General features: G+C 39.0%; 48 protein-coding genes (2 of these 48 running past the window's edge). 12 read left to right on the plus strand and 36 right to left on the minus strand.

The features are described from left to right. The 3 genes from BM107_RS03120 to BM107_RS03130 form a co-directional block, all read right to left on the minus strand. Window positions 1–830 carry the 5' end (the start) of an efflux RND transporter permease subunit gene (locus tag BM107_RS03120; RefSeq protein WP_090980194.1) on the minus strand. 2,365 nt of this gene lie to the left of the window's left edge, so only the first 830 of its 3,195 coding nucleotides appear in the window; the start codon lies at window positions 828–830; the stop codon falls past the left edge of the window. Window positions 831–854: 24 nt separating this feature from the next. Continuing rightward, window positions 855–2,057, minus strand: coding sequence for an efflux RND transporter periplasmic adaptor subunit (locus BM107_RS03125; protein ID WP_090980195.1), 1,203 nt, complete (start codon window positions 2,055–2,057; stop codon window positions 855–857). Between the two features lie 73 nt (window positions 2,058–2,130). Then, complete coding sequence (locus tag BM107_RS03130; RefSeq protein ID WP_090980197.1) at window positions 2,131–2,736, minus strand: TetR/AcrR family transcriptional regulator; 606 nt, start codon at window positions 2,734–2,736, stop codon at window positions 2,131–2,133. A gap of 180 nt (window positions 2,737–2,916) precedes the next feature. Here BM107_RS03130 and BM107_RS03140 point away from each other — a divergent pair, with 180 nt between their 5' ends. Further along, complete coding sequence (locus tag BM107_RS03140; protein ID WP_090980201.1) at window positions 2,917–3,372, plus strand: GNAT family N-acetyltransferase; 456 nt, start codon at window positions 2,917–2,919, stop codon at window positions 3,370–3,372. Between the two features lie 268 nt (window positions 3,373–3,640). Here BM107_RS03140 and BM107_RS03145 read toward each other — a convergent pair whose 3' ends face one another. After that, window positions 3,641–4,282, minus strand: coding sequence for an NAD(P)-dependent oxidoreductase (locus BM107_RS03145; protein WP_090980203.1), 642 nt, complete (start codon window positions 4,280–4,282; stop codon window positions 3,641–3,643). A 391-nt stretch (window positions 4,283–4,673) separates the two neighbouring features. Next, window positions 4,674–5,144, minus strand: coding sequence for an Lrp/AsnC family transcriptional regulator (locus BM107_RS03150; protein WP_025142637.1), 471 nt, complete (start codon window positions 5,142–5,144; stop codon window positions 4,674–4,676). A 124-nt stretch (window positions 5,145–5,268) separates the two neighbouring features. On the opposite strand from BM107_RS03150, the gene BM107_RS03155 reads away from it, so the two are divergent. Together BM107_RS03155 and BM107_RS03160 are read left to right on the plus strand one after the other, a co-directional pair. Then, on the plus strand, window positions 5,269–5,931 hold the full coding sequence (locus tag BM107_RS03155) for a metal-dependent transcriptional regulator (protein ID WP_090980205.1): 663 nt from the start codon (window positions 5,269–5,271) through the stop codon (window positions 5,929–5,931). Then, window positions 5,918–7,783, plus strand: a complete 1,866-nt coding sequence (locus BM107_RS03160; protein WP_090980207.1) for an Nramp family divalent metal transporter — start codon at window positions 5,918–5,920, stop codon at window positions 7,781–7,783. The genes BM107_RS03155 and BM107_RS03160 overlap by 14 nt, the downstream gene beginning before the upstream one ends. A 65-nt stretch (window positions 7,784–7,848) precedes the next feature. Here the strand turns inward: BM107_RS03160 and BM107_RS03165 are convergent, their stop codons facing one another. Further along, a complete protein-coding gene (locus BM107_RS03165) occupies window positions 7,849–8,328 on the minus strand; it encodes a TlpA family protein disulfide reductase (protein WP_090980209.1) in 480 nt (159 codons plus the stop codon). 832 nt (window positions 8,329–9,160) lie between these two features. Here BM107_RS03165 and smpB point away from each other — a divergent pair. Then, complete coding sequence (smpB, locus tag BM107_RS03170) at window positions 9,161–9,610, plus strand: SsrA-binding protein (protein ID WP_090980211.1); 450 nt, start codon at window positions 9,161–9,163, stop codon at window positions 9,608–9,610. Window positions 9,611–9,772: 162 nt separating this feature from the next. On the opposite strand, the gene BM107_RS03175 is transcribed toward smpB, so the two are convergent. The 3 genes from BM107_RS03175 to BM107_RS03185 form a co-directional block, all read right to left on the minus strand. Continuing rightward, entirely contained in the window at window positions 9,773–10,429 is a 657-nt protein-coding gene (locus BM107_RS03175) for a protein-L-isoaspartate(D-aspartate) O-methyltransferase (protein WP_090980213.1), read from the minus strand. Window positions 10,430–10,688: 259 nt separating this feature from the next. Then, window positions 10,689–13,169 carry a replication restart helicase PriA gene (gene priA / locus BM107_RS03180; protein ID WP_090980215.1) on the minus strand — a complete coding sequence of 827 codons (2,481 nt, stop codon included), beginning with the start codon at window positions 13,167–13,169 and terminating at the stop codon, window positions 10,689–10,691. Then, on the minus strand, window positions 13,169–13,555 hold the full coding sequence (locus BM107_RS03185; protein WP_090980217.1) for a DUF423 domain-containing protein: 387 nt from the start codon (window positions 13,553–13,555) through the stop codon (window positions 13,169–13,171). Before BM107_RS03185 ends, priA begins: the two co-directional genes overlap by 1 nt. 90 nt (window positions 13,556–13,645) lie before the next feature. Here BM107_RS03185 and BM107_RS03190 point away from each other — a divergent pair, with 90 nt between their 5' ends. Together BM107_RS03190 and BM107_RS03195 are read left to right on the plus strand one after the other, a co-directional pair. Then, on the plus strand, window positions 13,646–15,214 hold the full coding sequence (locus BM107_RS03190) for a hypothetical protein (RefSeq protein WP_090980219.1): 1,569 nt from the start codon (window positions 13,646–13,648) through the stop codon (window positions 15,212–15,214). Window positions 15,215–15,243: 29 nt separating this feature from the next. After that, window positions 15,244–16,656 carry a DUF5723 family protein gene (locus BM107_RS03195; RefSeq protein WP_090980221.1) on the plus strand — a complete coding sequence of 471 codons (1,413 nt, stop codon included), beginning with the start codon at window positions 15,244–15,246 and terminating at the stop codon, window positions 16,654–16,656. Between the two features lie 2 nt (window positions 16,657–16,658). Here the strand turns inward: BM107_RS03195 and tsaB are convergent, their stop codons facing one another. The 8 genes from tsaB to BM107_RS03235 all read right to left on the minus strand — a co-directional run bounded on the left by tsaB (window position 16,659) and on the right by BM107_RS03235 (window position 21,621). After that, on the minus strand, window positions 16,659–17,348 hold the full coding sequence (gene tsaB, locus BM107_RS03200; RefSeq protein ID WP_090980224.1) for a tRNA (adenosine(37)-N6)-threonylcarbamoyltransferase complex dimerization subunit type 1 TsaB: 690 nt from the start codon (window positions 17,346–17,348) through the stop codon (window positions 16,659–16,661). 305 nt (window positions 17,349–17,653) lie between these two features. Beyond that, a complete protein-coding gene (yidD, locus tag BM107_RS03205; protein ID WP_090980226.1) occupies window positions 17,654–17,884 on the minus strand; it encodes a membrane protein insertion efficiency factor YidD in 231 nt (76 codons plus the stop codon). Continuing rightward, window positions 17,868–18,266 carry a ribonuclease P protein component gene (locus tag BM107_RS03210; protein ID WP_090980228.1) on the minus strand — a complete coding sequence of 133 codons (399 nt, stop codon included), beginning with the start codon at window positions 18,264–18,266 and terminating at the stop codon, window positions 17,868–17,870. The genes yidD and BM107_RS03210 overlap by 17 nt, the downstream gene beginning before the upstream one ends. Before the next feature lie 67 nt (window positions 18,267–18,333). Further along, entirely contained in the window at window positions 18,334–18,492 is a 159-nt protein-coding gene (gene rpmH, locus BM107_RS03215) for a 50S ribosomal protein L34 (protein WP_010601723.1), read from the minus strand. A 239-nt stretch (window positions 18,493–18,731) separates the two neighbouring features. Further along, a complete protein-coding gene (locus BM107_RS03220; protein ID WP_090980230.1) occupies window positions 18,732–19,466 on the minus strand; it encodes a LytR/AlgR family response regulator transcription factor in 735 nt (244 codons plus the stop codon). Then, on the minus strand, window positions 19,444–20,505 hold the full coding sequence (locus BM107_RS03225; protein WP_244278715.1) for a sensor histidine kinase: 1,062 nt from the start codon (window positions 20,503–20,505) through the stop codon (window positions 19,444–19,446). Before BM107_RS03225 ends, BM107_RS03220 begins: the two co-directional genes overlap by 23 nt. After that, window positions 20,495–20,842 (minus strand): DUF4288 domain-containing protein, encoded by a 348-nt coding sequence (locus BM107_RS03230; protein ID WP_090980234.1) that lies wholly within the window; start codon window positions 20,840–20,842, stop codon window positions 20,495–20,497. The genes BM107_RS03225 and BM107_RS03230 overlap by 11 nt, the downstream gene beginning before the upstream one ends. A 23-nt stretch (window positions 20,843–20,865) precedes the next feature. Then, complete coding sequence (locus BM107_RS03235) at window positions 20,866–21,621, minus strand: LiaF transmembrane domain-containing protein (protein WP_090980235.1); 756 nt, start codon at window positions 21,619–21,621, stop codon at window positions 20,866–20,868. A 132-nt stretch (window positions 21,622–21,753) separates the two neighbouring features. Between BM107_RS03235 and BM107_RS03240 the strand changes: the two genes are divergently transcribed. Continuing rightward, window positions 21,754–22,626, plus strand: a complete 873-nt coding sequence (locus tag BM107_RS03240) for a ChaN family lipoprotein (RefSeq protein WP_090980236.1) — start codon at window positions 21,754–21,756, stop codon at window positions 22,624–22,626. Window positions 22,627–22,672: 46 nt separating this feature from the next. Here BM107_RS03240 and mscL read toward each other — a convergent pair whose 3' ends face one another. Then, window positions 22,673–23,122 (minus strand): large conductance mechanosensitive channel protein MscL, encoded by a 450-nt coding sequence (gene mscL, locus BM107_RS03245; RefSeq protein ID WP_090980238.1) that lies wholly within the window; start codon window positions 23,120–23,122, stop codon window positions 22,673–22,675. A gap of 169 nt (window positions 23,123–23,291) precedes the next feature. Between mscL and rpoN the strand changes: the two genes are divergently transcribed. After that, window positions 23,292–24,764 carry an RNA polymerase factor sigma-54 gene (gene rpoN, locus BM107_RS03250; protein WP_090980240.1) on the plus strand — a complete coding sequence of 491 codons (1,473 nt, stop codon included), beginning with the start codon at window positions 23,292–23,294 and terminating at the stop codon, window positions 24,762–24,764. Window positions 24,765–25,113: 349 nt separating this feature from the next. Here rpoN and BM107_RS03255 read toward each other — a convergent pair whose 3' ends face one another. The 5 genes from BM107_RS03255 to BM107_RS03275 all read right to left on the minus strand — a co-directional run bounded on the left by BM107_RS03255 (window position 25,114) and on the right by BM107_RS03275 (window position 31,325). Continuing rightward, window positions 25,114–26,124 carry a PorP/SprF family type IX secretion system membrane protein gene (locus tag BM107_RS03255; protein WP_090980241.1) on the minus strand — a complete coding sequence of 337 codons (1,011 nt, stop codon included), beginning with the start codon at window positions 26,122–26,124 and terminating at the stop codon, window positions 25,114–25,116. Window position 26,125: 1 nt separating this feature from the next. Beyond that, window positions 26,126–29,686 (minus strand): PKD domain-containing protein, encoded by a 3,561-nt coding sequence (locus BM107_RS25265; RefSeq protein ID WP_090980243.1) that lies wholly within the window; start codon window positions 29,684–29,686, stop codon window positions 26,126–26,128. Between the two features lie 204 nt (window positions 29,687–29,890). Beyond that, window positions 29,891–30,097 (minus strand): hypothetical protein, encoded by a 207-nt coding sequence (locus BM107_RS03265; protein WP_090980245.1) that lies wholly within the window; start codon window positions 30,095–30,097, stop codon window positions 29,891–29,893. 56 nt (window positions 30,098–30,153) lie between these two features. After that, window positions 30,154–30,372, minus strand: a complete 219-nt coding sequence (locus BM107_RS25270) for a Sec-independent protein translocase subunit TatA/TatB (RefSeq protein WP_317614793.1) — start codon at window positions 30,370–30,372, stop codon at window positions 30,154–30,156. Window positions 30,373–30,470: 98 nt separating this feature from the next. Then, complete coding sequence (locus BM107_RS03275; RefSeq protein WP_090980249.1) at window positions 30,471–31,325, minus strand: HD domain-containing protein; 855 nt, start codon at window positions 31,323–31,325, stop codon at window positions 30,471–30,473. 225 nt (window positions 31,326–31,550) lie between these two features. On the opposite strand from BM107_RS03275, the gene BM107_RS03280 reads away from it, so the two are divergent. Then, window positions 31,551–32,204, plus strand: coding sequence for a TetR family transcriptional regulator C-terminal domain-containing protein (locus BM107_RS03280; RefSeq protein ID WP_090980251.1), 654 nt, complete (start codon window positions 31,551–31,553; stop codon window positions 32,202–32,204). Between the two features lie 7 nt (window positions 32,205–32,211). Then, window positions 32,212–33,516 carry an ABC1 kinase family protein gene (locus BM107_RS03285; RefSeq protein ID WP_090980253.1) on the plus strand — a complete coding sequence of 435 codons (1,305 nt, stop codon included), beginning with the start codon at window positions 32,212–32,214 and terminating at the stop codon, window positions 33,514–33,516. Between the two features lie 235 nt (window positions 33,517–33,751). On the opposite strand, the gene BM107_RS03290 is transcribed toward BM107_RS03285, so the two are convergent. After that, window positions 33,752–34,303: a hypothetical protein gene (locus BM107_RS03290; protein ID WP_139222261.1), complete on the minus strand. Its 552-nt coding sequence runs from the start codon at window positions 34,301–34,303 to the stop codon at window positions 33,752–33,754. Window positions 34,304–34,587: 284 nt separating this feature from the next. On the opposite strand from BM107_RS03290, the gene BM107_RS03295 reads away from it, so the two are divergent. Next, window positions 34,588–35,019 carry a hypothetical protein gene (locus BM107_RS03295; RefSeq protein WP_090980257.1) on the plus strand — a complete coding sequence of 144 codons (432 nt, stop codon included), beginning with the start codon at window positions 34,588–34,590 and terminating at the stop codon, window positions 35,017–35,019. An 80-nt stretch (window positions 35,020–35,099) separates the two neighbouring features. Here the strand turns inward: BM107_RS03295 and BM107_RS03300 are convergent, their stop codons facing one another. Continuing rightward, a complete protein-coding gene (locus BM107_RS03300) occupies window positions 35,100–35,456 on the minus strand; it encodes a response regulator (protein ID WP_090980259.1) in 357 nt (118 codons plus the stop codon). A gap of 267 nt (window positions 35,457–35,723) precedes the next feature. On the opposite strand from BM107_RS03300, the gene BM107_RS03305 reads away from it, so the two are divergent. Then, complete coding sequence (locus tag BM107_RS03305; protein WP_090980261.1) at window positions 35,724–36,326, plus strand: GIN domain-containing protein; 603 nt, start codon at window positions 35,724–35,726, stop codon at window positions 36,324–36,326. Window positions 36,327–36,533: 207 nt separating this feature from the next. Here the strand turns inward: BM107_RS03305 and BM107_RS03310 are convergent, their stop codons facing one another. From BM107_RS03310 to BM107_RS03360, 11 genes are all read right to left on the minus strand, one after another. Beyond that, entirely contained in the window at window positions 36,534–38,960 is a 2,427-nt protein-coding gene (locus BM107_RS03310) for a GAF domain-containing protein (protein WP_134203426.1), read from the minus strand. 143 nt (window positions 38,961–39,103) lie between these two features. After that, window positions 39,104–42,718, minus strand: a complete 3,615-nt coding sequence (locus BM107_RS03315; RefSeq protein WP_090980265.1) for a BamA/TamA family outer membrane protein — start codon at window positions 42,716–42,718, stop codon at window positions 39,104–39,106. A 423-nt stretch (window positions 42,719–43,141) separates the two neighbouring features. Further along, window positions 43,142–44,056 carry an SdiA-regulated domain-containing protein gene (locus tag BM107_RS03320; protein WP_090980267.1) on the minus strand — a complete coding sequence of 305 codons (915 nt, stop codon included), beginning with the start codon at window positions 44,054–44,056 and terminating at the stop codon, window positions 43,142–43,144. A 190-nt stretch (window positions 44,057–44,246) separates the two neighbouring features. After that, complete coding sequence (gene ppk1 / locus BM107_RS03325) at window positions 44,247–46,289, minus strand: polyphosphate kinase 1 (protein ID WP_166672284.1); 2,043 nt, start codon at window positions 46,287–46,289, stop codon at window positions 44,247–44,249. After that, window positions 46,289–47,503, minus strand: a complete 1,215-nt coding sequence (locus BM107_RS03330) for a Pycsar system effector family protein (protein ID WP_090980269.1) — start codon at window positions 47,501–47,503, stop codon at window positions 46,289–46,291. Before BM107_RS03330 ends, ppk1 begins: the two co-directional genes overlap by 1 nt. Before the next feature lie 299 nt (window positions 47,504–47,802). Beyond that, the gene (locus tag BM107_RS03335) at window positions 47,803–48,861 is read right to left on the minus strand and encodes a hypothetical protein (protein ID WP_090980271.1); all 1,059 of its coding nucleotides are present in this window, start codon (window positions 48,859–48,861) and stop codon (window positions 47,803–47,805) included. 295 nt (window positions 48,862–49,156) lie between these two features. Further along, a complete protein-coding gene (locus BM107_RS03340) occupies window positions 49,157–51,439 on the minus strand; it encodes a S9 family peptidase (RefSeq protein WP_090980273.1) in 2,283 nt (760 codons plus the stop codon). Further along, window positions 51,420–52,535 carry a thioredoxin family protein gene (locus tag BM107_RS03345; protein ID WP_159435186.1) on the minus strand — a complete coding sequence of 372 codons (1,116 nt, stop codon included), beginning with the start codon at window positions 52,533–52,535 and terminating at the stop codon, window positions 51,420–51,422. Before BM107_RS03345 ends, BM107_RS03340 begins: the two co-directional genes overlap by 20 nt. A gap of 1 nt (window position 52,536) precedes the next feature. Beyond that, the gene (locus BM107_RS03350; protein ID WP_159435187.1) at window positions 52,537–54,876 is read right to left on the minus strand and encodes a DUF5117 and DUF5118 domain-containing protein; all 2,340 of its coding nucleotides are present in this window, start codon (window positions 54,874–54,876) and stop codon (window positions 52,537–52,539) included. 98 nt (window positions 54,877–54,974) lie between these two features. After that, window positions 54,975–57,434: a zinc-dependent metalloprotease gene (locus BM107_RS03355; RefSeq protein WP_090980279.1), complete on the minus strand. Its 2,460-nt coding sequence runs from the start codon at window positions 57,432–57,434 to the stop codon at window positions 54,975–54,977. A 74-nt stretch (window positions 57,435–57,508) separates the two neighbouring features. Then, a protein-coding gene (locus BM107_RS03360) for a putative zinc-binding metallopeptidase (RefSeq protein ID WP_134203422.1) crosses the window boundary here: on the minus strand, window positions 57,509–57,671 show its final stretch. It continues 782 nt past the right edge of the window; only the last 163 of its 945 coding nucleotides appear in the window; the start codon falls outside the window, past its right edge; the stop codon is at window positions 57,509–57,511.

The raw sequence follows: 57,671 nt of genomic DNA on the forward strand, positions 1-57,671 counted from the left end.
CTGCCATAACTGTAGGCACCCAATTCTACACGCGCTACATCTTTTAAGCGTAATATAGAACCATCAGAATTGGAACGGATCGCAATATTCTGATACTCCTCCGGTTTGGTCAGCTTACCTTTATATTTAACAATATATTCAAAGGCCTCACTGCTTCTTTCTCCAAACCTACCTGGGGCCGCTTCCAGGTTTTTATCCTGAATGGCGGCAATCACCTCATTAGGCGTAATTTTGTAGGTAGCTAATTGACTTGGGTTTAACCAGATCCGCATCGAATAGTCTTTAATCCCCCCAAATACACTGGCAGAACCTACGCCCGGGATACGTTTAAGCTCGGGAATGATATTGATCTGTGCATAGTTATTGACAAAAACAGCATCGTATTTTTTTGGATCTTCAGAATACACACCAATTGCACCGATAAAGCTGTTTTGCTGTTTGGTCGTGGTGATACCATACTGCACCACCTCTGCCGGTAATTGACTGGTAGCCTGCGACACCCGGTTTTGTACGTTAACTGCTGCCTGATCGGGGTTGGTACCCTGCTGGAAGTAAACGGTAATGGCCAAAGTACCATCATTACTGGCACTGGAGGTCATGTAGGTCATATTCTCCACACCGTTAATGGCTTCCTCCAATGATGGGGTTACCGAACGTAAAATCGTTTCGGCATTGGCCCCAGGGTAAACTGCAGTTACCAATACCGACGGAGGTGCGATATTTGGAAAGCGCTCTAAGGGCAGCTTGGTTAAACCCAGTATTCCCACTATTACCAATAAGATGGAAATGACGGTCGACAGTACAGGTCTGTCTATAAATTTTTGAAACATGATTGCTTAAACTTTAGTATTTTATTATTTTTTTGTTCTGGCCACAGCTACTTTATCGGCTGCTTTTTGAGGCTGGATTACCATACCTTCCTGTAATTTATCTACACCGCTCAACACAATCTGGTCGCCAACTTTTACGCCTTCTTTAACCAGGTAATTTTCACCGGCTTTACCCACAATGGTAATCGCCTGTTTCTTCACTTTGCTGCTATCGCCAACGGTAAATACAAATACTTTATCCTGCATTTCTACCGTCGATGCCTGCGGCACTAAAATGGCATCATCATGCTGCAGACCTAGACGGATCTTGCCGGTGTTACCCGAACGAAGCGTTCCGCTGGCATTCGGAAAACTGGCCCTCAAGGTAATAGCGCCCGTGTTTTTATCGAACTGTCCGTCAATCATATCAATCTTACCTTTAATCGGGTAAGCGGAATTATCGGCCAATAAAAGTTCTACGGCCGGTAAATGTTTAATTCTGTCGGCAGGGGTTTTGCCAGGATAATTTGCGTTGAAATTGTTGAAGTCGTTTTCACCCAGTGAGAAGTAAACATGTACTTCGTGGATATCAGATAATTGTGTTAAAGCAACCTGATCAGTTGGCGAAACCAAACTTCCCTGTTTCTTCGGAATACGGCCGATGTAACCGCTTACCGTAGCTTTAACATTGGTGTAACCTAAGTTGATTTTTGCAGCTGCAACACTGGCTTTAGCCTGCTCAGCATTGGCCTGCGCAATTTTATAAGCTGTTTTAGCCGTTTTTAACTGGATATCTGACACAACCTTGTTTTGTACTAGGGGAGTTAGCTTATCCACTTCCAACTGTGCATTTAACATGGCTGCCTCCGCTGCATGTAAACTGGCTTTAGCGTTGTTTAGTGCCTCGCGATAAGGGTTTTCGTTAATTTTAAATAGCGTTTGTCCCGCGGTTACATAAGCACCCTCATTAACCAGAACGCTTTGTAAATAACCGCTCACCTGTGGCCGCACATCAATATCAACCGCACCCTGGATAGATGCCGGGTATTCAATATAAGTAGTTTCAGTGCTGGCATTAATGGCGCTTACCGGCAAAGCTGGCGGAGGCGGTGCCGCTGCTGACTGATCCGGAGCTGATTTACAGCTGGATAAAATTATTGAAAGCAGCGAAACGGTTAACAATGACTTAACACTAGTAAACTGTTTAACAGTGTTAAGTGTAAGGCGCAAGCGATGTAGAGATTTCATATGGATTAAATTTAAATTGAATTATAGTGTATAAATAATTTAACAGTGTTAAGTTACTGTTTAAAAAAAAATGCTAACTGTTAATAGATAAGGTGATGCCTTTGATGGCATCTTTCAAAATTTGCTGGTTTAGTTCGTCGGTTGTTCTTCCATTCGGGCGCACCAGGTTAATGGAAATCAAACCATGAATGATTGACCAATACGTGTAATACTTCATGCAAATATCATCATCAGAAACTGATTTCTTCTTGAATAAAGATTCAATTACCTCACCTAACATACCACCTACATTTTCAGCTTCGGGCAATGAATTTTTAACGGTACAACAAACCATATCCACCCCGTACATCAGTTGGTAAAATTCTTTATGGGCAAAGGCGAAGTTCCAGTAGGCAATCCACATGGCTTCCATTTTTTCTTCCGGAGATTTGTGTTTATCCCTGGCTTCACGGATATCCTTAGCCAAAATCAAATACCCTCTTCTGGTGAGTTCCAGTAAGATTCCATCTTTATTAGAAAAGTACTCGTAAATAATGGGTGCCGTATATTCAATCTGGTCGGCAATTTTACGCATACTCAATGCCTGCCAGCCCTCTGTTTGAACAATGTTCAAGGCAGCATCCAGAATTTTTGTTCTGGTTTCATCTTTTAAACGTAGAATTCTTTCTTTACTTCCCATGACTGGAATATTTGGTGTAAATAATCTAACACCGTTAAGCAAATGTAGAACCAATTCCAGAATTCACAATCATTCATTTGTCATAAACATTTTATTGATTAGCTTTACGATTAATAATCAACTGTTAGCGCATTTAAAAGGCTTTTTCAAATCATTAACTTTCTCAATAACTGATCAAAAATGATTTTTCGCGAGGCAAAAACTACTGACATATCTGCGATGCAAATTGTCAGGCATACCGTAAAAGAGAACATTTTGTCTGATCCTACTTTAGTTACTGACAAAGATTGCGAAGAGTTTATTACGCAACGTGGTAAAGGTTGGGTTTGCGAAGTGGATGGAGAAGTAGTGGGTTTCTCTATTGTAGATTTAAAAGAACATAATATCTGGGCCTTATTTCTGCGTCCGGAGTTCGAAGGCAGAGGAATTGGCAAAAGATTGCACCGCTTGATGATGAATTGGTATTTTAATCAAACACAAGAATTGGTATGGCTAGGTACAGCGCCCAATACCCGTGCAGAAGAATTTTACACCAGGCAGGGCTGGAAAAAAGTGGGGATGGTAAATAAAGGGGAAGTGAAATTTGAAATGAGTGGTGCGGATTGGAGAAAACATTGCCTAAATATCGACCAATAAGAAACTAAGGGTTCTCCTTGACAGACTTCAATGAAAAAGTCGTCTCGACTGAAGTGCAGTCCCGAACGTTCGGGAGAGAGATCTATTACGTAAAAGACCCTGAAACAAGTATAGGGTGACGGACTGCAAGCGTAATCGTCTTTGCGAGAAGGCTTTTTCAGCCGACGAAGCAATCTCTCCAGCAGGATCGCTACCATTAAAGATTGCTTTCCCGAGAAATCGGGACTGGCTGTCGTGCCTCCTCGCAGTGACGATAAAAGTTATAAACCTAACTATTCCAAATAAAAGGGGCCTGATTTATAAATTTTACTTCTGCTAACTGATCAATAATAAATCCCGCCACATTAGCTGCATTAATCTGATCGCCAACGCAATTCACCAGGCTTGTTCCTATCGCTGTTTTTTCATCGGTTTGTATAATTAAGGGTAAACGGATTAGCGTCCAATCGAGATTGCTTGCGATTAACAATTCATACTCTTTTTGCCTGTCAGCCGTTGAAATTGGATAATTATCATACATCCATCGGGTAGCAAATTTGGTCTTTTCGTCTTTATCGTCAAAACGTGTATCTACATTAATGCCGGTAAGCACCAAATAACGATTTAGTTTAAGGGCTTTCATAGCTGTCAGGACGTTTCCTGTTGATTGCGTAAAGATTGTTTTTTCACTTGCTGGTTGCCCCAACCCCAGCGCACTGATAACTACATCGCAACCTTGTATAAGTTTTTGCACAGTTTCTTGATCTTTAACGTCACCGGTTATCATTTCAAGCGAAGAATGATTGATCTGAAGTCTTTCCGGATTTCTGACCAGCACTTTTACCCTGAACTGGTGCGCCAAAAGCGCTTTTAAAATATAGGTACCAGCTTTACCTGTAGCACCAATTAAAGCAATTTTTAAATCTTGCATGATGTTCTCTTTATAGATTTTAGAAAATAATGTTTTGGTCCCTGTTATCGGATGGATAAGGGAATTCAGAACAGCGTTCCGTTTGGGGAATATTTATAAAGAGATTTTAATGATACTAAAATACAAAAATTCTTATCCGAATCTGGGGAATTTAATTTTAAATCAATTCCCTGAAATAAGTTCCGGGTGACGAAGCACTAGAGCCGCCAAGCCGGAAACATATAAGGAATATAAGTTACATATAAGCTCCATATCTGACATGTCCTTATGTTTCTTATATGGTAAAAAAGATAGCAAAAGTTTAACATCTAATTTCCTGAAACAAGGGTGACTCGCCCGACAGATACAGTGATTCTCAATGATAAAAGAAGAATCATGCAGGTATTTAAGTCTAATATTCCAACGGAACAATAGGCTCTTTCTTCGTGGTAGACATGATCATCATCGTTTGGAAGGTTTTCACTACAGAAATCTTACTGATTTTATCCATAATTAAACGTTCGTAAGCTTTAATGTCTTTCACATAAACCTTTAACAAAAAGTCAGCCTGACCTGTAACATGGTGACATTCTGTGATCTCTTTGATTTGATTCACCTCATCTAAAAAGATCTGGATGGTATTGTTTTTATGAAAATCGAGTTGAATCTGGATAAAGGTTTTAATGCCCAAACCCAGTTTTTCTTCATCTACCAATGCATGGTAACTTTTAATATATCCTGCCATTTCGAGCTTGCGGACACGCTCTAAGGTTGGTGCGGGTGATAAACCAATTTCCTGTGATAAAAGCAGATTGGTAATTCTTCCGTTCTCTTGAAGTATTCTTAAAATTTTAAAATCAATTTTATCTAATTCAGATGCCATATGGTGTTAAAGGTATTGCGAATACAAATAACCAAATTAAATTCTAAATTTTAACATAATTTATCATATATATTTTAAGAAATAATTTTTAGATTTACCTAAAAATAAAATTAGGCAAACATAAATGCAAAGCTATACCGAAGAGAACTACTTAAAGACCATTTATCATCTGGCAGAGAAAACCACAAATGTTCAAACCAATGCCATAGCAGAACAAATGCAAACCAAACCTGCATCGGTTACAGACATGATCAAAAAACTGGCAGAGAAGGGCCTGATTGATTATGTTAAATACCAGGGCGTTACCTTAACCGAAACAGGAAAAAACACAGCGATAGATATTGTACGTAAACATAGATTATGGGAAGTTTTTTTGGTTGATAAACTAAATTTTAAATGGGATGAGGTGCATGATGTGGCTGAAGAGTTGGAACATATCAAATCAGTTGAACTGATTGAAAGACTAGATGAGTTTTTAGGTTTTCCCAGAACAGACCCTCATGGCGATCCGATCCCCGATAAAAACAGACGATTTGCAAAAACCCAGTTTATCAAACTTATTGAATTAAAAACAGGCGAATCCGGCACCATTACCGGGGTGAGTCAGCACAGTTCTCCTTTTTTAAAACATTTGGAAAAATTAGGCCTTACCCTTGGCAAACAAATCCAGGTTAGCGATGTTACCGATTTCGACGGTTCGGTTGAGATCCGGATATCCGATAAACAAGTTAATATCAGTAGAGAAGTTGCAAAACATATTTTAATCAGCAGTAATGGCAAAAACTGAATCGCTAAGTGAAGTACATCAAAGCGTAAATACCGATAAAAGGAAAGGCTGGCGCAGAATTCTGGCCTTTATTGGTCCGGCTTATTTAATTAGTGTGGGTTACATGGATCCGGGGAACTGGGCGACAGATTTGGCAGGTGGAAGTAAATTCGGGTATCAGTTAATCTGGGTATTACTGATGTCAAACCTCATTGCGCTGCTTTTACAATCACTAAGTGCCCGTTTAGGTATAGTAAGGGGATTGGATTTGGCACAGGCTTCTAAACAAGCTTATCCGCGTTGGGCCAATATTCCATTGTTTGCTTTGGCGCAGACCGCAATTATTGCCTGCGATCTTGCCGAAATTATCGGCATGGCCATTGGTTTACAGCTACTTTTTGGCTTGCCGTTAATCTGGGGCATTAGCATTACGATTTTCGACACCATTTTATTGCTTTTTTTGCTCAACAAGGGCATGAGGGCTATGGAAGGATTTATTGTTTCGATGGTTTTTATCGTCGGCATTTCTTTTCTGGTTGAAATGTTTATTGTTGAGCCGTCACTCAAAGAGGTAGCCAAAGGTTTTGAACCTTCTATTCTCAATGGCGATGCACTTTATATTGCCATCGGGATTATCGGCGCAACGGTAATGCCACATAACCTTTACCTTCACTCCTCTCTGGTACAAACCAGAAAAATTGAACGGAGCAACCAGGGAATTAAAGAAGCTTTAAAATTTAATCTTATTGATACCACCGTTGCATTAAATCTCGCTTTTTTTGTTAATGCGGCCATTTTGATCCTCGCCGCAGCTGCTTTTTACAAAAATGGCTTACATGAAGTGGCAGAAATTCAGGATGCGCATAAATTACTTTCAAATATTTTTGGGAGCGTAGCCCCCGCCCTGTTCGCTATTGCGCTTATCGCTGCCGGGCAGAGCTCTACAGTAACCGGAACTTTAGCCGGACAGATTATTATGGAGGGACACATCAACTTAAGGATCCAACCCTGGTTACGAAGGCTGATTACCCGATTACTGGCCATCATCCCTGCATTTTTTACCATATTACACTATGGCGACGATGCACTTGGCGGTTTGTTGGTGCTGAGCCAGGTGGTGTTAAGTTTGCAGCTGGGCTTTGCGATCATCCCTTTGATCCATTTTACATCAGATAAAAAACTGATGAAAGATTTCGCCATTAAACCGTGGGTAAAGGTTTTAGCCTGGACAAGTGCCATCGTGATCATCGCACTTAATGTGAAACTGGTTATTGAAGAGATAAGCGGTTGGACAAAAGAAGCCAATAACTGGTGGATTTACGCCATTGTAATACCTGCATTAATCCTCATTGTGTTACTTTTGCTCTATGTCTTCTTCCATCCTTTATTGGAACAGAAAAAAAATGCATCCAGAAAAATCGTGCCTCATGGAGATGCGTTGGATATCGGCAAAATTGATAAGATCACGTATAAAAAAATTGGAATTGCCGTTGATTTCTCTAAAAACGACCGAAACACGATTAGGCATGCTTTAATTCAAGGCGGCAAAGATGCACACTATTACCTTATACACATCGTAGAAACAGCTGCCGCACGATATCTGGGTAAGGAAGTAATGGACCACGAAACGCAGAGTGATGCGGTTAACCTTGAGCGATATAAAACTAACCTGGAAAACCTTGGCTATGATGCTACACCATTTATTGGTTTTGGAAACACAGGAAAAGCCATAGCCGATATCAGTAACCGAAACGGAATGGAACTCCTGGTGATGGGTGCACACGGACATAAAGGTTTAAAAGACCTTGTTTTTGGCACTACAGTAGATTCGGTGAGGCACAAAGTGAATATCCCGGTGTTGATTATCAGGTAGATTGTTCAGCGTTGAATTATAATCAAAGCACAGCTATGACTGGCGTGTTGCTGTAATTGAAATGATTATTTACCCACCACCGTCAACATTTTTTTGATACCACCATCGCCAGATTGGTACATAAGCAATTTGCCGGCAGGCGAGTATAAATACATTGCCGGGTATTGTTTAGGTAAAAATGTTGGAATAAATATCCTTTTTTTATCCTGCAACACCAACACATTTGGTTTTGTATTCAAGCCTTTGGCATATGAATTAAAAAACTGCGGAATGATATAAGCTTCATCCATTGTGATCATATAAATATTAACATCCTTGAACTTGGCATAATTCGCGTTCAGGTTTTTACTTTCCCGCTGACAGTGCTCGCAGGTACAATCAAACAATATAAAGAGATTCTTTTTTCCTTGTTTAATATCGCTGTTTGAAAAAGGTTTCCCATCCAGTTTATAAAAGGTAAACTGCGGCAATAGTGCGGGTTGCTGTGCATTTACCTGAAAAGTTACGGCTAACAATAAGATTAAAAGTAAGTTCCTGAATTTCATTTTAGATATTTTAAGTTCAAACTTAAACCAATAAATACGAACATAATAATATATGCCCTAGCTTTTACAAAGAGATGAATATTTTTTCCAGGAGAAGTCAAGTTTAAATATGCACTAAGCGATCAAACCTGACTTCTCTTTAATGCAAGTATCATCATTAGAAAATGAATTTCAGTTTTTCATCGGTTCTGCAGCCCCGCCATCCGCTTTACTCCGTTGCACTGCGTGTTCGCTCCTGTCGGGTTTAAAGATAAGGGCTTGTAAACTGATGAAAAGCCTGTTCCCCTTGCAAAAGCCTATGTTAAATAAACATCATTGCCGCGAAAACCAAAAGCTTTTTCTGGTTTTGGTGCGATAAAAAGTATGACTGAAGCTGCCAAAAGCACTGTCCTTACACTCTCCTAACTAAAACCCACTAATACAGAGATTAAGGTTTAACATACTTGCCTAGAGTCGTCACCCTGAACCGAGCGTTAGCGAGCTCACTGAAGGTAATTTATTTCAGGGCCCATCTACATAAAACTGCTGCCCACAAAGTAGCTAAAAGACAATTGAAAATATCACCTCTATTTGTAAATTAATTCAGCCTAACGATCGCATTAAGCCCGAAATAAATTAAAACTAAATTATCACACCAATTTTTAAGATATTTGCAGCTGTTAACCGCGAATTACATTAACGGCCTTCATTCCTGGACAGATCGTGATCAACTTTATTTAAGGAGCTCATAAAAGATACTGAAACAAATTGAGCATAGTGAGGCGCATTTGTAATTCAAACATTTTGTTTTACATACCGTTGTATATACTACAATGATACACTTATTAAAATTTTGAAAAACGATATCAACATCAAGAATAAAAGAGCATATTTTGATTATAATCTTTTAGATAAATACGTAGCCGGGATTGCACTTTTAGGAACAGAAATAAAAGCAATCAGACAAGGTAAGGCCAACATGACTGATGCATTTTGCATGTTCATTGGTGGGAATCTCTATGTGCGCAACCTCCATATTTCTGAATATAGCCACAGTTCTTTTTACCACCATGATATAAAACGTGACCGGGCATTACTCCTTCAAAAGAAAGAAATCAGAAAACTAAAGCTGAAAGGCGAAGAAAAAGGTTATACCATTGTTCCTTTACGCATTTTTATCAATGAAAGGGGTTTTGCCAAGATGGAAATTGCACTGGCCCAGGGTAAAAAAGAGTTCGACAAACGCGATAGCATTAAGGAAAGGGATAATAAGCGGGAGCTGGATAGAGCCATGAAGAGGTAGGCTAGTCTTCAGTCTGAAGTCTTGAGTTCTTAGTCTAATTGAATTTACACTAAGGACTTTCGAATACAAACTTAACGCTGGATAGCGCAATAATCTAGTCCCGGGTTAAGGTTTAAGTATAAATGACTACAGACTGCGGACTCTGGACTAAAGACTCGCCTTCTACCATGCCTGGTCTCCAACCAATGGTACAAATCTAAAAGTATCCAATACAATTTTGTCGTAATCTGTTTCGCTTACACGGATCACCGTAACCATTTTCTGGGTTTTCTCATCACCGACCGGGATCACCAGAATGCCACCAATTTTTAATTGTTTTAATAAAATTTCCGGAACCATTGGCGCACCAGCGGTAACGATTATTTTATCATATGGTGCATGCGCGGCAATTCCCTTGGAACCATCACCGCAATAAAAAGTAGGTCGATACCCCATCCCAGGTAAAACCTGAATGGTTCTGTTGTAAATATTCTCCTGTCTTTCGATGGTAAATACGGTAGCGCCCAACTCCATTAAAATGCAGGTTTGATAGCCCGATCCTGTTCCGATTTCGAGTACTTTATCTCCTTTTTTAATGTGGAGCAATTCACTTTGGTAAGCAACCGTATAAGGCTGAGATATGGTTTGTCCATCACCTATGGGGAAAGCAATATCTTTGTAGGCCTGGTTCCAAAACGTTTCATCAAAAAAGAAATGACGTGGAACTTTACCAATGGCCGCTAATACATTTTCATCTTCAATTCCACGTGACCTTAACAACTCAACCAGTTTTTTTCTAGCTCCACGTTCTCGGTAATTATCAACAAATTTATATGCCATGAGCTTCAAAATTAGCTTTTTTTAACGGTGATTCAAGGTTAAAATAAGAGAATGATTGAATTTGTGAATGGATTGGCTGAGTTTGAGAATGATACATTATCCACATAAAAAGGATTGAAGGAAAGATGGAGAGAAGGATAGAATGAGGGAATCATCGAATGACAGAATTACGGAATGATTGAATTATAGAGTGAGAGATTTATAGAATGAGAGACTGAAAAACCATTCACTCATTCAAAACTCAATCATTCAATCATTTCTAGTACGGATCTACATCGATTTGCGTAAAAATCCCCTTAAATTCTTTAGTGGCATTAAACTGCGTAAGCGTTTCCCTTAACGCATCTTTAACTTTTTGAATAGCGGTGTGCTTATCGGCCTTAATAATGATCTGTTTGATGTAGAGATTACGTACACGGCTTACGAGTGGCTGTTCCGGACCTAAAACACGCTTACCGAATTTTCCTTTTAAAATATTGGCAAGGGTAAGTGCGGCGTGATCCAGAACATGAGAATCTTTATGTTTGATATATAAAAAAATCATCCGTGAAAACGGCGGATAAAGGAATTTCTCGCGCTCCAGAATCTCATCATTATACATCCCCTCATAATCATTGTTCACTACCTGTTTGATAATCCGGTTTTCAGCGTCGTAAGTCTGGATACAAACATTGCCCTGATCGGCTCGTCTGCCTGCCCTACCCGCAACCTGTGCAAGCAGCTGGAAACTCCTTTCGTAGGCACGAAAATCTGGATAACCTAAAAGCGTATCGGCATTAATTACGCCAATCAGGTTCAGGTTGTCGAAATCCAGGCCTTTGGCCACCATCTGTGTACCGATTAAAATATCGGTTTTCTTTTCCTGGAAATCGTTTAAAATCTGCTGTAAACCATTTTTGGTCCTCGTACTGTCCATGTCTAACCGGGCAATAGTAACATCTGGATAAAGTAACCTGAGTTCTTCTTCAATCCGCTCGGTTCCAAACCCTTTTTGCTCTACATGTACCGATCCACATGCCGGACAAATGTTTATACTGCTCTGCTGGTAACCACAGTAATGGCAATGCAGTTTACCACTGCTTTTATGATAGGTTAAACTTACATCGCAGTTCACGCATTTTGGAGTATAACCACAGGTAGCGCAGATTAAAATTGTAGCGTAGCCCCTCCTGTTCTGAAACAATACAATCTGTTCTTTTTTAGAAAGTGCCAGATCAATATCTTTGATCAATACGCTCGAAAAATACGAACTCATTGTTTTTTTCTTCGTTTCTTCTGCAATACTCACCACCTGTTGGTTAGGAAGCTGAACCCCGCCAAAGCGCTCTTTCATTTCTACAAGGCCGTATTTCCCCTGCAGGGCATTATAATAGCTCTCCAGGGATGGTGTGGCTGAGCCTAAAATAACCTTGGCATGATGCAGATAACCGAGATATATGGCCGCATCACGTGCCTGATAGCGGGGAGCCGGATCATACTGTTTGTAAGAAGGTTCGTGTTCTTCATCAACCACAATCAGTTTTAAATCTTCAAACGGAAGAAAAACTGCCGAACGCGCACCAAGAATTACTTTATAGGCACCTGTTCTTACCTTATTCCATATTTCTACCCTTTCGCTATTATTAAACTTAGAATGGTAAACCCCAATAGCATTGCCAAAATAACGTTTAATACGTTCTACAATCTGCGTGGTTAACGCAATTTCGGGCAACAGAAACAGTACCTGTCCATCTGTATTCTGAATAATCTCTTCAATCAGTTTAATATAAACCTGCGTTTTTCCTGACGCGGTTACGCCATGCAGCAAAACAACTTCTTTTTCCTCAAAATGCCGGTTAATCTGCTCCAAGGCTTTTTGCTGACTTCCGTTCAGTTCAAAATTAACACTAAACTCTTCATCATGGGAAGCCAAACGGCTAACCGGCCTTTTCATCACCACAAAAATGTCTTTGTCTGTTAAAGCTTTTAATGCCGCCGGCCCACAACTGCTTTCTGCTAAAAGCTGCTCTTTAGCAATGGGCAAATTTGTTTTTCGCAATTTCAGGTAAGCCAATAAAGCGTCTAACTGTTTAGGCGCCTTTTCCAGAACATTAAAAAGCTGCTTCAGATTTTCTTCGTCATTATAAAAATCATTTAAAATAATAAAAGATTTGAGCAATGGTTTATATTTCTGCACCACCTCTTCTGCCACCAGCACCAATTCCTTATCCAATAGCTGATTGATGATTGGATATACAGTTTTCTGTCCCAGCAGTTTAGAAACATCATTAACCGTAAGTTTCTGTTGCTGTTTAAGTGCATTGATAATGATTTCTTCTTTATCGGTAAGCACAGACGCTTCATTATAATCATCGCGAAGAACCAGGATGGTTTCACTGGCCAATTTTAAACTGGCCGGCAGGGCAGCCGACATAACATCGCCCTCGTTGCACATGTAATAATTGGTCATCCATGTCCAGAATTTAAGCTGCATGGGTGTAATTACAGGCTCGGCATCTACAACGTCAATAATGTATTTAGCCTCATAAACCGTAGGTGGCACTTTGCTGATTGCACTAATTAAAGCCGTATAAATTCGATGCTTTCCAAATTGTACCACTACACGTTTTCCAATGGCAATCTGATCATTTAAATCGAAAGGTACCCGATATGTATAGTTTTTCGCCAACGATAAAGGCAAAATAACTTCCACAAAAAGTGTTTCTCTTTCTGAAAAAATATCGTTTTCGAAAGTGTTCATTACTTATCTTTAAATGCTGCAAAAAAGAGCATTATCCATCCCAATACAAACAAAAGCCCACCAATTGGCGTTACCGGACCAATAAATTCTGTAAATCCTAAATGCGTGATGCTTCGGGTAGCCAATAAATATAGCGACCCTGAAAAAAGAATAATCCCAAATGTAAAGCAGAAATAAGCAATATTAATAAGCTTGTTCCGATAACGGGCAAAAGTAGAAAGGTATAATAAAGCAAATGTATGATAAAACTGGTAGTCGACACCTTTTTGCCAGATTTCTAGTGATGGTCCATCAATTAAAGCTTTTAGTCCATGGGCACCAAATGCCCCCAACAAAACGGCAACAGCACCAAAAAAAGAAGCAGTAAGGATTATTCGTTTATTCATAGTTATTTGCAAGTAGCAGTCGCTAAATTAATAAATTGGCAAAGAACTTCTCACTAATCAATGTAATAAATTAAATTTGTTGCTTAGCAGATGAAAAAAATCGTAATTCTAACAAGTGCATTATTTTTAGGTGTAGCCTTTATGGCATACCTCTATTTTTCGAAATTAGGGATTGATAATGATGCAAAAGACCTGGCACTCCAGTCAGCAACCAATAATGCAGCACTGGTATTTTCTTTTCGAAACGACAAGGGTTTCTACGATATTCTGGAAGGACAACAACTGATCCAGCAGGTTTTAGGCAAAGATAAAATGAGCCTCCTGAAACAGCTAAAAGCAAACATGATTGATGACAACCTGCTTAACAGGTATCTGAAAGATCAGCAGGTTTATATTAGCTTGCTACCTGATTCCAATAAAACACTTAACTTCCTCATCACCTTACAGATTCAGCCAGAAAACGACATCAAAAAATTTCATGAGCAATTAAAATTAAAACGGTTAATTACCGAAAATTCGAAGGAACTTTACACCGTTAAGATAAATGATAGCTTACAGGTTTATTTGGGCGTACACAATCAGGTATTAACCGTTTCAACTTCTTTAAAACTAATTAATGATGCCAATATCCGTTTAACTGAAAATCCTTTCACAGAATACATTAAAGAGAATAACCGCCAGATTAAAAACGTACTGGCTAACATTTATATTAACTTTAACCAGGCTCCCTTATTGCTAAAAAATATTATTGCTGGTAACATTAATGGAGAAATTGCCCTATTTAATCAACAGAACAGTTATGCTGTACTCAATTATAATTTTAGTAAGGAAAAAATTCTTTTTAACGGGAGTACCGAAATAAAAGATCAGCACAATTACCTTAAGCTATTTGAAAATACCGCTGCACAAAATACATCTATTCAAAATATCCTGCCCGATAATACCGCAAACTATGCATTATATGCTTATGATGATTATGGAAAATGGTTCAGGAAATTAAATGCCTGGCAGGAACAGACGAAAATACTTTCAAAAACAAATGCAGTAATTAAAGCAGTAAAGGATAATTACAGAACAGATTTAAACTCCATATTTACTACGTATACCAAGAATCAGTTTATTCTTTTTCAATTAAGTACGGGCGAAAAACTAGGCGCGGTCTCATTATCGGATGGCGAAAAGACAAAACAGTTATTGTTTGACGTCAGCACAGATTATAACGAAGAAATCAAACTTTTTAAATCAGCCGATATTTTATACAGTTATTTTGGTGAGCCCTTTAAAAAATTCGAGCGGCCTTATTATGTTATTATCGATAATAATTTGGTTGTGGCCAATAATGCAAGTACCATACAGTCATTTTTAAATAGCTATAAAAAGAACCGGCTTTTAATACAAACACCTCAATATTTAGCTGCCGCGAACGAGATTTCTACCACTTCTAATGTAAGTTATTACATCAATACCCAAAATTCGGCAGATATTTTCAGGCATAATATTCAACTGAGTTTCTACAGGCACTTACGGGCCGACAGTGGTTTAAAAAGTTTCGATACGTTTTGTTACCAGATGACTGCAGATAAAAACAAATTCATTACTAACTTGCTTCTAAACAAATATATACAACCAAAAATACCAGATTCATTAAGTAACCGTTAATAAGGAAACCATCCCAATAAACCCTTTACATGAAGAGACTTTTACTTGCGTTACTGGCGATAGCCAGCTTCGGGATTGCAAATGCACAACAATATGCACTTTTTGGCACCAAAACCATGTTCGATGCATTCGAAAACCCATCTCAGAAATCTTTCACCCTGGATTCATCCAGAAAATTTTCTTCCAATTTCTTCTTACCTTATTTCGGAACGAATGCAGTTAACAAGGGAAGTTCTGAATTTGCCGTTAGAAAATTAGCTCAGGAAGGCGTTTTTGATACCAGAAGTTTACCCATTGGCACCGGCGAGGTTAATCATTTTTTTGAAAACAGTAATATCTATGTAGCAACATTCAGGCTTTTCAAATCTTATAAGTATCAAGAAGAAATGGGCTTTTCATGGCAGATCAGGTCTGATGCCCATATTGATTATACCAACGAAACTTTGGCCATTTTTGATTCCTTCGAACGGTTTGATAGCAACAAGCTATATACAGGAATTTTTGATACCAAAGGTTACCAGCAAAGTTACCATCAGCTTAGCTTTACCTACCGCGAAAACTGGAACAAAAGGCTTGCATTTGGTTTAAAAGCCAGTGTATTAAGTGGCATACTTTATAACAAGTTAAATATTTATGATTCTAGATTATATATTGATCCTGAGACGGATGCTTTGTTAATTGGTTTGAACGGAACCTACTCGGCCAACTTCTCCGATTTTAATGAAATAAATAAGAAAACCTTCTCTCCAAACTTTAAAAACCCAGGCTTATCGTTTGGTTTTGGGACCAACTATACCACTAAGAAAGGCTTATTTTTAATGGCCAACATTAAAGATTTAGGATTTATCTGGTGGCGCAGCAATACCCAACGTACAACCATCGATCAATCAAAAACTATTAAGAATATCGAAAACAACCAATCGAATACCAATCAGCAAATACAAGATATTTTCTTGCAGGCAGAGGAACCTAAAAAATTTCTGGCTCCAACAAATGCTAAATTTGATTTTTTTATGTCTAAATGTTATGGTTTTTACAAACCTGCTTTGGCCGTTTCAAAAAACCTGTTTTATAAAGGCGGTGATGTTGCATTCGTAAATACTTTTATCGTTAACGATTTTTCAGGGAGCTTAACACCTTTATACAATTTTAATGGTGTTTTTATGGTTGGGCTGCAAGGAAAATACCAGACGCCTAACTTTGAGTTGTTTATGGGTACAGATAATCTGGTTTCTACAGGTTACCAAACTTATGGCCTAATTAAAAAAAATGCCTATACAGGCAGGGGGCCTAACGGAGCCTCTTTTTATATGGGCGTAGGCATCAAATTCGGAAATGTAGTGAATCATCCCCAGTTTGCTGACATAATACCGGGTATTAATGATAAAAGTGATGGTGACGGTTTCTTCAAAAGCCTTTTTTCGATTTTTAAAAGAAAGTAGATTTATGCCTGCTGCTTTTTAGATTGCGTAATTACAAAATCTTTAAGGTAAAAAGGCTCAAAGTAGGCTACATCTTCAAAATTACGGTTATCAAACGCCTCGTTAGCCAAACGCGACATATACGTAGCAGAATTAAAATTTCCCGCATCAAATTTTGCATTTTGATGTGTTAAAACGGCTGCGCATTTGGCTGCACCATCGCCTAAGAAGGTAATGATGTGATTGGAAAGAAAATTATTAAAACTCGTGTCATCAATAATTTTAGCTTCAGTGGGTATGGTTACATTTAACAACGGATCAAAAACTGTTGTATATACTTCCATCCTTCTGGCATCAATCATAGGACAGATTAATCCTGAATAAGCCGGATTTTGCGACAAAAAACCAGCGGCCATCATTTCCAATGTTTCAATTGCAATCAAAGGTTTATCCAGGGCATAACAAAGTCCTTTAGCTGTTGAAACACCAATACGCAGGCCTGTGTAAGATCCAGGGCCTTTACTTACCGCAATGGCATCTAATTCTGAATAGCTTAAGCCTGCAGTTTTCACTACTTCATCAATAAACAGCGTCAAATTTGCTGCATGCAGGTTCTGCCCTTGCTCCTCTTTAAATGAAATTGTTTCACCATTAACAGATAACGCCACAGAGCATATTGCTGTAGCGGTTTCTATTTGAAGTATTTTAGCCATGGAACAAAGATAAATAAAAATGGAAGATGTAAGAGGAACTATGGAAAATGGGTCCTGAATAGTCCGCAGTCTTGAGTGATGGGTCAATTATTACTTCGAAATGTGCCGGCCTGAGCGGAGTCGAAATTGATGCCATTATGCTGTCATCCTGAACGCAATTAAAGGATCTTTATAAAATCGAAACTTGGCTAAATAGATTTCTCTCCTGAACGTTCGGGACTGCACTTCAGCCGAAAGGATGACCGCGATTAGGATTGGCGCCAGGAACCGAAAATAACTAATCGACCCATAACAAATGAATCTCGCTATGGAACCGGGTCGTGCCCGTGTTTACCCCATGGATGGCAACGGCCAATACGTTTTAATGCCAGCCAGCCACCTTTAAACGGACCGTGCTTTTTAATGGCCTCAATGCCATATTGAGAGCAGGTTGGCGTAAAACGGCAATTTGCACCCAACATAGGCGAAATGCCGTATTGATAAATTTTGATCAACCCTAAAAATAACCATCCAAAAATTTTATTGATTAATTTCATTGGGCTTGATTAAATTTTGGAAACGCTTAAAGGTAGCGATCAGTTTCTTCTCGATAAAAGCAAATTCATACTTATCCTTTCCCACAAACTGGATGGAAAACAACAGCAATCCCCGGTCTGCAGGTAAAGAAATGTACAACTGATCCTGTTTATTTAGCCGATAAGCTTCGCGGATGCGACGCTTGAGCAGGTTACGATCAACGGCCCGCTTATATCTTCTTTTTGGTACATTGATTACCACCTGCGCTTGCACATCAGTAACAACGTCAACAAAAAGATAAGAAATCCGAAAAGGATATAATAAAAAAGAAGAACCGTTTTTAAACAACAGGTCTAAATATTTCCTGCTGCATAACCGTTCTTCTTTCCTGAATGTGTACATATATTTTTGATTGATAACTGCAGACTTTGATCTGCCAATCCCGAATTAACGGAAAAGCAATCAAAAATTATGCTTTATGCTTGCGTTCGTCAGAAACTGTTAATCTTTTTCTTCCTTTAGCACGACGTGATGCTAATACTCGTCTGCCGTTAGCTGTTGCCATTCTTTCGCGGAAGCCGTGTTTATTTCTTCTCTTTCTTTGCGAAGGTTGGTATGTTCTTTTCATGACTGTATATTATCTATTGTAAAATTAAGAGGTGCAAATATAAAGCGATTTCTCTACAAATGCAAGAGTGACTAATTATTATTTTATATTTAATTGCAAAGCTAAAGAATCTTTTGAAAACAAATGCGATGAAAATACTTTTTGTGAGCCTGAGGGATAATGGCTAGTGTTATGCCATTGTGAGACGGAATGCACAACCAACCATAAATTTAGCTGTTGATGCTTGCCGGATAACCAGCTTAAAGCCCAAGCGCGGCCTTCAATTTCACATATCCTGTTTTGCTTACAGGAAGCCAGATATCAGACTTTAACAGTACCACATAGCTATCTTTTTCTTTTAGTTCTATTTTAGTTACCTGTGCCAGGTTAATGATGTACGATCGGTGTATGCGGATAAACTGGCTACTATCAAGGGTTTGTTCAAAATAAGCCATGGTTTTGTTTTTATAGAAAGCACCGTCAACAGTACTTAATTTCACGTAATCATCATCAGCCTCTAAGTAGTTAATATCGGCAACCGGAATGATTTTAATTACACCATCTTTTTTAACCACTACCCTATTGTTTTGGGCCGGGCTTAAAGCTGCCGCATCCAAAACAGCTTCTGTATTTTCGGCCTGGTTTAATTTGCCGGGTATTTTTTTGATGGCGGCATCGAAGCGCGATTTATCAATCGGTTTAAGCAAATAATCTACTGCATTAACCTCAAATGCTTTAATGGCATACTCATCAAAAGCAGTGGTAAAAATTACGGCAGGCTTATCTTCTACCAGTTCGAGCATTTCAAAACCACTAATTTTAGGCATTTGTATGTCTAAAAAAATTAAATCGGGCTTATGCAAGGTAATGGCTTTCAAACCTTCAAATCCGTCACCACATTCGGCTACAATTTCTATTTCTGCATGATCTGAAAGGTAATATTTTACAATATCTCTCGCTAAAGGCTCATCATCAATTAGTATTGTCCGGATCATTTTTTTGTGGAATTTTTAGGGTGGTAATATATAAATTATTTGCCTCAATATCGGTTTGTAATAAATGGGTATTTGCAAATAACAGATATAACCTGCGTTTAATGGCACTTAAACCGAATCCTGTTCCTCCTGCAGCTTTCATTTCCGGATCGAAAGGATTTTGAACGCGCAATTGTAAAATATTATATTCAACAGTAACGTCTATTTTGATCGTGATGCCGGCTGAAGTATTATAAAGGCCAAATTTAATGGCATTTTCCACAATAGGCTGCAACAATGTGCCTGGCAAACAAAGCTTTAAGGTATCTTCTGCAACATTTACTTCTACATTTAATCTATGGCTGAACCTCACTTTCTCTATATCAAGGTATAATTGAATATATTCCATTTCTTCCTCTACCGAAACCCATAATTCATCGTCGCGTTTTAGGGTGCCGCGCAGAAAAGAAGCTAATTTCGTAATCATCACGCCAGCTTCTTTTGGATTAACCATGGTGAGTGCAAATACCGAATTTAAACTGTTAAAAAGAAAATGCGGCTGCAACTGGTGCCGGAGCTTATTTAACTCAGCCTCTTTAGCCAAACTTTTCGCTGCAGATAGTCGCTCATGCGTTTCTGACTGTTCTTCCAACCTATACCATAATATATTGGCTAATGCACACCAACCTAAGCACATAAAAGAAATCAGCCCCCTAAAGGCAAAAGAAAAATTATAAAAATCTTTATATTCTTTATAATCTGTAAAAATATAAAGCAAGCCATATTTGGCAGTATAAATAATCACTAATGTGAGCGCCAGTGTAATAATCAGTACATAAAGAATACGTTCATTTTTTGGCTGGTAATAACCCAGCATATTGCTTACTCCTATACAGGCCAATGCCAGCAAAAAGTTACTGGTTAAGCTATCAGTTATAGCTATCCACCAGGAAAAATTAACTACATAATGTAATCCAGCGGCACAAATTATCGTCCATAGGACTGCTATGGCCAATGATACTTTCTGTATTTGCGGAACGGATAAAGGTCTAGTTGTCAAAATGAGTTTGATTAGTTAATGAATTATTGCGATACGCCAGCTCTTCCAGATATCGTGCAACCGATGTGGGCTCAACAATCCTGGAACTTACTTCTGCAACATCTTTAAGTGCTGCAACTTCAGATATCCCACCTACACCTAAAAACTTCCATACTATTTTATCTCCCTGGCAATTGTTAAGAGAAGGATTAAAATGCATGGCATTCAAATTAGCCTTGCTTAAGGCCCGCCTGATACCATCCGCCTGGATTAAACGTATCTGCTCGTTAAACTGTGGCGTATGTTTGCCTTCACCGCAAATTACTTGATAGATACAATTTACTGCAAACCATTTCATAAGGCGTTATTTATCATGAATATTTAGAAACTTTTAATTTCAATCCCACCAAATAAAGCCGTGCCATCTAAAATCAATGTCTTTTTCAGCTCCGCAACCGGCATCACATGCGATCTTTTATCTTCAACACTACCAAATAATGCAGTTACATTTGATTTTATTGCCCAGTTTTGTGGTACAATCAATTTAATTCCGCCAAAAACGGCTGTTACATCAAGCGATACCGCTTCAGGAAAATCAGCCTGGGTCATTACAATATCTGCACCTCCAAAAACGGCTGTTACATTTCCACCCTGAAAGTTTTTGGTATATACCGTTTGATGACTACCCCCAAAAACAGCCATTACATCAATCACATCATTATTATTTATGTTATCCTGGTCTGCAACACTTTCGAAATCAAAATCAGCCTTTTTCTTACCTTTTTTCTTTAGAGACGAACAATGCTTTGGTTTGATAATTAAAAAGCTACCTACAATCACCAAACCAAGGCCTAACGCATATTTTGACAAATCGATGTCCAGGCCAGGTATACGAATTAAGGTATTGTATGCACCGACTAAAATTAAGACCAGCCATCCTATCCCCTTAAAGTTACGGCGAACGCCGATAAATACACCTAATAAAATTAAAAAATTAGACCAGCTGAATATCCATCCCGGAATATCTAACCCTATATTGTTTAACAAAAATGCAAGCCCAATAATGATGATGATGAAACCGCTCCAAACCCGTCCTGAGTTGTTAAGCTGGTGATTATTATGATTTAAATTTTCCATTTGTGCTCGTATTTAATAATCCAAAAATATTGATCGGCTCCCGATCGCCACATAAGCCACATGTAAGAAACCGGCAAACGGCGGTAAGCGACCTTATTTTGTCGGTGAAAATTATTTTGTTATTTTGAAAGCATGAAATTTATACTATTTGTGTTTGTTTTTGCTATTTCTACCGGCCTGTATGCGCAGGAAATAAGCAGCCATTACAAGATCTATGATGTAAAAAAACAAAAATCGATCTCAATAGACGATATTATTGATGATATGGAACATGCTGATGTTTTATTTTTTGGCGAAGACCATAATGATTCTGTAGGACACCACCTCGAAGCGGAACTTTTCAAAAAACTCGATTCAAAATATCCGCGGAAAGTGGCGTTATCCTTAGAGATGTTTCAAACCGATGTACAGCTTGAGGTAGATGAATACCTGGCAGGATTGATCTCGGAAAAGAACTTTGTTAAGGAAAGCAGGGCCTGGGGAAATTATAAAGATTACAGACCTTTAATTGAATATGCCAAACAAAACAGTTTGAAAGTTATCGCGGCAAATGCGGCAACACGTTACAGCAATGCTGTTACACTTAATGGTTTAAAGGTGTTAGAAAAGTTCCCTAAAGCATCGTTCGGTTTTTTACCTCCATTGCCTGTTGATACCGCGCAGGGTAGGTATTATGAAAAATTCACAGAAACCCTGGGCGGGCATAACATGGGTACGATGAAAATTTACCAGACCCAAAATTTATGGGATGCGACCATGGCCTGGTCTATCAATAGGTTTATTAAAGCAAACAAAGGCATTAAGGTTTTACAGCTGAACGGTCGTTTCCACAGCGATGAAAAGCTTGGTACAGTGGCCAAACTCAAAAAACTCAATCCAAAATTGGCAATTTTGAATATCTCGTCGTTTTCTGATGAAAGTTTTGCCAATCCCGAATGGGAAAAATTTCGTTCTCTTGGTGATTACATCATCATCACCGACCCAAAGGTTAAAAGAAGTTATTAAAACGAAAAAGCTCCGCATCTGGGATTGGTGAGCGGAGCTTTGTGTTTTATGCTTTTGCTTTTAGCAAATCTCTGATTTCTGTTAGAAGCACTTCTTCTTTGGTAGGCGCAGGTGGTGTGGCAACAGCTACCGCTTCCTCTTTCTTTTTCATTCTGTTAATGGTTTTCACCATAATAAAAACAATCAGGGCCAGTAAAAAGAAATTTATCGCAACCGTAATAAAATTTCCATATGCAAATATAGCGGCGTCGGGTGCAGCCTTTTTCGCCTCAGCTAATGATGCACCCTCCGGGATTAGCTCTGATCCTTTACCCATGGCAAAATAAATGCTGCTAAAATCGGGTTTGCCAACCATAGCAGCCACCACAGGCATAATCAAATCTTCAATTATACTGGTTACAATTTTACCAAAAGCCCCGCCAATAATAACTCCGACTGCTAAATCGAAAGCATTGCCCTTAATGGCAAACTCCTTAAATTCTTTTACAAACCCCATATTGTATTAGCTTAGTTTTATTTATTTACTAAAATAGCAAACATTAAACTCAATGCAAACGTTTAGCAAATAATTTTAAAAACCGAACATATCAATAGGCATTTGGGTCAAATCAGCATAATATCTGAAATCTATTGTTTATTTTTGCGCTATTCTTTTTTTATTTACTATGCTAAAACAACATCTACAACAAAAATTATTACAAAAGTTATCGCCGCAACAAATACAGTTTATTAAATTGTTGCAGGTGCCAACCGTTGCTTTAGATACCCGTGTAAAAGAAGAACTTGAAGACAATCCGGCGCTGGAAGATCCAAGTTTAATGACTCAGGATGAGCCAAAAAGCGAATATGATGACCTAAATGATAGTCCTGATGATTACGAACAATCATCAGAAGACACCAGCATGGACGAATTTAATGTAGATGATTATTTGCAGGACGATTCGGCGAACGATTATAGCACCAACTATAATAATGGCGACGACGACGAGGAGAAAAAAGAAACGCCAATTGCCATTGAAAGCACCTTTTTTGAAAGTTTACAGGAGCAATTAGACCTTATACCCTTGTCCGATCAGGATTTTATTATCGGTAAACAGATCATTGGCAGTTTGGATGATGACGGCTATTTACGCCGTCCGTTGGGTTCCATGATCGATGACCTTGCTTTTTCTCAGAATGTAATGGTTGAGGAAGAGGATGTATTGGAAATGTTAAAACTGATCCAGGGATTCGATCCTCCCGGTATTGGCGCAAGAGACCTGAAAGAATGTTTATTGATCCAGTTAAAAAGAAAAGACACCAACAATCCGATTATAGTTAAAGCAATGAATGTTGTAGAAAACTATCTGGACGAGTTTACGCGCAAACATTACGATAAATTAGAAAAAAGTTTAGGCTTGGATAGTGAAGAGCTTAAAGAGGTAGTAAATGAAATTTTACGTTTAAACCCTAAACCGGGTGATGCCAACCAGGTAACCACAAAGCAGATGCAGATTATTCCTGATTTCCACATCAGCAATAATGATGGTGTTTTGATTCTGACTTTGAATTCAAAAAATGCCCCTGAGCTGAAAGTGAGTAGATCTTACCAGGAAATGTTTGAGCATTATGACAAAGCTTCATCTAAAGATAAAAAGTTGAAAGAGGCCGTTCAGTTTGTTAAACAAAAATTAGATTCTGCAAGGTGGTTTATTGATGCGATTAAACAAAGACAACAAACTTTGTTAAAAACAATGAACGCCATCATGCACTACCAGTATGAATATTTTTTAACAGCTGATGAGCGTAAGATGCGCCCGATGATTTTAAAAGATATTGCAGATAAAATCGATATGGATATCTCAACCGTATCGAGGGTGGCAAACTCTAAATACGTACAAACCGAATTTGGTACATTTTTATTAAAATCTTTCTTCTCCGAAGCGATACAAACCGAAAATGGTGAAGAAGTTTCGAATAAAGAAGTTAAAAAAATATTAGAAGACTGTATTGGTAACGAAGATAAACGCAAACCTCTGGCAGATGAAAAACTAACCGAAATTTTAAAAGAAAGAGGTTATAACATTGCCAGAAGAACAGTTGCCAAATATCGCGAGCAAATGAATATCCCTGTAGCCAGGCTAAGGAAAGAGCTTTAATATAGGAGGCTGTCTCAGAAATGATTTTGGAGATTTTTGGCAAAATAATATTTTGAAAGGGCGTCATTCCCGTGAAAACGGGAACCACGGAGTGCTCAGCGAAGCTAATCTTAACGAGATAGAACGGCAACTAAATAAGTCCATACAAAGCATTAAGATGCCCATCCGATGGCTATAGGATCAAGCTGGGCATGACGACATCACCAAATTTAATTCTATTGCTATTATTTAATCTCCCATTTGAGACAGGCTCTTGATAAGTTAGCATTTGAAATGCTATATGATGAGTCTTTTGGCGATGAAATCGCCGTTCCCGTACATCCCGATTGCAAATCGGGACGATGTATGACTACCACATCTTGATATAAGAAGGCACTTTATAGATATTATTCAGCATCAAACCCAATACTATCTCGTGGCTTCCGTTGCTTACCTGGTTCAACTGCGAGGTGGTAAAATCGTAGGAATAAGTCAGGTTAACCATCTTTCCAATATTGAAGCCTGCCATTGCAGCAAAAGAATCGTCTTTACGGTAGCTTCCGCCTAACCATATTTTATCTTTAAAAGCCAGTTTCAGGTTAACATCTACAGAAACGGGGGCAGGCGATACATATTTTACCATAACCGACGGAATGGCTGAAATTTCGTCATCAACAAAAAATTTATATCCTGCGGTAGCGAAATAATGCGGCACCTCTTTACCTAAATTATAATTGTTATCGCCTGTAAAACTTAACTTTTGAGGCAAAATTTGCTGCACAGAAACACCTGCAAACATCCTGGCTCCATATAACCACAATCCTACACTCAAATCAGGTTTAACCTGGTTAATCAATGCCCTGTTCATAACCGGATCTATAGGTGTATCGAAAGTAAGTGCATTTGCATCTAATGCAATACTCGAAATACCTGCTGCCACCCCGGCCGAAAGGTTAAAATTATTACTCAGTTGTAAATGATAAGCATAAGTAACATTGGCATCCAGCCTTTTTATCGGACCGGCTTTATCTAAAACAGCGGTAACTCCCATTCCATGGTGAGATGGAGACGACATATAATTTTGCGTATAATTCCTGTCCATGGGATTCCCCGTTTGTTCCGGAAAAGAGGTTAATGCATTACTCCATAACTGGTTATCGCCCAGTGCCCAGTGTGCTGATACAAAAGAAGTTTGTGGTGCATCTGTAATGCCCGACCACTGTTTACGGTAACCAGCTTTAAAATCGAGGTAATTTTCAATTCCGGAGAGCGCTGGATTTAGCAGGTACTGATTAAAAATGTATTGCGTATACTGTGGCTTTTGCTGTGCAAAAACGTTAAGTGATGCAAAAAGTGCAAATGTGGTGATGAGCTTCTTCAATTTATCTGATTATAGTGAGCGGTCCTGTTATGGTTTTACGTCCATTCTGTGGATTGATAATGTAATAATAAACGCCGACTGGTAACGGTTCATTCTGGTAAGTACCGTCAAACGGAACTTTATAACCTTTACTCGAAAATATTTTTAGGCCATTTCTGTTGAAGATATCTACCGTAGCATTTGGGTAGGATTCTAAATATTTAATCATCCAGGTATCATTGACATTATCGCCGTTTGGCGTAAAGGTGTTAGGCGGATTTAAGGCCTCCAGAACTTTTACCAATACTCTCGAGGTAGCTGAACAACCATTGGGTTGCGTGGTTGCAGTTAAGGTATACTCTGTGTCTTTATCTGGTGATGCAATCGGATTTAACACATCTGTTTTATCCAAACCGGTTGCCGGCGACCAGCTATATTTCAGATTTATTCCTTCAGCAGTTGCCGGAATTTCAATCTGTCCACCAGCCAGTATGTAGATCAATGTACCTGCATTAGCCACAGGAGATGCATACACCTCGATCGTTTTACTTATTGAAGAAGAACAATCGTTAGCGCCTTTAAAAGTATAAGTAATGATATGTGATCCAACACCTGCAATTTTCGGATTGAAGGTACCGTCTGCCTTTATTCCATCTCCTGTATATTCGCCGCTTCCACCGACCACTTCTTCCTCATCTTTCTGTTTCGCTTGTGTAATGAGCACTGTTCCATCTGCTTCGCAAACAGCTGGCATATCATCAAAAACCAATTGTGGAACCGGTTTTAAGGTAACTCGTTTCTCTACTTCTTGAACGCATTGTTCTCCGGAATAAGCCATTAGTCTAACATTAAAGCTGCGCTCTGAGGTACCTCCAAAGGAATTGTACTGAATTTCTATATCGCTATCATCCGGATAAGGAATAGTTTTATAGATGTTGGTTTCATTTGGGTAATCCCTGTAAATCTTAATTTTAGTAATCCTGCCAGCAAAAACGGTAGATGTATTTTTGATGATGATCTTATCACTCACACAAACATTATTTTTTACAATATCAAAATCGGCAGCTTTAACCGCACCATTAACCGTAAATGTGCGCGTTTTTGATATTTCACAGCCAGCTTCATTTTTAACAACCAAAGCTACATTGTAATTACCGGTATCTATAGGGGAAAAAGAACCGTTAAAATCAGTTGATGTTGCCACTGCAATGCCATTATAAGTAAAGGTCCAACGCGATTCTTTTAAACCCGTTGTACTTCCATCAGCATTTTTGGATGTATTTTTAAATCTCGCTACACCATCATCCAGACAAAAATCAGGCATTTCAAAATCAGCAGATTGTGGATTAATAATCGTTACACTTTTGCCTTTCGTCTCACTCACACACCCTTTATCACTTTCGGTAGTCAGGGTAATGGTGTAAGAGCCTGTTGCAGTGTATTGATGAATGGGATGTTGTTCAGTGGAAGGTGCGCTTCCGTCGCCAAAGTTCCAGGTCCACTTCACAATGCGCCCCGGATTATCAATTTTCGAGTTTTCGGTTAAAATAATCGGTTTGCCTATACATAAACTTGTTACGTCAAAATCAGATAAAGGTTTAGGGTTAATTAAAATCGGGAACGCAGCAGACGTTTCTGAACATTTTGAATCTGTTGTGGCCGTTAAAACCACGTTGTAAGTACCTGGGCGTTCATAAATATGAACAGGGTTCTGTTCTGTTGAAGGAGTACTCCCATCGCCAAAATCCCATAGCCACTGTGTAATGCTCCGAGAGTTTGAATTGGATTTGCTCTGATCAGTAAATTGAATGCCGCTTGATTGACAGCCGGTAGCTGGATATTCAAATGCAGCAGTTGGCTGATTATCAACTGAAAAATCAATAATCAATTCTTCGATATTACCACAATTATCGGCGCTGGGTTTGGTAGCGATTACTTTAAACTGATAATCGCCCGGATTTGGATAGTTAAGCTGGTTAGGATATTTGTATGTATAATAAATATTATTATCATTAGGCCTTGTAAAAAAATTAACGACTTCAGGGTTTGGATCACTAAATTTTGGAGCCCCCTGAATGTCCCAATCTAATTTGGTGGCCTTATAGGGTAGATTTATGGTTAAGCTGATGGGCTCACCCAAACATCCACTGGTTATAAGTTGTCCGGTAGCTGTACTCGAAGGCTGAAAGGTGAAATTCTGAATGTTGGCGCCTGCCAGGTAAGCATACGATTCTACCGAACCATATCCGTATGAAATGGCAGAAAAACCGCCGGCAGCCGATAACCTGTGTTGAGGCTGCGTATTGCTCACATTAATTACCGCATAGCTAAATTCATTATCAATAGCAGTAAAATTGCTTACCGGATTACCATCAAGCCTAAAGGATGGGATATCTTTTGTTTTGATAATGACATTTAAATAGTAGTCAGAAATCTGGGTAGGTACTTTAACCGATTTCAGATCTGAAAAAACGGTAATGTTATTTAACGTTTGCTCCACAGGATTAAGCACAGTTATTTCAGGATCGCCTAAAAATGAGCCTCCCTGCCTTGTATCTTGTGCATTGTTTGGGTTGCAGGTTTGTGACGTCTGGTATTGTGCAACAGAAATAGGCCTGGAACCAGAAATGACATTGGCCTTAGTAGAGAAAAAAGTAACCACCGCACCTTTATTATAAGGGTTAGAAAGTGGAGTGCCATTGGCATCAGTTGGACTTCCATTAACGGTTAAGGTTGTATTATCTTCGGCAACAATTATCCTCATAATATCGGTATTACCATGTAGGGTATTGTAAAATGGCGCGGTTACAAAATTTCTTCCCCATGCAGCAACCGGAAAAACTTGTTGATAGAGGTTATCTCCTCCATTTGGTGTACGGTTGTTCCCTTCATTACAAAATGCTGCCCAGGTATTTCCGGAAAATACGGCTATCGGATTACAATTCAGCGCTTTAATGTGGCTTCCTGTTAAGTCGCCTACAGATTGATATTGATAAATATCACCTTTATTTAATTTAATAGTGAAGGTTGTATTGGCAATTCTTCCCCCATTTCTTTCATTCTGTTTGGGCGTAATTTCTATATCGGTATTATCAGCTGTGGCTACAATGGTAAATTGTGAAAACCCCGATTGATTTCCATGATTTTCGTAACTGAAGGCATAATATTCCTGTCCAAGTGTATTTGTTGGCAATACCAGGGTACCACCCGTACGGGCATTATTTGAAATAATACTATAAAGCGAGATTGCTTTAGAGGTAACTACGTTGATGGCTTTACTGCGCTCAACTACATTCGAGCTACTCATTAATACGTTGTATGCAGTTGGATCAATTACAAACGGCAGGCAGGTATTGGCTGGTATCGTTGCGCCAACCGGAGATACCAGGACTCCTCCAATATAAACTTTATAATCAGTTGCCTGATCTGCTGATAAAAACAACGTTAATCTGGAGTTATTGCCATCAATATGGCCAGCATAAGGAACATAAAAATCTTTTCCTTTGTTCGATGTATTTTGCGCTAAAGAAAAGAGGCTGGCAGATAGCAAGAAAAACAAGACCAATAACCAATGCTTATTCATCACTTATCAGCCTAATTTAAAAACGTCACACATGTTTGTTTGATTAGATATGCAATATACTACTAATCAAACTACATGAAAAAAAATTATTGAATTTTAAACATTTTTAAACAGAAAAACCCTGTTTTGTGTAATAAAACGAAGGCTTAGTGTAAAAAATTTTAGGATTCAAATCATTTATACATGCAACTACATAATAAATAGTCAGTCATTACTTTGATCGGACTGGTCTCCGCTTCCATATTTTTCAGAAAAATCTTTAGCCTTTTCATCTGCCTGAACATCGTTATGGGCTTCAGGCTCCAGATTATCCTCTAAACGGTCGTTCCAATTGTCAAGTCCTTGATCAGGATGTTTGGCATTTTCTTCGGTGAAATTAGATTTTGCCTGGTCTTCTTTTTGATTTTCCATTGTGAGGTATTTATTAAATAAACAGTGCCGGTTTAGGAATGTTTTATTGGCAAAAATTATTTTACCGGAGGCTCATTTTTGGCATCCTTAAATTCTTTCACGCTCTTTCCTAGCCCCTTCATCAATTCAGGCAGTTTTTTACCACCAAAAATAAGGAGGATAACCACTCCGATTAAAATAATTTCCATTGCAGACATATCGTTATATTTTCCACAATATACGGCAATTGTTTTGAATTGGATTCTTTGATTAATGGTCGTTGAGAAATGAGTCATTGGTATTCTGGCATTCCAGGATTAATTAAGCTGGAAAGATCCTGAAACATGTTCGGGATAACGGAACTAGTCTATTTGAGACATCAATACCAAGCTAACTAAACCAATAAGGCATTTAAAGTTCGTTTTTTAATTTTTGGTACAGCGCCGTGCCTGATAAATTCGGCAAAACCTTTTAACTGTTTAATAGCCTTAATGCATTCATAGCCCTCATATGATGTTCTGATTTTGTTCAACAGCATGGTATCCGTTTTAAACAGATCGCTTTCAACCAATATGCCCTTATCCAGAAATCGCTTAATCAGTTCGGCCATTTTTCCATTGGCATATAAATGAAGGGGTAAGTTAAACACATCATTGTTCAGCTTCTCGAAAGTTTCATTAATCCAAGCTACTTCACTTTCTGCATTCACCGTTACTTTACCATCTTTCAGAACAACAGCAGTTAAAAATTCGCGCGCGCGCTGACGGGAAATAACCCCAGCATGAACACCATCACGTAAAGTATAATCTAAACGATCGGCACAGAGTGCTGGCAAGGGCTGTTCTAAAATATCAAAGGTGCCATGCAGAATCTGGCCCACATTATATCCATATTTCAGCAATACACCCGGTACCTCCGACTTACACAAAACCTCGGCAAAAACCTTTTCATGATAGTCCTCTTCCGTATTACCGAAAACATAATCGCCCACATGCGAAAAAGCCGTATGCGAAATATCGTGCAACAGGCCTGCAACCTGTTCCAGTTCTGAACCGCCTAGCATCCTGATCAGCATGGTCACCCCGACGGCATGCTCCAGCCGTGAATGACAGATATCTGGATTGACCAGGAATATCGCACCGCTTTGATGGATCCCACCCAACCTTTTTAAAGCATCGGTATTCAGCAGGTCTGAAAATAACGTAGGCAGTTCCATTTTACCGTATAAAAAATCGTTTACCTTGATCATATTGGCGTGTTTTAACTGAAAGGATTATAAAAAACAAAAATACCAAAAAAATTAGTTTTACCACTATAAATTTTCACTTCACCAAGCTCATTAAGCTAAAATAATTAGCTAAATAATAACTTTCAATTATTTTGAAAGCTATTATTACAATTTCATGATTAAGAAAAAACAGGCCGGCAGAACATGGCATTTAATTAAACGTTATACTTGTAAAAAACAGCTAATATGGCAACTGCTCAACAAATTAGAAAAGGGTATTTAGATTATGTTTTAACGAATGATGAAAAGCCTAAGTCGGTTTACATTTTTGTAAAAAAACTCAAAATTACTGAGGCCGATTTTTATCAGTTTTTTTCTTCTTTCGAAAGCATCGAAAAAACGATCTGGTTTGAACTCACATTCGAAACCATTACTAAAATTAAAGCTCAGGAAGTTTGGCTCCAATATACGGCGAGAGAAAAAATGCTTTCTTTCTTTTATAGTTATCTGGAAAATCTGAAGAATGAGCGCAGTTTTGTAATTTATAGCCTAAAACATCACCGTGGTAAATTTTCTACACCTGACGTTTTGACTGGAGTAAAACCTATTTTTGAAAACTTCGCACAGGAGATTATTGAAGAAGGTTTGGATAGCGGCGAACTTGCGGAACGTCGTTTTCTAAGTAAAAGATATAAAGATGCCCTATGGGTGCAGTTTGCCTTTATTCTAAACTTCTGGATCAATGATGATAGCGAAGGTTTCGAAAAAAGCGACGAAGCCATTGAAAAAGGTATTAATGTTACTTTCGACCTTTTCCAGCATTCGCCAATAGATAATTTATTGGAGTATGGCAAGTTTTTATCAAGGAACGGGAAATTTGCAGAAAAGATGAGGTTTTAAACACCAAATGAAGACACAAAAAACTATTCCGACCACCAAAGTTGAGCGTTCGGCAAAATTCGTTAAAACCGGCATCCAGATCGGTGGTAATTACATTAAACATTATTCAAAAAAGCTCTTCAATCCTGATCTCGATCGTGAACAGCTTAATGAGGATAATGCGACCGATATTTATAAATCGCTGAGCGAGCTCAAAGGAAGTGCCTTAAAAATTGCGCAAATGCTGAGCATGGATAAAAATATCCTGCCCAAATCCTACGTAGATAAATTTAGCCAATCGCAATACAATGCGCCTCCTCTTTCAGGTCCGTTAATTGTGCGTACTTTCACTAAAAACTTCGGTAAAACTCCTGAAAACATTTTTGATAGTTTTAATTTAAATTCCAGCAACGCGGCCTCTATTGGGCAGGTGCATCAGGCTACGCTTAACGGCAAAAAATTAGCTGTAAAAATACAATATCCGGGTGTTGGCGATAGCATTTCATCCGATTTAAAACTGGTAAAACCTTTTGCATTCCGTTTATTGGGCATGTCTGAAAGGGAATTGAATATTTATATTAAGGAAGTTGAGGAGCGTTTACTCGAAGAAACGGATTATGAACTGGAAGTTAAGCGTTCCATCCAGTTTTCTGAAGCCTGTAAAAACCTTAATCATGTGGTTTTCCCAAAGTATTACCCAGAACTATCAGGAAAGCGCATCATCACGATGGATTGGATTGATGGCCTGCACTTAAAAGAATTTTTGCAAACCAATCCACCTCAGGAACTTCGGAATAAAATCGGCCAGGCATTGTGGGATTTTTATAACTTTCAACAACACCAACTCAGAGCGGTGCACGCAGATCCGCACCCTGGAAATTTTATGATCACGCCTGATGAGAATCTTGGCGTAATTGATTTTGGCTGTATTAAGGAGATGCCGGATGATTTTTATTACCCTTTCTTTTCACTGATTTCTACCGATGTGATCAATGATAAGCGGAAAACAATCGAAGCTTTTAGGAAGCTCGACATGATCCATGCAGACGATTCTGCCGATCAGGTTGAATTTTATTATAAATCGTACAGGGAGATGATCAGTCTTTTTGCCAAGCCTTATACCAGTAAATCATTTGATTTTAGTAAACCTGAATTTTTTGAACAGCTTTATGCATATGGCGAAAAGATTTCTAAAATGCCGGAATTTAAACAAGCCCGCGGGGTAAAACATTTTATCTATGTTAACCGGACTAATTTTGGGTTATATCAGATTTTGCACGAGCTAAAGGCTATTGTACATACGGACACCTATCAACCAACATTACAGAGGTAACGATATGGACAATTAATGTAGTTAGCCGTTAATCGCTATAACGTAGCGACTTATTTTCAGGCAAAAACAATGTTCAAGGTGAGTTATATTGCTTAGTTTAAGCAGACAGATCCTGAAATAATTTATCTCGGGTTTGTGCTGGATTACCGATATAGGCGATGCTCCGCAGACAGTTGATCATGCGGAGTCTGCTTTACACCTTTACTGCATAATAGAGTTTAAATTAGATACAGCATTAATTACACAAAGCACCGGCAAAATCTTTCGATGCATAAGCGTTGAATATATTTTTTGCAGTTGCTATTGACTCACTCGCTTTAGAGTCAGTTTTTATAATCCTTTTTCCTTCCATTGCTTTTAAAATGCGGCCATCTTTGATATAAAACCGGTATTCTTTTTTAGTCACCTCCCCGATCGCAGGTCCTCCGGTAATTGTTTCAAAACAAAAGATGACCTTGCCAGATTGATAGTAATATTCATTTACCCAACTGCCATCGCCTATTGAACCCGACTCTACAATTTTAACAATGGCTTTTCCGTCGAAATAGTAATCCACTACCCCCTCCTCCACGCAACCATCAGCTTCATACGTATGGTGTTCCTTTTTTAGTTTCTTTGAATTGGTATTTTGCACAGCTTCCCGAATTGATAGAATGGCTTGGTCAGCCATTTGTCTGTCCGATGTTAAATTTTGCTGCGATGATGCAGATTTCCTTATTTGTGCAAATGCCCCGGTTGTTACATTAAAAGACAGTGCAATTAAAACGAGAGTTTTGTAAAAGGTCATATATGTATTTAAATTAACGAATCTTTTGGTAACAAACAATCCAGTAGCCATTAGGTTTACCGTAAAATAAATTTCGCTTCCAAAAATCCCACAAAAACATGAAGCCTTACTTATCAACCAGCTAAACTATCATTAGAAAGTGTATTTTTTTATGTTGAATAAAACAATCTTTATACTTTGATGTTGATTCGTACAAATCAGCTTGCAATATCTCCTCATAAGACATGACTTTTAGAATCACAACTCTCTTTTCAAAAATCTTTATTTTTCTCGGTTTTACACTGATGCTTTTTAGTTGCAAAAAGGCGAAAGAAGTTTCCCAACCGGATAAGCTCACTTTGCTCAAACAGCAGGTTGCCGGAGAGTGGGAACTTACCGGTGGAGTGTATATCATGTATGATGAGACAGAAAAGATTTCGTACACGGAGAAGCTGCCTTTTGAAACTCCGGCACCATGGTACGACTTTAAAAACCCAGAGACACTTTATCTTTCAGACCGACACGGAAGGCAGGCACTTGCATACAAAATTTCTATTTCAGATGATATGGTCCAAAGAATGGACATTGCCGCTACAGATTTTGATATTGCCAAAACCTTTGAAATTACCAAGATCAATGAAACGAGTATGAGCTGGGTAATCGACCAGCGATATGATCATCCCGGACCCGGTTTTGCTTCGCGCGTTTACACGGAATATAACCTCACCAAACGGTAGAAAAATCAACTTTAAGGCATCATAAGAATATCAACCCGGTTAAGCTTTTAGTAGAAGCGACTATTTTATAAGTGTGAAGGCTAAGCATTTTTCTTTACTATATCTACCATGTGATCGATATCAAATGGTTTTTCGATATAATCATCAGCTTTGCAATCTTCTGCCTGTTGGGGCAAGTTATTTGATGTTGACGTGAGAACGGCAGATACATCTTCTGTTTTGGGATCAGATTTAAGTTCTTTAATTACCTGCGAACCCTTCTTTTTACCTTTAATGTGATCATCCACGATCACCACATCGGGTTCAATTTCATCTATTTTTTCTATAGGCTCGGTTGTTAAAGATGGGGTAACGTCAAACCCCTCCTCTGCTAATACCTCATCCATTATATCAAGGATATCTTTATTATCCTGAACAAGCACAACCTTTTTCTTCATAAATAAACAACCAAAATTCTCATTAAAGATAAAAAAAAAGCGCAATCCAAAAATACATCTTAAAATATTTTACAAACCGTTGGTAAATATTTCAGGCATTGGTCTTGAATAAATGTCTGTTCGTCGAATATTATTGGTGGCTTGTATAAAAATGCATTTTAGCCTGCAACGTATTTTTATTTCACAGCGTCTTATCACCAGAACAACAAATAAAACCTAAATATTTTAAAACCAAATAATTGACATTTAAGCATTACATAAAATATTATGAAAACCTCTATCAAAACCCTGCTCAAAGTTTCACTTACAGCGATCATTTTGTCTTCAGTGATATTTACTTCCAACGTTTATGCCATAAAAAAAGGAATAGATACCAAAATCAAAACATCGGCTTTTAAAAGAATTTATGTAAAAGGCAATATTGAAATAACCATTATCCAGGGAGGAGGTTATGGTATTTCTTATCCTGATGATGACATGGGAGCAGCAAAAGTTGTACAAAACGGCTACGATTTGAAAATAACCTCAACCGGTACTGAAAAAGCAAAGTTAACGGTATATGTAAATGATTTCTACAGAATTGAAGCTTCAGAAAATGCCATTGTTAAAACAGAGGGAAAACTGAATACCAAATATCTGCAAATCTTTTTAAGAGGGAATGCCCAGGCAGAGATCAATACCAGTTCAGAAGGTTTGTATACGGTGATTTCAGATCATGCTGATCTAAAATTAAGCGGTTCTACAGATTGCCATACCTTGGTAATGGGTAAATCTCAAAAGTTAACCATAGATAAATTTGCTGCCTTAAAAACCAACATCAGTTCGACGGAAACCGTTGCTCTGGAACAGGAGTTGGCTGCAATTAAATAAAATACACAAAAACGCAAATGAAATTAAGGCTTCCTGATTTGATCAGGAAGCCTTTTTATTTCCAGGAGATTTTCGGCAGCATAATTTTAAAAGGTCGTCATTCCGGTGAAAACGGAAATCCTAATCCGATAGAACGGCAAATAAGTAAGTCCCTACCAATCCTTAAGATGCCCCATCCGATAATACAGCACTTTCTAAACAATCTGTTTAATGCTGTAATACATTAGCAATTTCCTTTTCGATTGACTTGATCTCTTTAGGCTTAAGTTTTTTAGCCGCATCTGTTTTACTTGCCGCTTTATCTTCCAGGTACTTTACCCCTACCCTTAAGGCTTTTAAACCTGAAACGCCTTGAAGTTCATCCAATTCAAGCTGTTCCAAATCATCGTTCAAATAACCCTGAACCTGCATGTATTTAATATATTCAATATACTCCTTTGCTTCTTCAGGATTAAAGTAAACCATCGAAATTTTATGCGGCTGGGTTAAACGCTCTGTTGTACCTTTTATCAGCACCTTATCAATACGCTTTTTAACCACTTCATAACGGATGTTATAAGCTCCTTCCACATCAAAGCGGCGCTCATCGTTTCTGAAACTAATATCAATAGCATTTGAATGGATAAAAATCAATTGCGTGGTTTCCAGCGTGCATGGCATCTCGGCAATTAAACTTTTTGACAAACGGGCAATATCAACCATTGAGGTAAGCTGCCACAAACGGATATTTTTCAGGTAAAGCAAATCGAACGGTTTTTCGGGTGCAATATCCTGACCAATGTAAATATCGTATTCTACGCCATCTGTCCTGAACTTGGCAAAATAGCAAGGATAAGAAGCCTGGAGTTTCGACTGCGATTTTTCCAGGTATTGGCTAACTTCGGTATTGATCAGCTGCATAGAAACTTCAAGCTGCCTCCGGTTTTCGAATGCGGCACCGGTTTCTGGCACCACCACTTCGAAATACTGATCTATGACCGTTGTAGTATCAGGATGGTTCGCTTTAATGATGGACAGGAAAGGATAAACCTCCACTTCCAAAAATTCATTCAACTGGCTTTCTTCATTGGAAGACGCAAAATCGCCTATTCTTTTAATCCAGTCCTTACAGTTGAAAATCAGCTTATCAATAAGCGCTAAAGAAACATTTTTACTAATAAACTTTAAAGTATCAATCAGGGTATTTAACTGTACTTCCAAATCATTTTTTAGCGCCTTGTTACGCTCGGTAGTAGAATTGCGGATATCAATAGCGCCAAAAAGCGGGTAAAGATGCCTAAACGTAATGGTTTCGATTTCCTTTAACTTATGATAACCATTATTCTGTTGTAGGAAATGCCAAACGGCCTCGTTAAATTTCCATTGAACCGAAGGCTGCAGCGCAGTAAATTTATCCATCAGGATTTCATCCATCTTGGCATTAAATTCTTCAATGCTGTACTGGAAAAGCTGACCAATCAAAGGCATAGCCGGACGCAACCTTGATAACAACTTATCATCAACGGCTACTTCCTCTTTAGAATATACTTCCAGCACGCCCGCTAGCTCTTTATTGTAATAGACAGGCAGTATGGAATAAGAACTAACGCCCGCAGCTTTTAAAACCTTTAAAAAAGGATCTTTTTCTATCTGTTCTTCTTTTATGGCACTTACAAAAATGGAACGCGGGTTTTCCTTGTATTTATCAACCAGGGCATAAAAAACTTCTTCTTCTAAATTAGAAGCTTTTGCTGAATTGATGAGCATGCTCTGAGAAAACTCCTGGTTATCAAATACCAGCTTATTATTAACTGTTAAAAAAGGCATTAAGCCAAATTCCAGCTTACTGTTACCACTTAATGTCTTCAATGCATGTATAACATGGCTGTAAGCTTCTGTTTGATAGTTATGATCAACAAGTGCATCACGAATACCGTCAATAGCATGTTGTAGTGTTACATCGGTAATGGAAATAATGCTGAAACCTTCGAAATGAAAATCACTTAACGGAAGGTTTTCCAATAAATATTCCAGTTCCGTTTCTTCCTGGAAATGTTTGCTCAAAGCTTCAAAATTAAGTTCAGGCAAATCGCCTTTGTGCATAATTTCGACAAATTTGGTATCTGTTTGGATATTGTAATACTGCGTTAATTTAGTTTCCTGATTAATGTGCGCATAAATGATCTCATTTTTCAGTACTGATGTAAAATTGTAAAAACGACCAAGAATGATGTTGTAAATAAACTTAAGCTGTTTTTTCTCAACAGGCTCATTATCCTTAGTCACCTTATTTTTAGGATCGTGATCCTTAAAAAAATTATAGAATGCATTGGTACTAAAGAAAATCTGATCTGGAATCGGTGTACTTAATGCCCAAAACAAATCATTTTCATTATCCATTAAGGGTGTGAGGATCGTAAAAATTAATTCTAAGGTATCTTTATATTGAGACAAATCCTCAGGGCTGATGTTGCCCAGCAGCACATCGTCTTTTTCAATTTTTTGAAGTAAAAACCTGTAAAATTCAGATTTAACCGATTTTTCTGTTTTCAGCCTGCTTTTTAAATACTCCACAAGGGGGCGGAAAGACAGAGAAGACTCTACCTGGCAATGTATACATTCGTTTTTATGTATTTGTATGACATTGGTATTCATTGTATAAGTTCTGCTATAGGATAAAAATTATAATTTTCTAATATGTTACTAATCAACTGCAAAGATAGCTACTGCCACATGTGTTGTTAGTCTGCTGAACGTAAATACTTCAGGCAAACATCCATCATACTGTCATTACAAATTTAGTACCTAAAATTGATTGAAACGTATGGATACCAGCCATCTGTTGAATGTCCCATCACAAATCGTACAACTGTGAGTGATGCAGGGGCAAAATAAACCCCGGCTCCTACGCCATGGTGCCATAAAGTTGATTTCTCATCACGTTTCCATACCCTGCCCACATCATAAAAACCGAGCAAGCCAACTTGTCCGGGTAAAACATAACTTACTAAATCGCCGAGCGTCGCTCTGAGTTCTAAATTATTGTAAAACATATGTTCACCAGCAAACCTAAATTGCCTGTAGCCTAAAAGATTGCCTTGTCCGCCTAAAAACAAAGCCTGGTAAAATGCAGGTTTACCTATGGTTACACCTCCGCCAAAACGATCGGCAAGAATAAAATTCTTTCTGCCGTCCAGATTTTTATATAATGCTATACTTGCTGTGAACTGTCCATAAGAGTTAGCATACTTATTTACGCCTTTGTAGCCCAAAAGTTTAAAATCTACAAAGCTGCCCAAGGTTGGTAAGAGATCATTATCGCGGGTATTATTGGTAAAGTTCACAAATGCACCGGCAAACATTTTTTCATTTCTAACGGTAAGTGAATCAGAAGAATGCAATAATGATGGGTTTTCGATAAAACGGCCATTGTTATCTTCCTGATTATATTTATAATACTGATATGAAGGACCAACGCTAAAAGTCGATTTAGGGCGGCGCCAGCGGATGGCGGCATCTACCTGATACAGATTAAAGCGTGCACGGTAATACCTGATATTCTCATCGTCATCGCGGCCTTCATCAAATGGGGTTTCATTACCTAAACCAAAGAAATTTTGCGTGTTATTCGGGGCGAAAGCATCTGCCTTCAACACAAAATCACCTTTACCCAAAGCTTTTAACCATTCCCCTTTATAATTGAACCTAAAGGCTTTTGTAGAGAATGAGTGCAGAAAAGAAATGGTTTGCGAATTGCCATAAGGTTGCTTTCTGAAACCAGGGTTGGTCTGTCTATAAATCAAACCCAATAATATCCCGTCATCCTGATTATAACCGGCATTTAATAACCACGAATTCCGGCGGTACATATCTTTAGGGATGTAGCTGAAATTTGACGTATCGTTTGAAATAATTTTTCGGATCTTATCCTGGTCGTTACCCATGTAAGTTGCTTTGGTGGTCCGCCCATAAAGCTTTACTGTACCATTGCTGTTTGCAAAATCGTAAACTTTATTACCCTTGCCACCAATAATCCGCAATTTAATGTCCGAGTTTTTATTATCCAGTATCAGGCTATCATTACCGTTGTGCATATATACCCTGATCTCTTTTGTTACCTTAGGATCAAATTTCCGATCAAAGAGCTCATCCTTGATATTACCTTCCTTAGATATTTTATTGATCTTTACACGCAATCCGTTATTAGCAGCATCAGTGATCTTAATCAATTCATTTTTGTTAGTCACCTCTATATCTACAATTCGGTTGAAGAAATGGTAATATTGGTTCATTAATTTTGGCAGCGTAGCAATCCGGTTACGCAGCTGGGCCATAAAGGCATCATGATGTAATGAATAGCTAGGTTCAGGCAGTTTTTTCAATGCCTTTTCAAAAACTTCATCGTTATAGTTGGCGCAGAAATCCTTTACAATTTTATCGAATTCCTCCTCGTTTATATTGGCAGTCCAGCGGCTGCTGATTTCTCTTCCTTCCCACAAAAACCAATTGATATCTTTTATGCCACGTTCATAGCCCTGCATCATAGGCAATAACGAGGAAGATTGCGTGTACCGTTGTAAAAGCCCGTCTGATCTGAAAAATACCTGGTCACGATCTCGTGGTACCGGAGAATAAAGCGAACCATCTTTAGTCTTGGTTTCCTTCCACCGCCACTGGTCTTCATGTCTGTCCCAATCGCCCAATAACACATCAAACGCCCTAGCCCTCACCCAGGCTGGCCCATCTAATCTATTATCGTTATCTTCTGTTAATTTTTTATCCATTTTAGGAGAATTGTCTGATTCTCCTGTAGGTTCCCTTTCTTCAAACAAACACAACGTGTTGGCAAACGCAGGTTCAAATTCGCCCAGGTTATCATCCGGAGAAACCCATCCGACAATGGGGTTGCTATGTGCAATGCCACCCGCTTCAGCTAGCTCCGGAACCACCAGCGCTGAAAAAGGATGCTGCGCAGACATATTATCTTTTAAAATATCTTTAGCAAAAGTTTCGCGCAATGCTGCAGGCAACAATACCTCCGGAAATTTTTCTACGCTGCGCAACACATATTCTTTACCATTTTTATCTTCTAAACGCAAAGATCGCGATTGGTTACCTCCACCTCGTTTTGTTGCTTTTAAGCCCCCCATCATCTGGGAAATGCGCAGCACAGGGACTTTGGTTTTCGCAGCATATTCCTTGCGATAATTTTCGCCAAAAATAATGCGGTGAAAACGACCAACGCTATCGTATTCCGGCTTTACACGCACAAAAATACTGTCAGCCGTAATCGGTTTATCCCTATTCCGTATCGTTTTAGGTATGGTTTCGAACTTTTTGATGTAACTGTAAACTTTTTTAACACTTGTATCTGAATAAATATAATATTCGTAGCGCATATCGTTGTTATTCAATTGATCGGCCACCACATAACCTTGCTGCATTTCGTGAAACAACGACGTTTTGCCTTCTTTATTTGGTGATACTTTTGACCCTGAACCACTGATTACCTGCAGTTGTTTTCCTTTAATCAACTGAAGGCCATGTTCATGCCCTGCAACATAAGTTACGTTTGGATAATCGCCAAATACTCCGATAACCGATTTAATCATATCCTTATAAGCCGGATGGTTTAAATCTTCGGGGCTTAATAAAGTAGAACGTAACAAAGGGTAAACAGAACCCAAACCAGGCAAAGGGATGTAAAGATTTTTATTTAAGGAAGTTAACGGGAAAAGATGGTTCCTCAAATTAAAGTAACCACCATGCGGGCCATAACTCTGAAAAGGATGGTGTGATGCCAGCAGAATTACCTTATCTTTATTTTCAGCCAATAACTCGTCCATTTTTACCAGCACCTCATCTTTCGTGTGGCAATCACAATCGTCATTTGGGTTGGTTTTGTTATATGGAAATAACCACCATTCGCTATCATAGGCAATGATGGTGAGTTTATCTGTTAATTTAATGGCTATTGGATCGGGGCAGCCATTATCAGGGATAAGTTTAAGCAGAGGGTCATTCTGTTCCCTCAGGTAATCGCCCTGCGCTTTTATTTTGGCCAGTCCTTTTGGCCCCGATTTATCCCAATCGTGGTTGCCGGGAATAAAATAAACCGCAGCGCCCATTTTACGCATCGGTTCGAACTGCGAGCGCAGAATCTTTTTGGTTTCTTCTTCTTCTACACTTCCGGGCAACCCCATCCCGGTTGGATAAATATTATCGCCCAGATATAAAACGGTGGTTTTTTGGGGAAGAATCTGCTTAGCTGCATTTTTTAAATCCTGCATTTGGGCAGCGTTCATCTCTCCTGCATCGCCAAAAAGAATTACACGGTATTTTACATCATCCTGCGCAAAGGCAATGAAGTTGATTAAAAATAAGATGGTAAAAAGGGTAAATCTTTTAATCATAGACTCGGCATTTGTATAAAGGTAGTTATTTTAAAATTTAATTTATTTCTCATGAGCATCGTTCCAAAAAGATCGTCATTGCGAGGAGGAACGACGAAGCAATCTATCACGCTAGAATCCTTGCTATAAAGATTGCTTCGTCGGCTGAAAAAGCCTTCTCGCAATGACGATCCCTCGGGAGATTTATTTAAAGGTAACAACTCCACCGTCAAATTCTACTGTCCATTCATATTGATTTTATAAATAAATATCTCCACCATAGACAGAATCTATCAGTACGGCCGTCATTCTCGCACAGGCGGGAACCACGGAGTGCTCAGCAAAGCTAATCTTAAAGCGCCTGCATTAGGATTCCCAATCAAGTTGGGAACGACGATTCCTCGCAACTTATAGTATGATCGCCTTAGGATACCACTACCAGATTTATTTTTTCAACTTAAACATTAAAATATTTCCTGCAGATAGCGTTCCGCCCTCATTGGAGATATATAGATTATTATCGCGATCAAAAGCGATGCCTTCTGGCTGGTTAAATAACTGCGGATCCAGGGGATATGTGGTTTTAACCTTGAAATCAGCATCTGTAACGACCAATAGTTTATTTACGGATGAAAGGATGTACCACTCGTTAGTTTGGGGATTTTTAGCCAATGCAGATGGACGGAACCGTGATTTTGAACTTCCGGATGCTTTTTCGATTGCTTTATGTGAGAGGCTAAATTCTCCGGCTGCCGTTAACGAAGCATCATCAGCAACTTTAAACCCATAAATACTGGATGCTTTTGCTTTAGAATCAGCTTTACTATCCTTAGTCAGCACATAAATCATATTGTTTTTTTCATCTGCGGCCAAACCTTCATATTCGGCTTTTGGTACCAGATCTTTGGTTTTGGTTACATTGCCGGCTTTTGGCTTGCCTAATTCAGCAATTGGGAAGGTATGTAGCTCACCATTACTTTTTAACACAACGAAATAATTTTTAATGATGGTTACATCTTCATAATCGCCTTTACCACCAAATTTGGTAAATTTCGATTCTTTATCGCCCAAACCCAGATGAAAAAGATCGCCATCTTCATCCTGAATGGCAAAAACTTCCCTGGGATCGCCATTATGGAATACAATACCCGAAATTTCAAAGAGATTTTGCGGCATATTATATTTTACCGGTTTTGTTAAATCGTACGGTAAATTCGATTTTTCTGCCCCGCTTACTGATGCAGTTGTACTGTCTGAATCCTTTTGTTTATCATCGCGGTTACTATTCACACAGGATACGCTAAGAAAAGCTGAAGCGATTAAAAGACCTGAAGCTAAAAGAGTTTTATTGTATTTCATAAGGGTAAATTTAATTTTTACTTGTCCTGGTCTGTGTCCTCACAGACCATGGATAAAATCATACTAACTAAAATCATGCTAACCATATAAAGTGGTCTGTGAGGACACAGACCACGGCATATATAGGACATAGACCACGGCATATGACCTTATGGCGGGTACACAGGCCACTATATATCACGGCGTTTTATTATGATTTATTTTTCAAAAATTCGTAAATGGCATGTTGAGACGAAACCAGCTTTTGATCTGCTTCAACCTGTATATTATCCATGTTTTCAGCTATACAAACCGCCTGCACGTTATCTTGTTTTTGAATTTCGATAATATCCATTATTTCTTTCTTAATCTGCTCATCATAAACCGGAAAACAAACTTCAATTCTTCGGTAAATATTCCGGTTCATCCAATCGGCAGAGCCCAAATAAACATCATACTTACCCAGGTTATTAAAAATAAAAACACGTCCGTGTTCCAGATAACGATCTACAATGCGGGTAACTTTAATATTTTCGCTCATTCCTGCTACCCCCGGAATTAGGCGGCAGATGCTCCTTACGATCATGTCGATTTTTACTCCAGCTGAAGAGGCTTCGTAAAGTTTGTTGATCAATACTTTCTCTTCCAAATTATTCATTTTAATGGTAATGCCTGATGGTTTGCCTTGCCTGGCGTGTTCAATTTCCCGATCAATAAGGTTGAGAAAAACCTGCTGTAAATTAAACTGGGCCACCAGTAAATGATGGAATTTAATCTGATCAGGAGATGAAGGCTTAACCCGTTTAGCCAGAAAAATGAAAAGCAGTTCTACTTCCCGTAGCATTTCTTTATTGGCCGTCATTAAGATGTGATCGGTATAAAAAGCAGCGGTGCTTTCGTTGAAGTTTCCGGTAGCAAACAAACCAGCGTAACGCATTCTATTCCCTATCCGGCGTTTTACCAGGGCTACTTTTGCATGCACTTTAAGCGCGGTGACACTATAAATAATATCAACGCCGGCATCTTTCATTTTTTTTGCCCATTTGATGTTATTGGCCTCATCAAAACGGGCTTTAAGCTCAACCAGAACGGTAACTTTTTTACCGTTTTTTGCTGCGCTGATTAACGCATTTACAATTTTAGAATCGCTGGCCACACGATAAAGCGTAACATAAATCTCCCTCACTTCGGCATCGATGGCAGCTTCATTAAAAAACCGCAAAACACTATCATAACTCTGGTAAGGTGTGTGTATAATGATGTCGTTTTTATAAATGGCTTCGGTTAACGATCCGTCGATCCGGTCGGTATTACAGATCTTTGGCCAGTTTTGGTTGGACAATTTTGGTAAACTCACCGGAAAGGCCATAAAATCTTTCAGGTTATGATACCGTCCTCCTTCTATCCTATTTGCCTTTTTTAGGTTAAATAGTTTTTTAAGCAGTTCAAATACATTGGCCGGAATACCAGGTTGGTGAAGAAAACGCGTGGCTAAACCCAAATCGCGTTTCATCAATTGTTTTTCGAGCTGTTCTGATAAATTACCGGAGTATTCATCTTTAAGATCTAATTCTGCATCTCTGGTAATTTTAAAGCTATAACATCCGGTTACATCAGCCTGCGGAAAAACGCGGTCTAAATGAAAACGTACAATATCATCCAGAAACACCACAAAGGTTTGATCTCCTGATTCTACCTTATAAAAACGCGGCAACTGGTTGGAAGGGACATTTAAAATCACTACTTCGGCATCTTCTTTCTTTTTTAATGTAATCAGAAAGTAAAGCTCATTATTAGAAGGGAAAAAATCGGAGCTGGCATTTACATACACCGGCTGCAAAAAGGCCATTACCTGACTTAAAAAATACCTTGTAGTACTTTTCTGAATGTCTGCAGGAAACGGCTCCCCGTAGATTAAGTTTATTTGATTTTCTTTGAGCAATGGGATCAGATCTGACTGAAGTATCTTACCATAGCGCTGTTGCTGATCAGAAATAAGCTGATTGGCCGCAGTCAATAAATGATCATCGATCCTGATGTCGTTATCTTCTTTGTTACTCAATTTTTCCAAAGCGAGCAGTACAGGCATCCTTACCCGATAAAATTCATCAAGATTGGAAGAGAAGATAGCTAAAAATTTAATCCGTTCCAGTAGCGGAACGGTGCTTCGCTCTGCTTCCATCAGAATGCGCTCGTTAAACTTTAACCAGCTTAAATCCCGATTAAAAAAAGAGGTTTCTATCAACTGTTCCATTAAAGTTTACCGTAAGCTGCGTAAGCAATTACAAATGCTAATACCGCCGCAATTAAACCAAACATGAAAATGTTATAAGCCAGGCGGATAAGTTTATATTTCCGGCCTAATACCACCCCTTGCGAGTATACATCCGTAATTAAGGTACCGTATAAAAAATCTTTATCGTTCATCACCTTAATCATACCATCGGTATAACTGGGCAAACTCATTTTGTAGAAATTGCCAAAAAACAGGAGGTTTACCTTTTTCTTATCCATATCTTCCTGCGTGAATTCTCCTTTTGGTATGGATGGACGGGTTGATAAAATGGAAACCACTACGCAGGTTAAACTCACCAACAATAAAATAAATGTCGGGATAATCAGGTTGCCATGATCTTCCAGTCGCCTTAACAATAAACTCACGATTAAGGAAAGCATAATTGAATTTACGGTAATGAGGATGTGTGCCTTGTTATCGGCCATATCGCTCAACCTCTGGTTATTGGCCGATGTAATCCTGAACATCGTTTCAATTCCCTTATCTGGCCTGTTGTCTTTATCTTTTTTCTTTTTGTCAGTAACAATAACCGGCGCAAAGTTTTTTGGTTCCTGAAGCTCGGTGTTGATTACTTCCTGTGCCGTTAGTTTGCTTTTCAGTTTTTCTATGTTTTTTTGTTTCTGATCGCTTAACAACAGATTGGCATAATCGGTATGGTAATGGTGCGCTTCCAGAAACTGGATGTCTTTTTTGCGCCAATCTGATTTACTGATGTCTTTCTTGTAGATCCGTTCATTTTCTTTATGCATTAACTTCCCTTTTGCACGAAAATCAGCCTGACCTAAATGAAATAAATCTGCATCACAAAGGATTTTATCAATCTCGTTTTTAGGGTTTTGAGGGATTTTGGTGGCGAGTATTGCACTTTTAACCTGATCGCGGATTTCCTGGTTCACCTGATGGCTGGCCAGAAAATCATCTGCCAATATTGCTCCTTTTGCTTCGTGGTTTAACGCGTCTTCAAAATATCCGGTATCATGAAAATAGGCAGCCGCCATTACCGTAAAAAAATCCTGTTCGTTTAACTGGTAGTGATTGGCTATCTGCTGTGCAGCATTTACGACTTCTTGCGTATGTTCCAGGTTGTGATAAACCAAACGCGGATCGCTATGGGTATGGAAGTAATTAACCACATGCTTTTCTACATCTTCCTGTAGTTTTTTATAGTTCATGAGCGTATTGTGATTGTGATGATTGGATTGGATGATGGAAATGCATTTTCTTGAAAATATTTAAAACTGAAAACCTGGATATCATTTATAGAGATAAAATTAAGTTATTTTTTTAAAAACGATACAGATCGGCGCTCAACAATAATAATGCCCTGTTTATTTTACAATCAGATTAAGGCCGCAGCACACAAACAATGTTTTTGATCGTCCAACAGTAAATTCTTTAACTCAATAAACTTTAGCAAAGGTAGGTGTTCTTTCAGCATGTTGCCTGATACATATCTGGTGCAAAAATGTAGCTACTTTTTAATGACGATAATTTTGTGGACCAGTGCCGATGCTGATCCATCGGTAAGCTGCACTACACTACCATTTTTCCAATACTGGGCTACTCCAGATTTTCCATTACTCCCGTCACGGTAGCCACCTGCAAAAACATCAGCACCTGAAACAGCTATAGATAAGGCGTAGGCACTTTCCGGGCCATTGGATAAAATGACCGGTGATCCGTTTTTCCAATATTTTGCCACAATTGCATTATTTCCGTTAACAGTACCCGATCCTGCAACATATACATCGCTCCCGTTTACAAAAATTGAATAGCCCCTCACATCTGCAGTACCATCGCTAATAAGTACCGGATTGCCCATGTTTTTACTATACCTGGTTTGTGACTGCCCGGCACTATCATAGGTTTCAGACCAGAGTAAATATAAATCGTTATCTGATACGGCTATCGCCTGATTGTCAGCAGTTCTAGTCTGGTCTGACAGATCAAAAAGCTGTCCATTCTTCCAATAAACCGTAATCGGACTAAGCCAATCCAAATTTCTTCGCTCACCAATTACATAAACATCATTTCCAACAAGGACGATCCCGGTGGCAATAGAAGACTGTGTATCATCTGTTAATACTACAGGAGTTCCGTTTTTCCAGTATTTCGCCTGGTAGGTCGATTTACCAGGTGCCATTTCCTGTCCGGCAATGTACACATCATTTCCCTGGATAAATATGTCATTTGCAAAAGCATCCCGGCTCCCATCGGTTAGTGAGGTTGATACGCCATTTTTCCAATATTTGGCCACATATTTTCCGGAGGCATTAACTTCGTAACCCGCAATGTGAACATCATTTCCGGCGATTACCATAGCATTTGCATCAGAAGATACGCCAGCACGACCAAGATTAACTGCTTTCCCGTTTTTCCAGTATTTGGCTACATAACCTTCCCTACCTGAGGCATAAACATCAAATGGATCAGGCGGAGTAGGTTCATCTATGGTTTTCTTCTTGCACGCCGGCAATGCTATGCTGAATGTGATTAAGAACAATAAAGCTGTTCGTAAATGCTGCCTCATATTTTGATTTTATTTTGAAGTTCAACAACCATAAGTGTATATAGTTTCGACGGCAAAAATTTATTTTTAAAGTAGAGCTATCGGATTCATTTTAAAAAGAAAAAAAATATTTTCATTTTTTTATCTGATACCAGATCGTATCTTTTTTAAAAGATGCTGAAATAAATTCAGCATGACGATTACCTAAGAATTAATTATCAAACTCAAGTAATTATATGTTAAGCTAAAAAACGGAGCGGTTATCCAACCAGCTCCGCTCATCATTAACTAAAAATTAGCAACCTAATTGCTATATCTATTTTCTATCTGTAGAAATGTTTTGTTCAATAAAATATTTTGCGAAATAAGCCCGCATTCGTTTCTCGAAATAAAGCTTCGCAGCGCCCTCATAGTGGTGATCCTGTCCGGGCAGCACCATTAAATCAAAATCTTTATCTGCTTTGATTAGGGCATCTACCATTCTGTAGGTATTTGCCGGATTTACATTCTCGTCAACCTCGCCGGTTACCAGCATTAAATGACCTTTTATTTTTTTGGCTAAATCCTCATTTAAAGGCATTTTATTTTCCAGTCCCTGATAAGTTTCACCCCAGGTTCGGTTATAAATTCTATTGTCGTGGTTACCCGATGAAGCCACGCCTACCTGATAAAAATCAGGATATTTGCCCATGGCAGCAACAGTCATCATACCTCCCCCGGAATGGCCGAAGATCCCTACTCTGTCTAGATCCATAAAGGGATGTTGTTTGGCCAATTGCTCAAGGGCACATTTATCATCGTCGATAGCGTAATCGCGAAGGTTTCCGTAGCCATACTTGTAATATTCGGCATTACGTATGGGCGAGCCTCCCCTATGCCCAACTGCTACCACAATAAATCCTATTTGCGCCAGAGCGGCATTGTTATATTTATCAAGCACAGTAAAATCGTTCCAAACGGTTTCGATCTGAGGACCAGGATAAACCTGAGATATTACCGGATATTTTTTAGCCGGATCAAAATCGAATGGTTTCCAGATCAGTCCATACAAATCGGTTACGCCATCTTTAGCTTTTACGGTAAAGGGTTCGGCATTTTTCCAACCATAAGCATATAGATTACTTACATTTGGCCTTAATACTTCGGAAATGGTTTTGCCGTCAATTTTACGCAGCACCGTTACCGGCGCCAGATCTATACGGGAATAGTTATCTACAAAATATTTTCGGTCTGGTGAGATATAAACCTGATGGGTAGCGTTTTCAGGGGTAAGCAACTGCTCGTTTTTACCGTTTAAAGCCACCTTGTATAACATGGCATAATAAGGGTTGATGTTACGCTCCTTACCATAACCATACAGATAAATATCGCCTTTAACGGTATCGATAGACATGATTTTTCCGGCCGTAAAATTGCCTTTGGTAATGCGGTTGAGTAAATGGCCCTCACTGTTGTAACGGTAGTATTGGCCCCAACCTGTTCTGTCGCTCCACCAGATAATTTCCTTTCCTCCTTTTATAAATGAAACATAGAAAAAATCTTCGTTAATAAAGGGTTTGCTGGTTTCCTGTATAATGGAACGGACATTTCCCGAAGCCAGGTCTACCGCACAAAGTTCCATTTCATCCCTGCTGCGTTTACGTCTGATGACGAAAACTTCCTTTGTATTTCCCTGAGCTTCGATTACTTCCAATTGCTGATCTGGCCAGCGTTTCAGGTCTACTTTTTTGAAAGATCCGCTTTCGGCATTGCCGATATAAAGCTCATACTGCGCTACGTCCTTATCGCCCGGTAATTCATATTTATAGGTTGATACCCTTGGTCTTGGTGTGATCGCCGAGCTGATTACAGCCAGCGTAGCCACTTTCCGCGTATCTACCCTTAAGGCATAAAAATATCTGTCACCTAACCATTTTGCATTAGAAGGATAAGTTTTATCAGTAGTGTACGTACCTTTTTGATCAACACAAAACGAGAAATAAGGTTCAGCATCAAAACTCAGCTGACGTTCATTTTTCTTGTTGGCAGTTGCAGCAATGTACAAATTATGTGCTTTGCTGTAAAGCGTCCAATTACCATCTGCAGAGACACCAAAACCGGCTGTTTTTGTTATTGGTGCTTTGTTAACCTGTAAGGTTATTTTTTTTGTTTCGTAGTTATAGTCATAAGTTTTTGCGCCATATTTTATAATAACACTTTTTTCATCTTCTGAAAAATTTGCCCAATACATCACGTCCTTTTCTTCAACCATTTGCCCTGTGAGCGCTTTTAATTGCCTCAGTATTTCGGGTTTATCAAATAAGCTCTGCTTTTTTCCTGTAGCTAAATTTACAATGTAATGCGTATTCTTTTTAGCGGGCGCAACAAGAGAATCGCCTGACCAATCCGGTTGTTTACCATTTAAAATAGGTTCATCAGCGATAAACCAAAAATACCTGCCATTTTTAAGAAAAAATGGAATCACCTTTGTGGTACCAATCAGCTTATTTAAATTTGGCGCATCAAATTTTTGAGCAGCTTTATAATTGGCTTGCTGTGCAACAGCCGCTACACTGCAAACCCACCATAATAAAATTAAACTAATTGGCTTTTTGCACATATCTCTCTTTCATAGACTTAAATAAACTTACCAGGTAAGGATTACCCGAAGTTCTGGTGATTTCATCTGAAAGCCCGGCTATCTTTGGAAATGTATAACCTTTGATAGTTCTGGCAAACGTAACATAGTCAAATAAGATATGGCGGTTGGCTTCAGAGAAAGAACCTAAATTTTTCAAAAACAAGTCGGTAACTTCATCAATGTTTTTCTCTCCGGCTGCAATGGCAATATCCATCATCACCAACAACTGTTTTTTATCAGGCATTTCGGTATTGCGGATTTGCGTTTTGTAGCGTTCGTAATCCTTCTTGTTAAAAGGCTTTACTTTGGCATAAAAACCATTTAAGGTCCACGATGCAATTTGTCTGTATACAGATGAAAGCTTTTTATCAACTGTATCCTTGGTATTTTTTGCCACAAAATCTCTCCAATGTTCGGCCAGGTATTCGAAGTTAGGGCTTGAGAAATCAGACAGGTACATGGTATAGCGGTTTTCGCCAAATAAAAACCAATTTTCTGGGCTGGCTTTTTGCTCTGGTGTTAAACTGGCCATTAACTCGTTATTCAGTTCCTTAGCCCTTGATTTTTCCATCACCTTAATCTTTTGCCTGATGTAAGCCCTCATTAACTCGGGCGTACGATCGCCATGCTCATAACGGGCATTGAGGTTCGCTTCATCATTATTTGCCGTTAATCCTTTGCTGGCATTTGCGATGAAATCTTTCGCCGACATACCGCCTACAAACTTATTCCTGATTTTTCCGTCGGCATCTAATACCAGGTAAGAGGGATAAGCTTCAATGGTATACATTTTTTTAACCGATGGCCCCTCGCCTTTTTCCATATCCACTTTGATGTTGATAAAGTTTCTATTGTAAAAATCGGCAACACTATCTTGTGTAAATACATTGGCCTCCATTTGCTTGCAGGGAATGCACCAGGTGGTAAAACAATCTACAAAAACAGACTTATTTTCACTTTTGGCCTTAGCCAAAGCTTCTTTCAGGCTTAGCTTTTCGAAATGGATTTCTTTTTTCTGGGCGCTTACAGCCAGGCTTAAAAAAAGCATGGTTACTGCAAAAATGATTCTTCTCATATTATCTGGCATTAGGTTCGTTATTCATTAACATCTTCATTAATTGAAAATGCTCTTTTGTTAAAGGGTCTTTATGGGTATTGGCTACCTGGTTAATTTGTTTATTTAATGAAGTGCGGTAAGCATTTAAAACAATACTGATATCACTTAAACCAGCATCGATTTTGTTTTTTGAAATTAAAGTCAGCAGGTTTTTAAGATAGTTATACTGAATATTGCGCTGATAAGTGCTTAACGCTGTATCTGGGTTAAAATCTAAAAAGATATAATGATCTACCTGATTAAACAGATCTTTTGTGCCAAAAACATTTTTTTCTCCTGAATTTTCGGCTTCCAAAAGATTTTTGAGCAGATCGGCAGTGGTGAGGTAATTAACGATCTTGTTTGAAGTTTTTGAAACCAGTGTTTCGGTATTGGAGCCATCCATGGATTGTGCCCTATCATTTCTGGTCCATGCCGGTACTTCTTTTAATACATTTTGGTATAAAAATTCGAAGGTGGCCAGTTGCCTTGCCTTTGGCACATAAACGGATGGTATACTATTATAACCTTTCATCACCGCAAAACGCTGTTTTCCACCTATATTAGGTAACACACTGGTGGCATACTGGTCGTACGACATGATAAAATTGGCGGCAAGCAACATGTAGGTATCCCAGGTATCATCATTCATTTTAGATGCAATACCTTCGAGTTTCGGGTAGAAAGCTTTCAGTCGATTGATTCCAATCTGCGCGGCTTCTATATTTTGTGAAGATAAATCTTTAGCCTGTGCATAAGGGTTGTTCTTGTCTTCGGCCGAGTAATAAAGCGCAGGGTTTATTTTGCCTTCCTTTAAAAATGAGGCGCCATTGTTGCCATCCTGAAACTGACGGTACGCCCAGTTAATGGCCAGATGATCATAGGCGCCTATATGCGGTAAAAACAGTTTGCTGTCAAATGTCTTTGAAGCAGGTAACATTAAATAGTTAAACTCTAACTGATCGGTAATTGAAGAGGTAAATCCGTGTTGGTTTACAAATTTGGGGTCGCTGAGTTGCTGTACGGTATAAGCGGCACTTGCCGCATAGTTTGGAAGCATGCCCAGCACTTCAGCCATGGCCTGGCTAACTTTAAACTTCAGGATATCCTGGCGTACTGCAGGCGAGGCAGCATCTTTTTGAATCCGCGGATCGTAAGCCCCGCATTGTATAAAATACTTTTGCAACAGGTCATCAATCATTAAATCGCTGAATGTTACCTTTGCAGTTTTAATTTCGGCAGTTCGGGGGTCTTCTATCAAATCTACCACTGCTTTCGGCGAAACACCTGCCCAGGCCATCAATACGCTACCTTCTTCCATGGCTACCGGTTTACCGTTTTCGGGTAAAACAACTTTGATTGCGTTTTTAAATCCGGCACTTTCAAAGCACTTGTTCCATGCTAAAACACCATCTTTAACGGCGTTGATAAAAAACTGGGGTACTGAAGCATGGATATAAACCAGAATAGGCTGCTGAGGCTCTACCAGATTACCCGCCTTGTAGCTGGCAACATCCTGTGGTTTTACCAGTAAGTTCCACTTTTTAATTACCATAATTTTTTTTGCTGCATAACCGGCCAATCCAAAATCAGTAAACTGGCGGGTATCAAAACCAATGCGTTTATCAGCAAGTTTGATGGGCATCTGCGCTTCAGAAAGCTGCTGTAATAACAAACCGAACTGCATGGTATTAGCTTGCTCTATACTTTTGCCATTATAATCACGTCCCGGATTATTCTGGGTTCTGACCACGTTAAAAAAAACACCGTTTTTAACTGCTTCAGCCTGTTCTACCCCCGATCTGCTTGGATCTGGGTTGGCCATAAGATTGTAGTTCTTAAAAGAAAAAAGTTCACCGCCCTCGATTAGTTGCCTGGTGATATCGATAATCACACTACCAGTATCTTTACCTGAAGCCTCTATTTTAAATGTAAAGCTAATGGGTTCAAGGGTTGAGCCACTCAACAATTGTGACATAGGTGCGTTGTTAACGGCCTGTTCGCTATAATTATTTCTGGTGACATACAGGTTTTCGCCCGGTCCTTTCACAAACCTAAGTACACCCGACGATTTAGAGATTGCAGAAGCACCAAAACGGATATCTCCGGCCACCAGAATATCTTTATTCAATTGGTTTGGCCCGATCTGCAGGTAATATTTTTCATCAGCCTGGTAAACGGGAAATGTACCTGCTACCAGCTGTTTTTTATCTTTAATAAACTTTTCGAAATTTAAAGAAGCACTTTGTTTTGGCTGCTGGGCTACCACTGTAGAGGTAATGGCTAAAGCCAGCAACACCATTGTTAATATTTTTTTCATCCGTATCGTTCTGCTTTTAATGATCATTAAGCCATCATGATCAATATTTTTTTTAAAATCATTGACGGCTCCATCTGTTTATTTATGTTCGCGCTGTACTAGCTTGCAGGCTTGCTCTCCTGCCATTGCTTTATCAATTCTGAAATGGCTCTCAAATGATCTTTTGACAGGTAATCGGTTTTGAGCTGTTGAGCGTCATCACAGGCTTTTTTAATCTTCTCCAGTTGCAGTTTCATTAAAATGGCTTCATTATTCCCAAAACTTGCCGGATTATAGATTGAACCCAACAGCTTGTTAATGTAATTCCGCTGCAGCATTCTGCGGTAATCAGAAATAGGCGCTACTGAATTTATATCACCAAAAATTCCCTGGTACAGGTCATCAAAAAATTCGTTAAGCGTGTAAGGAGTTTGCCCTGTAATGCGATCGTTCTTCGAGATGGCAGAAAATTTATAAAAAACTTTTCCTAAAAAAGCTTCATAATCTGCCTGTACTTCACCGGCAAATACAAACCTGGTTTTATCGGTTATATTTTTAGGAAACAGCCAAACCGGTTCCTGAAAATAATAGGTATTAATGAAGGCCATGGCTTCTTTTTGCGTGGCACGGCCTACCGGAACAAAATTGGGCTTATCTTCTGCCTTAAGCGCCTGATCACCATATCTACCGCCTATATTTTTAACTACATGTGCCAGATATTCATTGTAACGGCTTGCAACGGAAGCATGCATCCTTCTCATCATGCTGTAATTTTCATCGTCATCTTTCTCCAGCCAGTTTTCCATGTTATTCATGATGTATTTAAGGTTTTTAATACCTAAAGCACCGGCTTGCATGGCATTGCTGCCCATATCTTCTGATTGTACGCGGGGGTCGGAAAAATCGCCTTCAGGAAAATAAAACAACCGCACATCTTTACGTTTCTCCGTCACCCAGTTTTTCAAAAATTCACCCTCTTTGTAGGCATTGTTCAGTTCAGGGAAATATTTGTATCCCCATTCAATCGCAAACTCATCATATACACCGATTTTCGGATGAAGTTCTTCCGGGGTAAAACCATCTTCAGGCTGCACTACATAGTTAAATCTGAGGTAATCCATAATAGAAGCACCAAAACCATTTTTAGCTACATAATCTCGTTTACGAACACTATCTACGCTATAACTGTGGCTGCCTGCAAAATCGTGACGCAGGCCCAAGGTATGCCCCACTTCGTGTGTAATTACAGTTTGTAACATCCGGCCCATAATATCTTTAGCCAGGGGCAGCTTACGGCCTCTCTGATCCATTGCTGAACACATGACGAAGTACCAGCGCTGCATTAAATCGGTAATGTTGTGAAAAACGGCCACGTGCGAACTCAGAATCTGACCAGAACGCGGATCAATCACCATGGGACCATAAGCATTTGCAGTGGTGGAAGGTTTATAAGAAATCACAGAATAGTTGATATTATCCATAGAAAAATCGGGATCTTCTGCTGCCGTAGGTGCCATTTTGGCCACAATGGCATTTTTAAACCCTATTTTCTCAAAAACTTTTTGCCAGGCATCCACGCCGGCAATAAAATACGGTTGCAAATACTCCGGAGTATTCCTGTCAACATAAAAAACAATGGGTTGTGCAGGTTCAACCAGTTCGCCACGTTTGTATTTTTCTACATCCTGTGGTTTAGGCTCTATTTTCCAACGGGTGGCCAGGCCACGTTCTTCCAGTTTAAGGGGATTGCTGGAATAATCATTCAATCCACGTGCAAAATAACCAACCCTTTTATCGGCAAAGCGCTGTCGCATGGGTATGGCCGGCAACAAATACCAGCTTGCACCAACTTCCCACGCCGTTGGCCCGTTTTGAAGAGCGTTCTGGTTTTCCTGTGGCTGCTGAGGTTCAACAGGTCCTTCGCCTGAATTGGGCTTTTGGGCTAGCGCCCCGGGCGAATAATTGCGCAATGAACGGAACACCATGTTGTTTTTGTAGGCCGAAATTGCGGTTAGCCTTGATAGATTAGCCTGATAAGCGCCCAGGCCTAATTCTTCTTTTGCGCCACTTAGGGATAATATGGGCATATCTGCATTGATTGCCGGCGTAATATCGATGAGTACCGCACCTGCATCTTTGGCAACCGGTGTAAAAGACATGATAATCTGCGATGGCCTTTGAGTAAGGGCATTATAGAAAATGCTATTAGCCTTCGGCGCATTATAGAACTGCGACTGTTCCATGTTGATTGCACCTTTTTTGTTTCTGTTGAATTTAAAAACCGCTTCATGTACCACATCTCCGGCAAAGCCGTAACGCTTTCTTGCATCTCTGGCTACCTGTGCCGAACCTTTGTTAATGACAATCATAGCCAGGATATCACGGTTTAACAGTGAATCCTGTAACTCCAGGTAATACTTATCATCCTGCTGATAAATGTTGAACACACCTTTGTAGGATATTGCATTCTGCTTGATAAATGTGCTGATAGCAGGTGGCGATTGGGACGCCTTTTGTGCCATTAAACTGGTACTTAAGCAAAGGCCGCCCAGCAACAACAACTTTTTTAGTAGTTTCATTCATTAGTGTTAAAAAGTATTGCCTGCTGTGTGTTACAGGCAATACTTAAGTGAAAAGATAAATTGACCAATTTCTACAGGCCCCTGGCTTTATTTCCGATAGCCTGAAGATCAACCTGAAAATTGTTAATAAAGTAGTTACGAACTATAGCATAGCGTTTTTTAATGATACCATTGCTGTCTTTAGTTGCGTTTAAAATACCTGCGGCACTTTTGTCAGTATTAACTACAGAACGA

This window comes from Pedobacter suwonensis, assembly GCF_900111825.1.
GTDB classification, from domain to species: Bacteria; Bacteroidota; Bacteroidia; order Sphingobacteriales; family Sphingobacteriaceae; genus Pedobacter; species Pedobacter suwonensis.

What these genes read in the sequence shown, in the direction of transcription:
- BM107_RS03125 (WP_090980195.1), bottom strand. Translation starts at nt 2,057, where the DNA reads ATGAAATCTCTACATCGCTTGCGCCTTACACTTAACACTGTTAAACAG.
- BM107_RS03130 (WP_090980197.1), bottom strand. Translation starts at nt 2,736, where the DNA reads ATGGGAAGTAAAGAAAGAATTCTACGTTTAAAAGATGAAACCAGAACA.
- BM107_RS03140 (WP_090980201.1), top strand. Translation starts at nt 2,917, where the DNA reads ATGATTTTTCGCGAGGCAAAAACTACTGACATATCTGCGATGCAAATT.
- BM107_RS03145 (WP_090980203.1), bottom strand. Translation starts at nt 4,282, where the DNA reads ATGCAAGATTTAAAAATTGCTTTAATTGGTGCTACAGGTAAAGCTGGT.
- BM107_RS03150 (WP_025142637.1), bottom strand. Translation starts at nt 5,144, where the DNA reads ATGGCATCTGAATTAGATAAAATTGATTTTAAAATTTTAAGAATACTT.
- BM107_RS03155 (WP_090980205.1), top strand. Translation starts at nt 5,269, where the DNA reads ATGCAAAGCTATACCGAAGAGAACTACTTAAAGACCATTTATCATCTG.
- BM107_RS03160 (WP_090980207.1), top strand. Translation starts at nt 5,918, where the DNA reads ATGGCAAAAACTGAATCGCTAAGTGAAGTACATCAAAGCGTAAATACC.
- BM107_RS03165 (WP_090980209.1), bottom strand. Translation starts at nt 8,328, where the DNA reads ATGAAATTCAGGAACTTACTTTTAATCTTATTGTTAGCCGTAACTTTT.
- BM107_RS03175 (WP_090980213.1), bottom strand. Translation starts at nt 10,429, where the DNA reads ATGGCATATAAATTTGTTGATAATTACCGAGAACGTGGAGCTAGAAAA.
- priA (WP_090980215.1), bottom strand. Translation starts at nt 13,169, where the DNA reads ATGAACACTTTCGAAAACGATATTTTTTCAGAAAGAGAAACACTTTTT.
- BM107_RS03185 (WP_090980217.1), bottom strand. Translation starts at nt 13,555, where the DNA reads ATGAATAAACGAATAATCCTTACTGCTTCTTTTTTTGGTGCTGTTGCC.
- BM107_RS03190 (WP_090980219.1), top strand. Translation starts at nt 13,646, where the DNA reads ATGAAAAAAATCGTAATTCTAACAAGTGCATTATTTTTAGGTGTAGCC.
- BM107_RS03195 (WP_090980221.1), top strand. Translation starts at nt 15,244, where the DNA reads ATGAAGAGACTTTTACTTGCGTTACTGGCGATAGCCAGCTTCGGGATT.
- tsaB (WP_090980224.1), bottom strand. Translation starts at nt 17,348, where the DNA reads ATGGCTAAAATACTTCAAATAGAAACCGCTACAGCAATATGCTCTGTG.
- yidD (WP_090980226.1), bottom strand. Translation starts at nt 17,884, where the DNA reads ATGAAATTAATCAATAAAATTTTTGGATGGTTATTTTTAGGGTTGATC.
- BM107_RS03210 (WP_090980228.1), bottom strand. Translation starts at nt 18,266, where the DNA reads ATGTACACATTCAGGAAAGAAGAACGGTTATGCAGCAGGAAATATTTA.
- rpmH (WP_010601723.1), bottom strand. Translation starts at nt 18,492, where the DNA reads ATGAAAAGAACATACCAACCTTCGCAAAGAAAGAGAAGAAATAAACAC.
- BM107_RS03220 (WP_090980230.1), bottom strand. Translation starts at nt 19,466, where the DNA reads ATGATCCGGACAATACTAATTGATGATGAGCCTTTAGCGAGAGATATT.
- BM107_RS03230 (WP_090980234.1), bottom strand. Translation starts at nt 20,842, where the DNA reads ATGAAATGGTTTGCAGTAAATTGTATCTATCAAGTAATTTGCGGTGAA.
- BM107_RS03235 (WP_090980235.1), bottom strand. Translation starts at nt 21,621, where the DNA reads ATGGAAAATTTAAATCATAATAATCACCAGCTTAACAACTCAGGACGG.
- BM107_RS03240 (WP_090980236.1), top strand. Translation starts at nt 21,754, where the DNA reads ATGAAATTTATACTATTTGTGTTTGTTTTTGCTATTTCTACCGGCCTG.
- mscL (WP_090980238.1), bottom strand. Translation starts at nt 23,122, where the DNA reads ATGGGGTTTGTAAAAGAATTTAAGGAGTTTGCCATTAAGGGCAATGCT.
- rpoN (WP_090980240.1), top strand. Translation starts at nt 23,292, where the DNA reads ATGCTAAAACAACATCTACAACAAAAATTATTACAAAAGTTATCGCCG.
- BM107_RS25265 (WP_090980243.1), bottom strand. Translation starts at nt 29,686, where the DNA reads ATGAATAAGCATTGGTTATTGGTCTTGTTTTTCTTGCTATCTGCCAGC.
- BM107_RS03265 (WP_090980245.1), bottom strand. Translation starts at nt 30,097, where the DNA reads ATGGAAAATCAAAAAGAAGACCAGGCAAAATCTAATTTCACCGAAGAA.
- BM107_RS25270 (WP_317614793.1), bottom strand. Translation starts at nt 30,372, where the DNA reads ATGACTCATTTCTCAACGACCATTAATCAAAGAATCCAATTCAAAACA.
- BM107_RS03275 (WP_090980249.1), bottom strand. Translation starts at nt 31,325, where the DNA reads ATGATCAAGGTAAACGATTTTTTATACGGTAAAATGGAACTGCCTACG.
- BM107_RS03280 (WP_090980251.1), top strand. Translation starts at nt 31,551, where the DNA reads ATGGCAACTGCTCAACAAATTAGAAAAGGGTATTTAGATTATGTTTTA.
- BM107_RS03285 (WP_090980253.1), top strand. Translation starts at nt 32,212, where the DNA reads ATGAAGACACAAAAAACTATTCCGACCACCAAAGTTGAGCGTTCGGCA.
- BM107_RS03290 (WP_139222261.1), bottom strand. Translation starts at nt 34,303, where the DNA reads ATGACCTTTTACAAAACTCTCGTTTTAATTGCACTGTCTTTTAATGTA.
- BM107_RS03295 (WP_090980257.1), top strand. Translation starts at nt 34,588, where the DNA reads ATGCTTTTTAGTTGCAAAAAGGCGAAAGAAGTTTCCCAACCGGATAAG.
- BM107_RS03300 (WP_090980259.1), bottom strand. Translation starts at nt 35,456, where the DNA reads ATGAAGAAAAAGGTTGTGCTTGTTCAGGATAATAAAGATATCCTTGAT.
- BM107_RS03305 (WP_090980261.1), top strand. Translation starts at nt 35,724, where the DNA reads ATGAAAACCTCTATCAAAACCCTGCTCAAAGTTTCACTTACAGCGATC.
- BM107_RS03310 (WP_134203426.1), bottom strand. Translation starts at nt 38,960, where the DNA reads ATGAATACCAATGTCATACAAATACATAAAAACGAATGTATACATTGC.
- BM107_RS03315 (WP_090980265.1), bottom strand. Translation starts at nt 42,718, where the DNA reads ATGATTAAAAGATTTACCCTTTTTACCATCTTATTTTTAATCAACTTC.
- BM107_RS03320 (WP_090980267.1), bottom strand. Translation starts at nt 44,056, where the DNA reads ATGAAATACAATAAAACTCTTTTAGCTTCAGGTCTTTTAATCGCTTCA.
- ppk1 (WP_166672284.1), bottom strand. Translation starts at nt 46,289, where the DNA reads ATGGAACAGTTGATAGAAACCTCTTTTTTTAATCGGGATTTAAGCTGG.
- BM107_RS03330 (WP_090980269.1), bottom strand. Translation starts at nt 47,503, where the DNA reads ATGAACTATAAAAAACTACAGGAAGATGTAGAAAAGCATGTGGTTAAT.
- BM107_RS03335 (WP_090980271.1), bottom strand. Translation starts at nt 48,861, where the DNA reads ATGAGGCAGCATTTACGAACAGCTTTATTGTTCTTAATCACATTCAGC.
- BM107_RS03340 (WP_090980273.1), bottom strand. Translation starts at nt 51,439, where the DNA reads ATGTGCAAAAAGCCAATTAGTTTAATTTTATTATGGTGGGTTTGCAGT.
- BM107_RS03345 (WP_159435186.1), bottom strand. Translation starts at nt 52,535, where the DNA reads ATGAGAAGAATCATTTTTGCAGTAACCATGCTTTTTTTAAGCCTGGCT.
- BM107_RS03350 (WP_159435187.1), bottom strand. Translation starts at nt 54,876, where the DNA reads ATGAAAAAAATATTAACAATGGTGTTGCTGGCTTTAGCCATTACCTCT.
- BM107_RS03355 (WP_090980279.1), bottom strand. Translation starts at nt 57,434, where the DNA reads ATGAAACTACTAAAAAAGTTGTTGTTGCTGGGCGGCCTTTGCTTAAGT.